The organism is Acidovorax sp. IB03 (assembly GCF_016406015.1).
Taxonomy (GTDB): Bacteria; Pseudomonadota; Gammaproteobacteria; order Burkholderiales; family Burkholderiaceae_C; genus Acidovorax; species Acidovorax temperans.
Genome location: NZ_JAEFCH010000028.1, coordinates 1 through 53162, shown reverse-complemented (window position 1 = coordinate 53162; position 53162 = coordinate 1). Strand labels below are relative to the sequence as shown.

The 53162-nt window shown below is 64.3% G+C and carries 53 protein-coding genes and 2 pseudogenes; 26 read left to right on the top strand and 29 right to left on the bottom strand.

From position 1 onward, the window contains the following. The 9 genes and pseudogenes from IHV84_RS14650 to IHV84_RS14610 form a co-directional block, all read right to left on the bottom strand. Positions 1-79: pseudogene (locus tag IHV84_RS14650) on the bottom strand (elongation factor Tu); the annotation flags it as partial. A gap of 176 nt (positions 80-255) precedes the next feature. Beyond that, positions 256-2358: an elongation factor G gene (gene fusA, locus IHV84_RS14645; RefSeq protein ID WP_198847405.1), complete on the bottom strand. Its 2103-nt coding sequence runs from the start codon at positions 2356-2358 to the stop codon at positions 256-258. Positions 2359-2506: 148 nt separating this feature from the next. After that, on the bottom strand, positions 2507-2980 hold the full coding sequence (rpsG, locus tag IHV84_RS14640; RefSeq protein WP_005798541.1) for a 30S ribosomal protein S7: 474 nt from the start codon (positions 2978-2980) through the stop codon (positions 2507-2509). A gap of 174 nt (positions 2981-3154) precedes the next feature. Further along, positions 3155-3532, bottom strand: coding sequence for a 30S ribosomal protein S12 (rpsL, locus tag IHV84_RS14635; protein WP_015012185.1), 378 nt, complete (start codon positions 3530-3532; stop codon positions 3155-3157). A 166-nt stretch (positions 3533-3698) separates the two neighbouring features. Next, the gene (locus IHV84_RS14630) at positions 3699-4871 is read right to left on the bottom strand and encodes a D-alanyl-D-alanine carboxypeptidase family protein (RefSeq protein ID WP_198847404.1); all 1173 of its coding nucleotides are present in this window, start codon (positions 4869-4871) and stop codon (positions 3699-3701) included. A 134-nt stretch (positions 4872-5005) separates the two neighbouring features. Continuing rightward, the gene (locus IHV84_RS14625) at positions 5006-5659 is read right to left on the bottom strand and encodes an alpha/beta fold hydrolase (RefSeq protein ID WP_198847403.1); all 654 of its coding nucleotides are present in this window, start codon (positions 5657-5659) and stop codon (positions 5006-5008) included. A gap of 72 nt (positions 5660-5731) precedes the next feature. Continuing rightward, the gene (locus tag IHV84_RS14620) at positions 5732-6091 is read right to left on the bottom strand and encodes a ferredoxin (protein ID WP_044397477.1); all 360 of its coding nucleotides are present in this window, start codon (positions 6089-6091) and stop codon (positions 5732-5734) included. A 9-nt stretch (positions 6092-6100) separates the two neighbouring features. Further along, complete coding sequence (locus IHV84_RS14615) at positions 6101-7198, bottom strand: VanZ family protein (protein ID WP_198847402.1); 1098 nt, start codon at positions 7196-7198, stop codon at positions 6101-6103. 21 nt (positions 7199-7219) lie between these two features. Beyond that, positions 7220-7651, bottom strand: a complete 432-nt coding sequence (locus IHV84_RS14610; RefSeq protein WP_198847401.1) for a CopD family protein — start codon at positions 7649-7651, stop codon at positions 7220-7222. A 321-nt stretch (positions 7652-7972) separates the two neighbouring features. On the opposite strand from IHV84_RS14610, the gene hemB reads away from it, so the two are divergent. The 3 genes from hemB to IHV84_RS14595 all read left to right on the top strand — a co-directional run bounded on the left by hemB (position 7973) and on the right by IHV84_RS14595 (position 12102). Further along, the gene (hemB, locus tag IHV84_RS14605) at positions 7973-8980 is read left to right on the top strand and encodes a porphobilinogen synthase (RefSeq protein ID WP_198847400.1); all 1008 of its coding nucleotides are present in this window, start codon (positions 7973-7975) and stop codon (positions 8978-8980) included. 77 nt (positions 8981-9057) lie between these two features. Further along, a complete protein-coding gene (locus IHV84_RS14600) occupies positions 9058-10242 on the top strand; it encodes a magnesium transporter CorA family protein (RefSeq protein WP_198847399.1) in 1185 nt (394 codons plus the stop codon). Positions 10243-10605: 363 nt separating this feature from the next. Next, positions 10606-12102, top strand: coding sequence for a methyl-accepting chemotaxis protein (locus IHV84_RS14595; protein ID WP_198847398.1), 1497 nt, complete (start codon positions 10606-10608; stop codon positions 12100-12102). A gap of 43 nt (positions 12103-12145) precedes the next feature. On the opposite strand, the gene IHV84_RS14590 is transcribed toward IHV84_RS14595, so the two are convergent. After that, positions 12146-13012 (bottom strand): amidohydrolase, encoded by an 867-nt coding sequence (locus tag IHV84_RS14590; RefSeq protein WP_198847397.1) that lies wholly within the window; start codon positions 13010-13012, stop codon positions 12146-12148. Positions 13013-13168: 156 nt separating this feature from the next. Beyond that, positions 13169-13858: a dienelactone hydrolase family protein gene (locus IHV84_RS14585; protein ID WP_198847396.1), complete on the bottom strand. Its 690-nt coding sequence runs from the start codon at positions 13856-13858 to the stop codon at positions 13169-13171. Positions 13859-14026: 168 nt separating this feature from the next. Between IHV84_RS14585 and IHV84_RS14580 the strand changes: the two genes are divergently transcribed. The 3 genes from IHV84_RS14580 to creC all read left to right on the top strand — a co-directional run bounded on the left by IHV84_RS14580 (position 14027) and on the right by creC (position 16889). Then, entirely contained in the window at positions 14027-14662 is a 636-nt protein-coding gene (locus IHV84_RS14580) for a MarC family protein (protein ID WP_142085426.1), read from the top strand. Positions 14663-14668: 6 nt separating this feature from the next. After that, complete coding sequence (locus tag IHV84_RS14575) at positions 14669-15370, top strand: winged helix-turn-helix domain-containing protein (protein WP_198847395.1); 702 nt, start codon at positions 14669-14671, stop codon at positions 15368-15370. A 73-nt stretch (positions 15371-15443) separates the two neighbouring features. Then, positions 15444-16889: a two-component system sensor histidine kinase CreC gene (gene creC / locus IHV84_RS14570; RefSeq protein WP_198847394.1), complete on the top strand. Its 1446-nt coding sequence runs from the start codon at positions 15444-15446 to the stop codon at positions 16887-16889. Between the two features lie 34 nt (positions 16890-16923). Here the strand turns inward: creC and IHV84_RS14565 are convergent, their stop codons facing one another. Beyond that, a complete protein-coding gene (locus IHV84_RS14565; RefSeq protein ID WP_170207434.1) occupies positions 16924-17073 on the bottom strand; it encodes a hypothetical protein in 150 nt (49 codons plus the stop codon). A 227-nt stretch (positions 17074-17300) separates the two neighbouring features. On the opposite strand from IHV84_RS14565, the gene creD reads away from it, so the two are divergent. Next, positions 17301-18809 carry a cell envelope integrity protein CreD gene (gene creD / locus IHV84_RS14560; protein ID WP_198847393.1) on the top strand — a complete coding sequence of 503 codons (1509 nt, stop codon included), beginning with the start codon at positions 17301-17303 and terminating at the stop codon, positions 18807-18809. Further along, entirely contained in the window at positions 18806-19060 is a 255-nt protein-coding gene (locus IHV84_RS14555; protein ID WP_233100034.1) for a hypothetical protein, read from the top strand. Before creD ends, IHV84_RS14555 begins: the two co-directional genes overlap by 4 nt. 196 nt (positions 19061-19256) lie before the next feature. Here IHV84_RS14555 and IHV84_RS14550 read toward each other — a convergent pair whose 3' ends face one another. From IHV84_RS14550 to IHV84_RS14540, 3 genes are all read right to left on the bottom strand, one after another. Then, the gene (locus IHV84_RS14550) at positions 19257-19763 is read right to left on the bottom strand and encodes a hemerythrin domain-containing protein (protein ID WP_066691996.1); all 507 of its coding nucleotides are present in this window, start codon (positions 19761-19763) and stop codon (positions 19257-19259) included. 168 nt (positions 19764-19931) lie between these two features. Beyond that, the gene (locus IHV84_RS14545) at positions 19932-20513 is read right to left on the bottom strand and encodes a hypothetical protein (protein ID WP_198847392.1); all 582 of its coding nucleotides are present in this window, start codon (positions 20511-20513) and stop codon (positions 19932-19934) included. A gap of 72 nt (positions 20514-20585) precedes the next feature. Next, positions 20586-20804, bottom strand: coding sequence for a CsbD family protein (locus tag IHV84_RS14540; protein ID WP_044395415.1), 219 nt, complete (start codon positions 20802-20804; stop codon positions 20586-20588). A 517-nt stretch (positions 20805-21321) separates the two neighbouring features. Here IHV84_RS14540 and IHV84_RS14535 point away from each other — a divergent pair. Further along, positions 21322-21783 (top strand): annotated as a pseudogene (locus IHV84_RS14535) (DUF1501 domain-containing protein); the annotation flags it as partial. A gap of 36 nt (positions 21784-21819) precedes the next feature. Here the strand turns inward: IHV84_RS14535 and IHV84_RS14530 are convergent. The 4 genes from IHV84_RS14530 to IHV84_RS14515 are packed head-to-tail and all read right to left on the bottom strand — an operon-like array spanning position 21820 to position 25553. Then, the gene (locus IHV84_RS14530) at positions 21820-22497 is read right to left on the bottom strand and encodes an ABC-type transport auxiliary lipoprotein family protein (protein ID WP_198847391.1); all 678 of its coding nucleotides are present in this window, start codon (positions 22495-22497) and stop codon (positions 21820-21822) included. A 45-nt stretch (positions 22498-22542) separates the two neighbouring features. Further along, positions 22543-23520, bottom strand: a complete 978-nt coding sequence (locus IHV84_RS14525; RefSeq protein WP_198847390.1) for an MlaD family protein — start codon at positions 23518-23520, stop codon at positions 22543-22545. Then, positions 23520-24416 carry an ABC transporter ATP-binding protein gene (locus IHV84_RS14520; protein ID WP_198847389.1) on the bottom strand — a complete coding sequence of 299 codons (897 nt, stop codon included), beginning with the start codon at positions 24414-24416 and terminating at the stop codon, positions 23520-23522. Before IHV84_RS14520 ends, IHV84_RS14525 begins: the two co-directional genes overlap by 1 nt. A 3-nt stretch (positions 24417-24419) precedes the next feature. Further along, positions 24420-25553: an ABC transporter permease gene (locus IHV84_RS14515; protein WP_198847406.1), complete on the bottom strand. Its 1134-nt coding sequence runs from the start codon at positions 25551-25553 to the stop codon at positions 24420-24422. A 251-nt stretch (positions 25554-25804) separates the two neighbouring features. Here IHV84_RS14515 and IHV84_RS14510 point away from each other — a divergent pair, with 251 nt between their 5' ends. Next, positions 25805-27484: a GMC family oxidoreductase gene (locus tag IHV84_RS14510; protein ID WP_198847388.1), complete on the top strand. Its 1680-nt coding sequence runs from the start codon at positions 25805-25807 to the stop codon at positions 27482-27484. Between the two features lie 105 nt (positions 27485-27589). Here IHV84_RS14510 and IHV84_RS14505 read toward each other — a convergent pair whose 3' ends face one another. Further along, positions 27590-27934 carry a hypothetical protein gene (locus IHV84_RS14505; protein ID WP_066691069.1) on the bottom strand — a complete coding sequence of 115 codons (345 nt, stop codon included), beginning with the start codon at positions 27932-27934 and terminating at the stop codon, positions 27590-27592. 338 nt (positions 27935-28272) lie between these two features. On the opposite strand from IHV84_RS14505, the gene IHV84_RS14500 reads away from it, so the two are divergent. The 5 genes from IHV84_RS14500 to IHV84_RS14480 all read left to right on the top strand — a co-directional run bounded on the left by IHV84_RS14500 (position 28273) and on the right by IHV84_RS14480 (position 32730). Beyond that, positions 28273-29031, top strand: coding sequence for a TSUP family transporter (locus IHV84_RS14500; RefSeq protein WP_044395360.1), 759 nt, complete (start codon positions 28273-28275; stop codon positions 29029-29031). 216 nt (positions 29032-29247) lie between these two features. Next, complete coding sequence (locus IHV84_RS14495) at positions 29248-30009, top strand: ABC transporter substrate-binding protein (RefSeq protein WP_044395358.1); 762 nt, start codon at positions 29248-29250, stop codon at positions 30007-30009. Positions 30010-30204: 195 nt separating this feature from the next. After that, entirely contained in the window at positions 30205-30987 is a 783-nt protein-coding gene (locus IHV84_RS14490) for an amino acid ABC transporter permease (RefSeq protein ID WP_044395356.1), read from the top strand. Further along, positions 30984-31736, top strand: a complete 753-nt coding sequence (locus IHV84_RS14485; RefSeq protein WP_044395355.1) for an amino acid ABC transporter ATP-binding protein — start codon at positions 30984-30986, stop codon at positions 31734-31736. Before IHV84_RS14490 ends, IHV84_RS14485 begins: the two co-directional genes overlap by 4 nt. Positions 31737-31821: 85 nt before the next feature. Next, on the top strand, positions 31822-32730 hold the full coding sequence (locus IHV84_RS14480; protein ID WP_198847387.1) for a DMT family transporter: 909 nt from the start codon (positions 31822-31824) through the stop codon (positions 32728-32730). 180 nt (positions 32731-32910) lie between these two features. On the opposite strand, the gene mrdA is transcribed toward IHV84_RS14480, so the two are convergent. From mrdA to IHV84_RS14460, 4 genes are all read right to left on the bottom strand, one after another. Continuing rightward, positions 32911-34851 carry a penicillin-binding protein 2 gene (gene mrdA / locus IHV84_RS14475; protein ID WP_066694831.1) on the bottom strand — a complete coding sequence of 647 codons (1941 nt, stop codon included), beginning with the start codon at positions 34849-34851 and terminating at the stop codon, positions 32911-32913. Positions 34852-34954: 103 nt separating this feature from the next. Next, positions 34955-35473, bottom strand: coding sequence for a rod shape-determining protein MreD (gene mreD / locus IHV84_RS14470; RefSeq protein ID WP_198847386.1), 519 nt, complete (start codon positions 35471-35473; stop codon positions 34955-34957). Positions 35474-35528: 55 nt separating this feature from the next. Continuing rightward, entirely contained in the window at positions 35529-36446 is a 918-nt protein-coding gene (mreC, locus tag IHV84_RS14465) for a rod shape-determining protein MreC (RefSeq protein WP_198847385.1), read from the bottom strand. Positions 36447-36575: 129 nt separating this feature from the next. Beyond that, positions 36576-37619 (bottom strand): rod shape-determining protein, encoded by a 1044-nt coding sequence (locus tag IHV84_RS14460; RefSeq protein ID WP_066694837.1) that lies wholly within the window; start codon positions 37617-37619, stop codon positions 36576-36578. A gap of 217 nt (positions 37620-37836) precedes the next feature. On the opposite strand from IHV84_RS14460, the gene gatC reads away from it, so the two are divergent. The 3 genes from gatC (at position 37837) to gatB (ending at position 41196) form a co-directional block, all read left to right on the top strand. Next, complete coding sequence (gatC, locus tag IHV84_RS14455) at positions 37837-38136, top strand: Asp-tRNA(Asn)/Glu-tRNA(Gln) amidotransferase subunit GatC (RefSeq protein WP_044395341.1); 300 nt, start codon at positions 37837-37839, stop codon at positions 38134-38136. 8 nt (positions 38137-38144) lie between these two features. Next, positions 38145-39638 carry an Asp-tRNA(Asn)/Glu-tRNA(Gln) amidotransferase subunit GatA gene (gatA, locus tag IHV84_RS14450; protein WP_198847384.1) on the top strand — a complete coding sequence of 498 codons (1494 nt, stop codon included), beginning with the start codon at positions 38145-38147 and terminating at the stop codon, positions 39636-39638. Between the two features lie 109 nt (positions 39639-39747). Further along, the gene (gene gatB / locus IHV84_RS14445) at positions 39748-41196 is read left to right on the top strand and encodes an Asp-tRNA(Asn)/Glu-tRNA(Gln) amidotransferase subunit GatB (protein ID WP_066692079.1); all 1449 of its coding nucleotides are present in this window, start codon (positions 39748-39750) and stop codon (positions 41194-41196) included. A gap of 106 nt (positions 41197-41302) precedes the next feature. Here the strand turns inward: gatB and IHV84_RS14440 are convergent, their stop codons facing one another. Further along, a complete protein-coding gene (locus tag IHV84_RS14440; RefSeq protein ID WP_198847383.1) occupies positions 41303-42001 on the bottom strand; it encodes a DUF4124 domain-containing protein in 699 nt (232 codons plus the stop codon). Positions 42002-42006: 5 nt separating this feature from the next. Further along, a complete protein-coding gene (gene pyrE / locus IHV84_RS14435; RefSeq protein WP_044395409.1) occupies positions 42007-42705 on the bottom strand; it encodes an orotate phosphoribosyltransferase in 699 nt (232 codons plus the stop codon). Here pyrE and IHV84_RS14430 point away from each other — a divergent pair. Genes IHV84_RS14430 through IHV84_RS14425 form a run of 3 tightly spaced genes read left to right on the top strand, consistent with a single transcriptional unit; the run spans position 42704 to position 45477 of the window. Continuing rightward, positions 42704-43519, top strand: a complete 816-nt coding sequence (locus tag IHV84_RS14430) for an exodeoxyribonuclease III (RefSeq protein WP_233100033.1) — start codon at positions 42704-42706, stop codon at positions 43517-43519. The two genes, pyrE and IHV84_RS14430, sit on opposite strands and share 2 nt — an antisense overlap. A 9-nt stretch (positions 43520-43528) precedes the next feature. Beyond that, positions 43529-44182 carry a hypothetical protein gene (locus IHV84_RS20495; RefSeq protein ID WP_233100032.1) on the top strand — a complete coding sequence of 218 codons (654 nt, stop codon included), beginning with the start codon at positions 43529-43531 and terminating at the stop codon, positions 44180-44182. 41 nt (positions 44183-44223) lie between these two features. Next, positions 44224-45477 (top strand): GspE/PulE family protein, encoded by a 1254-nt coding sequence (locus IHV84_RS14425; RefSeq protein ID WP_370541291.1) that lies wholly within the window; start codon positions 44224-44226, stop codon positions 45475-45477. A 6-nt stretch (positions 45478-45483) separates the two neighbouring features. Here IHV84_RS14425 and IHV84_RS14420 read toward each other — a convergent pair whose 3' ends face one another. Beyond that, positions 45484-46206 (bottom strand): FadR/GntR family transcriptional regulator, encoded by a 723-nt coding sequence (locus IHV84_RS14420; RefSeq protein WP_198847381.1) that lies wholly within the window; start codon positions 46204-46206, stop codon positions 45484-45486. Between the two features lie 346 nt (positions 46207-46552). Here IHV84_RS14420 and lhpI point away from each other — a divergent pair, with 346 nt between their 5' ends. The 3 genes from lhpI (at position 46553) to IHV84_RS14405 (ending at position 49743) form a co-directional block, all read left to right on the top strand. Beyond that, on the top strand, positions 46553-47494 hold the full coding sequence (lhpI, locus tag IHV84_RS14415; RefSeq protein ID WP_198847380.1) for a bifunctional Delta(1)-pyrroline-2-carboxylate/Delta(1)-piperideine-2-carboxylate reductase: 942 nt from the start codon (positions 46553-46555) through the stop codon (positions 47492-47494). Positions 47495-47523: 29 nt separating this feature from the next. Next, positions 47524-48531 carry a trans-3-hydroxy-L-proline dehydratase gene (gene lhpH, locus IHV84_RS14410; protein ID WP_044395330.1) on the top strand — a complete coding sequence of 336 codons (1008 nt, stop codon included), beginning with the start codon at positions 47524-47526 and terminating at the stop codon, positions 48529-48531. Positions 48532-48618: 87 nt separating this feature from the next. After that, the gene (locus IHV84_RS14405; protein ID WP_198847379.1) at positions 48619-49743 is read left to right on the top strand and encodes a branched-chain amino acid ABC transporter substrate-binding protein; all 1125 of its coding nucleotides are present in this window, start codon (positions 48619-48621) and stop codon (positions 49741-49743) included. A 132-nt stretch (positions 49744-49875) separates the two neighbouring features. On the opposite strand, the gene IHV84_RS14400 is transcribed toward IHV84_RS14405, so the two are convergent. Together IHV84_RS14400 and IHV84_RS14395 are read right to left on the bottom strand one after the other, a co-directional pair. Further along, entirely contained in the window at positions 49876-50175 is a 300-nt protein-coding gene (locus IHV84_RS14400; RefSeq protein WP_198847378.1) for an antibiotic biosynthesis monooxygenase, read from the bottom strand. A gap of 476 nt (positions 50176-50651) precedes the next feature. Continuing rightward, positions 50652-50987 carry an SMR family transporter gene (locus tag IHV84_RS14395; protein ID WP_067512681.1) on the bottom strand — a complete coding sequence of 112 codons (336 nt, stop codon included), beginning with the start codon at positions 50985-50987 and terminating at the stop codon, positions 50652-50654. Positions 50988-51100: 113 nt separating this feature from the next. On the opposite strand from IHV84_RS14395, the gene IHV84_RS14390 reads away from it, so the two are divergent. Next, positions 51101-51739: an MBL fold metallo-hydrolase gene (locus IHV84_RS14390; protein WP_066698166.1), complete on the top strand. Its 639-nt coding sequence runs from the start codon at positions 51101-51103 to the stop codon at positions 51737-51739. Positions 51740-52015: 276 nt separating this feature from the next. After that, complete coding sequence (locus IHV84_RS14385; protein ID WP_198847377.1) at positions 52016-53110, top strand: GGDEF domain-containing protein; 1095 nt, start codon at positions 52016-52018, stop codon at positions 53108-53110. The last annotated feature ends 52 nt before the right edge of the window (positions 53111-53162 follow it).

Here is a 53162-nt window from a genome sequence, read left to right as displayed (position 1 = left end):
TCGTCTTGCCATGGTCCACGTGACCGATCGTGCCCACGTTGACGTGGGGCTTGGTGCGTTCAAACTTACCTTTTGCCATTTTCTTCTCCAAAGAGCTATGCCGGTGCCGGGTTTAACGTCTGCATGCGGTTGCTGATTCGACCCGCACCGGCCACAGGGCGGCACCGCATCGCAGACATACTATGAATTTGATAGCTGCTAGCGCTTGCAGCACAAGCGCTAGCAGCCAGTTTGGCTGTTAGACCAAAGACGCCATTACTTGGCGCGGGAAGCCATGATGGCTTCCGACACATTGCGAGGAGCTTCAGAGTAGTGCTTGAACTCCATCGTGTAAGTAGCACGACCTTGTGTGGCCGAGCGCAGCGTAGTCGAGTAGCCGAACATTTCCGACAGAGGAACTTCAGCGCGGATGGCCTTGCCACCGCCCGGGATGTCGTCCATACCCTGCACCATGCCGCGGCGGCTGGAGAGGTCACCCATCACGTTACCAGCATAGTCTTCAGGCGTTTCCACTTCAACAGACATCATGGGTTCCAGGATGACTGGACCGGCCTTCTTGCAGCCTTCCTTGAAGCCGAAGATAGCGGCCATCTTGAACGCCAGTTCGTTCGAGTCCACATCGTGGTACGAACCGAAGTGCAGCGTGACCTTGACGTCCACCACGGGATAGCCAGCCAGCACGCCTTGCGTCACGGCTTCGTGGATACCCTTTTCCACCGCTGGGATGAATTCGCGAGGAACCACACCGCCCTTGATCGCGTCGACGAACTCGATGCCCTTGCCGGCTTCGTTGGGTTCGATCTTGAGCACGACGTGACCGTACTGACCCTTACCACCGGACTGGCGCACAAACTTGCCTTCGGCTTCTTCCACCGTCTTGCGGATGGTTTCGCGGTAAGCCACTTGAGGCTTGCCCACGTTGGCCTCCACGCCGAACTCGCGCTTCATGCGGTCCACAATAATTTCCAGGTGCAACTCGCCCATGCCGGAAATGATGGTCTGGCCAGACTCTTCGTCCGTACGCACGCGGAAGGAAGGATCTTCTGCAGCCAGACGGCCCAGAGCGATACCCATCTTTTCCTGGTCGGCCTTGGTCTTGGGTTCCACAGCCTGCGAAATCACGGGCTCAGGGAACACCATGCGCTCCAGCACGATGGGCGATGCGACATCGCACAGCGTTTCGCCGGTGGTCACCTCCTTCAGGCCCACGCAGGCGGCGATGTCACCAGCACGGATTTCGTCCACTTCCACGCGGTCGTTGGCCATCATCTGCACGATACGGCCGATACGCTCCTTCTTGCCCTTGACGGAGTTGTACACCGTGTCGCCCTTGGACAGCACACCGGAGTACACACGCACGAAGGTCAACTGGCCCACGAAGGGGTCGGTCATCAGCTTGAAGGCCAGAGCCGAGAACTTTTCGTTGTCGTCGGCCTTGCGCGTCACTTCCTTCCCATCTTCGTCGGTACCAGCCACATCTGGAATGTCGGTCGGTGCGGGCAGATAGTCGATCACGGCATCCAGCATGCGCTGCACGCCCTTGTTCTTGAAGGCGGTGCCGCACAGCATCGGGTGGATTTCGGTGGCAATGGTGCGCTGGCGCAGGCCCTGCTTGATTTCCGCTTCGCTGAGATCACCCTCTTCGAGGTACTTGTTCATCAGCTCTTCGGAGGCCTCGGCAGCGGCTTCCACCATCTTCTCGCGCCATTCCTTGGCGGACTCGACCAGATCGGCGGGGATGTCCTCGTAGGTGAACTTCATGCCCTGGGAAGCCTCGTCCCAGATGATGGCTTTCATCTTCAGCAGATCGACCACGCCCTTGAAGTTTTCTTCGGCGCCGATTGGAATCACCACGGGCACGGGGTTGGCCTTCAGGCGCAGCTTCATCTGGTCATAGACCTTGAAGAAGTTGGCACCGGTACGGTCCATCTTGTTCACAAAGGCCAGGCGAGGCACCTTGTACTTGTTAGCCTGACGCCACACAGTTTCAGACTGGGGCTGCACGCCGCCCACAGCGCAGTACACCATGCAAGCGCCGTCGAGCACGCGCATGGAACGCTCCACTTCAATCGTGAAGTCCACGTGGCCGGGGGTGTCGATGATGTTGAAACGGTGCTCTGGGTAGGACATGTCCATGCCCTTCCAGAAGCAGGTCACGGCAGCCGAGGTGATCGTGATGCCGCGTTCTTGCTCTTGCTCCATCCAGTCCGTGGTCGCAGCGCCATCGTGCACTTCGCCCAGCTTGTGGGTCACGCCCGTGTAAAACAGAATACGTTCGGTGGTCGTGGTCTTGCCAGCGTCAATGTGGGCCGAGATACCGATATTGCGGTAGCGCTCGATGGGAGTCTTGCGAGCCATGGTAGATCCTTGATGGGTCGTTTTTGAGAGGGAATCGGGCAGCCATACTGGCAAAAATGCCCGTCAATTTTGTGACTGCCTGAATCAACACAAGGCTGCAGGCGAAACGCCGGCAGCCTTGGGTTTAAATCCAGGACAAATCCGCTTTTTAGAAGCGGAAGTGGCTGAATGCCTTGTTGGCTTCGGCCATGCGGTGCACTTCGTCACGCTTCTTCATGGCACCGCCACGGCCTTCGGTGGCCTCGAGTAGTTCGTTGGCCAGGCGTTGGGCCATCGACTTTTCACCGCGCTTGCGAGCGGCTTCCTTGATCCAGCGCATGGACAGAGCCAGACGACGGACAGGGCGCACTTCCACAGGCACCTGGTAGTTGGCACCGCCGACGCGGCGGGACTTCACTTCCACCATGGGCTTCACGTTGTTGATGGCAACGGTGAAGGCTTCCAGAGGATCCTTATCGGGGTGCTTCTTCTCGATCAGTTCCAGGGCACCGTAAATGATGCGCTCTGCAACCGCCTTTTTGCCGCCTTCCATGATCACGTTCATGAATTTGGACAGCTCAACATTACCGAACTTTGGATCCGGCAGGATTTCACGTTTGGGGACTTCGCGACGACGTGGCATTTTTTACCTCTATCTTTGCTTCAGTTGGCATCTTTTCAGACACCGCGAGAGCCAATGAAGGACTCCCACTTACTCGACCCGCGCAGAACACCTGCGTTTGGGGTCACTACGCTGCATCTCCGCGCCACGCGGAAAAACAGCACCGAAAATTCTTCAGACCGAAAGGGCCAGGGCTTACTTGGCCTTTGGCTTCTTCGCACCGTACTTGGAGCGGGCTTGCTTGCGGTCTTTCACGCCTTGCAAGTCCAGCGAACCACGCACGATGTGGTAACGCACACCGGGCAAGTCCTTCACACGACCGCCGCGAACCAGCACCACGCTGTGTTCTTGCAGGTTGTGGCCTTCACCGCCGATGTAGGAGATCACCTCAAAACCGTTGGTCAGGCGCACCTTGGCAACCTTACGCAGAGCGGAGTTAGGCTTCTTAGGCGTCGTGGTGTACACGCGAGTGCACACGCCACGGCGCTGTGGAGAGTTTTCCATCGCAGGGCTCTTGGACTTGGTCTTTTCGACCTCGCGCCCCTGACGGACCAATTGATTAATGGTTGGCATGAAATACGTCCCTAAACGTGAATTTGCTTCGTGAAAGCGAAAACGTGAATCCCTTCGGAAATTCCGAAAAGCCTTCTAATGTATCAGGCTAGTGCTCAAGAGGCAAGTGCGGCGCAGTTTTGGCGCTGCGCCATGCGCTTGACCCTTGGGCAAGGCGGCTGTGGGGTCACTTGATCCACAGACGGATGGCGTCCCAGGCGCGGCCCAGGAAGCCTGCCTGCTCGACCCCCTCCAGCGCAACCAGAGGCACTTCGGCCAGGGTCTGCTCACCCAGCACCACCTTCAAAGAGCCCACAGCCTGGCCCTTGGTGTATGGAGCCACCAGGGGGTCTGGGCGCGAGATTTCTGTCTTGATCTTGCCAGCACTGCCCGAGGGCACCGTCACCACGATGGCTTCGGGACGGCCGATCTTCAGAACGTTCTCAGCGCCCTTCCAGAGGGCTGGCGTGGCCACGGGGGTGTTGGCTTCAAAGAGTTTGACGGCATCGAAGGCGGTGTAGCCCCAGTTCAACAGCTTCTGGCTTTCGTTGGCGCGCGCATTCTCGCTGGCCGTGCCCAGAACGATGGACAGCAGGCGGCGCTGGCCCACGTTGGGGAAATCGCGCTTGGCGGTGGCGACCAGGCAGTAGCCAGCCGCTGCGGTGTGACCCGTCTTGAGGCCGTCCACCGTGGGATCACGGAAGAGCAGCATGTTGCGATTGGTGCCATTCGAAGGTGGCGTGCCGGGGTAGCTGTACTGCTTGGTGGAGTAGTAGTGCATGTACTCCGGGAAGTCTTTCATCAGCCGGCTGGCCAGCACGCTCAGGTCGCGCGCGGTGGTGACGTGGCCGGGCTCGGTCAGGCCTTCAGGGTTTTTGTAGCTGGTGCCATTCATGCCCAGAGCCTTGGCCTGGTCGTTCATCAGCTTGACGAAGTTCTCGTACGTTCCGCCCACGCCTTCGGCCAGCGCCACGGTGGCGTCGTTGCCCGACTGGACGATCATGCCCTTGAGCAGGTCGTCCACCGACACCTGCATCTTGGGGTCGATGAACATGCGCGAGCCGGGCATCTTCCAGGCGCGCACGCTCACGGGCAGCTTCTGGTCCAGCGTGACCTTCTTGGCGCGCAGGGCGTCAAACACCAGGTAGCCCGTCATCAGCTTGGTCAACGATGCCTGCTCTACCGGCGCGTCGATGTCCTTGGCCGCCAACACCTGGTTAGCGGTCACATCCACCAGCATGTAAGTACGGGCTGCGATTTCCGGGGGTTGGGGCACCTGCTGCGCCAGGGCGCCAAAAGCGGCGGGCGCAACAGCAGCAAAAAGGGCCAGGGATCGCAGGGCGGGCAGGATTCGTTTCATGGAGCGTTCAGAGATGCAGCCAACGGCTGAGAGGATGGAGAAGTAGGACCGATGCAGCAGCACGCGCTGCTGCAAAAGGCTTTGTGCAGAGTCAGCCGGCGCACGGAGGTTCCGCCAGCGCGGCCGATCTCTTTTCAGAGGGCCGACTGCAGGTGCCTGACCACCAAATTTTTGAGCAGCGGCAATTGTCCGTGAAAGAAATGCCCGCCTCCGGGCACGACTGTTACAGGGAGTGTCTGGGGGCGAGCCCAGTCCATCACAGCGGACAAGGCCACGGTGTCGTCTTGCTCGCCATGCACCACCAGCGTGCGCAGATGGGCCTCGGGTGGCACCGGGGCTACGGTGAAGCGGCTGGCAGCCGTGCCCACCAGCACGGCGCGGTCGATGTGCCGCTGGGGCCACAGCGTGGCCAGCGCGTGGCTGGTGACGAACGCCCCAAACGAGAAACCCGCCAGGGCCAGCGGTTGCGCGCCCTCTCCCGCGGGGGCCACCTGCTCCACCACGGCCAGCAGGTCTTGCAGCTCGCCCCGGCCTTCGTCGTGCACGCCCTGGGTGGCACCCACGCCGCGAAAGTTGAAGCGCACCGCCGTCCAGCCGCATTGCACAAAGGCACGGGCCAAGGTTTGCACCACCTTGTTGTCCATGGTGCCGCCGAACAGGGGGTGGGGGTGGGCAATCACCGCCACACCCCGAGGCGTGCCGCCATCGGGCACGCTGGCCGCGTCGCGGGCCACTTCAATGGCACCGGCGGGGCCTTGCAGCGTCAGTCGTTCTGTCTGTGAATTCACGTTTGCTATGTTTTTAATAGCTGCTCGCGCTTATTCATCAAGCGCCAGAGCCCATTTTTATCAAAAAACCAATCACCGACCCAGCTCAGGCGGCACCAGCAGGCGTTCCACCACCTGGCCGTTTTTCAGGTGCGACTCCACGATCTCGTCGATGTCGCTGGTGTCCACAAAGGTGTACCAGGTGCCTTCAGGGTAGACCACAGCCACGGGGCCTGCGGCACAGCGGTCCAGGCAACCCGCCTTGTTCACACGCACTTTGCCGGTGCCCGCCAGACCAGCGGCTTTCACCTGCGCCTTGCAGTGGTCGAACCCTGCCTGGGCATTGTGGTGGGCACAGCTGTCTTCGCCGTTGGTGCGCTCGTTCAGGCAGAAGAAGATGTGGCGCTGGTAATAGCCCGGCGCGGCGGAAGTGGGTTGGGTGGGTTCGCTCATGGGGGTATTTTAGGGATGGGCGTCTTTGCGCGAGACGCGCACCAGCACATACAGCAGCGCCGCATAAGGCCAGAGCCACCCCAGCCACTGGCCCAGGCCATAGAAACGGATGAAGCGCCCCTGCTCCCATTGCATCAGGGTCTGCGCAAAATAAACGTTGGTCGGCGCCTGGTTCAGCAAGGCCAGGTGCCACACCAGTGCCACCAGCAGCACGGCCGCGCTGGCCCGGCGCGGCAGCATGAGCAACAGCACCGCCATGCCCGCAGCCGCCCACACGCCCACGCGCACGGGCTCGTCCAGCCAGCCCCAGGCGTGCGCGGGGCCCCAGCTCAGCGCCGCAGACAGTGCCGTCACCGCCACCCCGATCACCAGTACCCCCGTGGCAAACACCGCCCGCCGCCCCACATGGCGAATGACGCAATAGCCCAGCAGGCTGGGCACCAGCAAGCCCAGCATCACGCACAGCACTTCGCCGCCGGGCGACAGCGGCTCCAGCACGGTTTCCCGCATGGGCATCCAGTCAATGAAGGGAGTGTCTTCCAGCGCCTGTTCAATCGCCGCCTCCAGCCGCTCCAGCACCTGCCCCAGACCAAAAGGCACGGCAGCGGGGAACAACAACGCAGCGGGCCACAAGGCAATCAACACCAGCGCGCCGCGCGCATCCGGCACAAACCAGCGGCCCCGGAACAGGCTCCAACGGTCGATAGCCCCCCAGCGCTCCAACAGCGCCGCCAGCAAGGCGCCCAGCCAGGTGCCCGCAGCATTCAGCACCAGATCGAGATTGGAAGGGACACGCCGCGGCAGGTAGATCTGTAAAAACTCCATCGCCAGCGACAGCAGCGAACCCGCCAGCGCCGCCCACCACACGGCGCCGCGCGTCCAGCCCGTGCGCAGCAAGGCCAGGGCCAGCAAGAAGCCCAGTGGGGCGTATCCAATCAGGTTGGACGTGACATCAAAGCCCGTCCAATACGGCGGCGGCAGCGGCGCCGCGAGGAACATCCAGGGCTCCAGCCCCTGGGCGCGCCAGCCTGAAAAAGGGAACAGACTGGCAAAAACGATCAAAACGGCATAAATAGCCGCCAGAGGCCAGGCGGAGGTCTTGTGCAACGGCGCAGGCCTCCGTCCCTGTCAGAAGGGTTTGACGACCACCAGCACCACCGCAATCAGCAGCAGCACCACAGGCGCTTCGTTGAACCAGCGAAACCACACATGGCTGCGCTGGCTTTGGCCGTTGGCCAGCTTGCGCAGCAGCACGCCGCAGGCGTGGTGGTAGCCCACAACCAGCAAAACGATGGTGAGTTTGGCGTGCATCCACCCATTGCCCGGGCCTTGCAGGCCAATGCCGTACCCCAGCCACAGCCACAACCCCAGCGCCAAGGCGGGCACCGCCAGGATGGTGGTGAACCGCAGCAGCTTGCGCGCCATCAGGAGCAAGCGCTCACGCTCTGCCCCCGAATCGGGTGCCACCATGGCTAAATTGACAAAGATGCGTGGCAGATAGAACAGACCGGCAAACCAGCTGGCCACGAAGACGATGTGAAAGGCTTTTATCCAGAGCATGCTGGCAGTTTAAGCGTCCCGCTCGCCCCTCGGCGCCAGAGCGTCGCTTTGCCCCTTTTTTAAAGCTGCCCGGGCAAAAAAAAGCCCGGCACAAAGGCCGGGCTGAGAAGCCCCTGAATGCGTGGAGCATCCAGTGAGCCCCGCTCAGGGAGGAAAAAGCGGGAGGCAGAGGGCTGCCCGGAATCAAATTTAGCATTAAGTACAGAAAGTTACAAGCCCTCGCAATTAGTTGCTCCAATCCAAGGGGCTTTCTACGCGCCTATTTCGCGCTTGCAGATCCAGATCAGGCCCTTGCCCAGGAGATAGGGCACAATTTTCGCCATGCACCTCCCTACTTCTGCCCCCTTCCCCCAGAACCGCCCCCGCCGCCTGCGCCGTGACGCCTTCACGCGCCGCCTGGTGCGTGAGCATGCGGTGTCGGTCAACGACCTGATCTACCCCGTGTTTGTGCATGAGGGAATGCAGCGCAGCGAAGCCGTGAGCTCCATGCCCGGCGTGGAGCGCCTGAGCCTGGATTTGTTGCTGCCCGTGGCAGAAGATTGCGTGAAGCTGGGCATTCCGGTGATGGCGCTGTTCCCGGCCATTGACCCCGCGCTCAAGACGCCCGACGGCCAGGAAGCACGCAACCCCGATGGCCTGATCCCGCGCGTGGTGCGGGCGCTGAAGAAGGAATTCCCACAGCTCGGCGTGATGACCGATGTGGCGCTGGACCCCTACACCAGCCACGGCCAGGATGGCGTGCTGGACGACACCGGCTACATCATCAATGACCAGACGGTGGAAATCCTCACCGCCCAGGCCCTGACGCATGCTGAAGCGGGCGTGGACATCGTGGCCCCCAGCGACATGATGGACGGCCGCATTGGCGCCATCCGCGAGGCGCTGGAAGTGCAAGGCCACATCCACACCCGCATCATGGCCTACAGCGCCAAGTACGCCAGTGCCTTCTACGGCCCCTTCCGCGACGCGGTGGGAACCCGTGGCGCCCTGGGCAAGGCTGACAAGAACGTGTACCAGATGGATCCCGGCAACAGCGACGAAGCCCTGCGCGAAGTGGCCCTCGACATCGCCGAAGGTGCGGACATGGTGATGGTCAAACCCGGCATGCCGTACCTGGACATCGTGCGCCGCGTGAAGGACGAATTCCGCGTGCCCACCTTCGCCTACCAGGTGAGCGGCGAGTACGCCATGATCAAGGCCGCCGCCGCCAACGGCTGGCTGGATCACGATGCCGTGATGATGGAAAGCCTGCTGGCCTTCAAGCGCGCGGGCGCTGATGGCGTGCTGACCTACTTTGCTCGCGACGTGGCGCGGTTGCTACAAAAATAAGAGCTGCAAGCGCTTTTCAAATGGGCGCTACAGCCACTTTTCATCCCCAACCACACCCGAAGGCACAGGCCGCGCCGATGCGCATCTTTCACATCCACAGCAGCGGCGTGCACGAGCTGACCGCCCTGCCCGACCACTTACCGGAACAGGGCTTTGTGTGGATTGCCTGTGCACGGCCGGCCTTCCAGTTGCGGCTGGCTGAAATCCAGCAACACCTGCAGCTGCTCACCGGGCTGCAGCTGGTGGACCTGCATGTGTCCGACCTGCTCAACCCGCAGCTGCCGTCGCACTACGACTACACCTCGCAGTACGACCTCCTGGTGTTCCGCCGACTGGGCACAGGCAATGGTGACAGCGATGCGGGTCCGGCCGACGTGCTGCCGGGCCCAGCCGCTGCCGCCGCACAGCCTGCCGCGCCGGCACCCGGCAAAACACCCCCGCGGCGTGGCGGCCCGCCCGTGCTGCGCCGCATTGACACCAGTCCGGTCGGCTTTGCGGTGTTCGACCGCGTGCTGCTCACCGTGCACCCGCCCGACTGCCTGGTGCGCGATACCTACGCCACGCGCCTGCTGGCCGCTGTGCCCAGCATCCCCCATGGCGACGTACGCGAAGGCCGCCCCAGCCCCGTGGCCGGCAGCCGCCTGCCCACCAGCCCGGCCGACCTGATGCTGCGCGTGGTCAACCTCATGGTCGACGGCTACCTGGAGCTGCGCCGCGAACTCACGCGCCAGCTTGACCACTGGCAGACCGAGCTGCTCAAGCCCCGCGCACGCTACGTGAACTGGTCATCGCTGCTCGAAGCGCGCCTGTCGCTGCACATGCTCGACGAGATCTGCGAAGACCAGCGCACCGCCGTGCAGGACTGGATCGACGCGCTGGAGACCTGGCCCCTGCCCGAGACCCCCACCGGCCTGCGCGAGCTGGACCTGCTCAAGGTGCGCAGCCGCGACGTGCTGGAGCACATCGAACGCGTGGTGCACCACGTGCGCCGCCTGGAGCAAAGCACCGAAACGGCGGTGCAGATGCATTTCTCGGTGCAAAGCAATCGCACCAACGACATCATGCGCACCCTCACGGCGCTCACCGCCGTCTTCCTGCCGCTGAACCTGATCGCGGGCATCTTCGGCATGAATTTCGAGTTCGTTCCCTTGATCCACAAGCAGGACGGCTTCTGGTGGGCCATGGGCTCGATGGCCGTCATTGCCCTGTCGCTGGTGGCGCTGTTCTGGCGCAAGCGATATCTGGCGCGCACCGGTAGCTGACTGGCACGGGTGTGCTGACTGACTGGCTTCTGGCGGCCGGCCGGCATCTTATTGCAACGCAGCAACAAGTCAAATAAATCATAGTTATCACCATTAATTTTTTATAAATAGCGATTAAGATCGGTGCGTTAGCGGTTCCACCTGCACAGCACCCTGGACTTCAGAGCCCGCCGGTAGCCAGAGAGAACCCCTGATCACGCTAGTGATGCATGCACTTTCGTACGCCGTCCTGGCCTGCGAACGCTGCTCACGGGCTCCTGGAATACCTCCGCTGTCTTGAGCATTGCGGTCAAACAAAATCATTTTTATCGAATTATGAAGAAAACCATGTCGATTGTTGGAAAACTCCGATGGATGGCGGCCGTGAGCACTCTGATCCTCATCGCTGTCTCTGGCTACATGCTGCTGACGCAATACCAGAACAGCCGCCGTGACCGCGAAATCGCCGTGCGCCAGACGGTGGAAGTCGGCCACTCGATCCTGGCCTGGGCCCACCAGCTGGAGACCTCGGGCAGCCACACCCGCGAGCAGGCGCAGCAGATGGCCCACCAAGCCCTGCAAACCGTGCGCTACTCTGGCAACGAGTATTTCTGGCTGCAGGACATGAACGCCCGCGTGGTCATGCACCCCTTCCGGCCCGACCTCAACGGCAAGGACGGATCGGCCATCAAGGACCCGGACGGCAAGGCCATTTTTGTGCTGTTTGCCCAGCGCGCACAAAAAGGCGATGGTGGCGGCCTGGTCGAATACCAGTGGCCCAAGCCGGGCCAGGAGAAGCCCGCGCCCAAAATCTCGTACGTGAAAGGCTTTGCGCCCTGGGGCTGGGTGCTGGGCTCAGGCGTGTATGCCGATGACCTGAAGACCGAGTTTTTGTCGAGCCTGTGGCGCGCAGCGGCCGTGGTGGTGGTGGCCCTGGCCATCAACCTGCTGCTGGTACGCAATGTGTACCGTACGGTCACCAAGGGCCTGAACAAGGCCATCCGCGTGGCCCAGGCCATTGCTCAGCGCGACCTGTCGCAAAAGATCACCGTCAAGGGCACCGACGAAATCAGCCACCTGCTGCAGGCCATGAAGGACATGAGCCATAACCTGCAGGACACGCTGCAGACCGTGCACAGCACCACCGAGCAACTGGCCCAGGCCAGCGAGCAGATCGCCAGCGGCAACATGGACCTGAGCAGCCGCACTGAAAGCACCGCCGCCAACCTGGAGGAGACTGCCGCCAGCATGGAAGAGCTGACTGGATCGGTGGCCCATAACGCCGAAGCCGCCCGCAAGGCCGCCGAGCGCGCCGACCAGGCCAGCGCCGTGGCCACCCAGGGGGGCGACGCAGTGGCCCGTGTGGTGGACACCATGAACGGCATCACCGAGTCGTCACGCCAGATCGCCGACATCATCGGCGTGATCGATGGCATTGCCTTCCAGACCAACATCCTGGCGCTGAACGCCGCCGTCGAGGCTGCGCGTGCCGGTGAGCAGGGCCGAGGCTTTGCCGTGGTGGCCACCGAGGTGCGCAACCTGGCCAGCCGCAGCGCCGACGCCGCCCGTCAGATCAAGACCCTGATCCAGGCTTCTGTCGAGCGCGTCGAGGCGGGCTCCACGCAGGTGGCAGAGGCGGGCGGCACCATGGCCCGCGTGGTCAGCAGCGTGCAAGAGGTGCAGACACTGATCCAGGAGATCACCCACGCCACCACCGAGCAAAGCAACGGCATCTCGCAGGTCAACGTGGCCGTGGCCGAACTCGATCGCATGACCCAGCAAAATGCCTCACTGGTGGAAGAGTCCGCCGCCGCCGCAGAGAACCTGCGCGAGCAGGCCCTTTCGCTGGCCGACAGCGTGAACCGCTTCAAGCTGGCCTGAGGAGCCAGTCACCAGCGGGCCATGCAGCAGCCCGCCATGGCATTCACCGGGGCGGCAGCGGCAAACCGAACCAGCGGGCCCCGTTGACCCAGGCCACCTGCCGTGCCACATCGGCCGGCAGCCCGCCCAGCCACTGGCGGTAGCCCTGCATCAGGCCCTCGTAGTGTTGCCAGCGCTGGTTGACCCAGGTGTCCGACCCCACCACAAAGCGCGTGGGGTGCTTGATGATGAGATCGCGCCAGGCCGGGCACAGCTGCTCGCCCTCGCACACCAGCCCAGGGCGGTACGACAGCTCTCCCACCAACCCAGGGTACTTGGCCAGCAACGCATCCACCCGCTCAGGGGGCACACCACCGATGCCGGTGTGCGCCCAGATCAGGCGCACCTTCTGGCCCTTGGACGGGGTGTTGGCCATCAGCAGGTCGATGGCGGTGTCGTCCACATGGGCCAGCACCACCAGGTCCCGCTGTTCGGCCAGGGCCATGAGCTTTTTGGCCACGGGGCCGTTGGCGTTGGCGCTGTCGTACAGGTGAAATTCGCCCAGGCCCCGGTAGGGGCCGACGGGCGTGCCCCGGGCCAGTTCGGCCTGCACCATGTCGTAGATGGTTTCGTCGGCAAACCAGCCGGTGTAGTCGGCGCGGTTGCGGTACAGCCGCACAAACGGCACCACCCCAATGCCTGCCTCGCGCATCTGCGGCAGGGCCGCCAGCGCCAGCGAGCCCGCATTGGGCCGCGAATTGGCCACGATGGCCCACACCCCGCTGGCCTTCATGCGCGCCAGCACATCGGCGGGTGGGTGCGGGCCTGAGCGGCCGTCCCAGGCTTCCTCGTTGTAGTGCAGGTGGGCGTCGAACAGGGGGCCGGTGTAGTCGGCCGCGTGGGTGGTGGTGCATAGCGCTATCAAATTCATAGCTGCCAGCGCTTGTTGTAAAAGCGCCAGAGGCCTAAAAGGCTTGAATTTTGCAATGCAGCTGGCCATGGCTTTCCCCAGTTGAATGCGATGCCCCACCGTGCTTTGACGCGCACAGCCACGCAGCGCGGAGGCTGCGGGCCATGCTACGGGCGATCAGCCCAGGTGCTTGTCGAAAAACGCCAGCGTGCGGTCGCGGGCAGCCAGGGCGGCAGCCTCGTCGTAGCTGCCGCGCTGGTCACAGTTGAAGCCGTGGTCCGCCTGGTACACATGCACCTCCACGCCGGGCTGGGCGCGGTCAAAGGCTTGCACGCTATCGAGCGGAATCCAGTGGTCGCGCTCGCCAAAGTGGGCCAGCACCGGCACCTTGGGCTGGCGGGCGGCTTCCTCAGGGGTTGTCATACCGCCGCCGTAGTAAGGCACGGCCGCCGACAGGCCGGTGAGCGTGCACGCAGCGCGCCATGTCAGCAGCCCACCCCAGCAAAAGCCCACAATGCCCACCTTGCGGCCGCTGCGCTGGGCTGCGTAGTCAATGGCAGCCTGGATGTCGGGCATCACACCGGGGGCGGGCAGTGCCTCCACCGCGGCTTTCAGCTCCATGCCAGCCTGCATGTCGTCGGCGGTGTAGCCCAGCTCCACACCGGGCTTGACGCGGTGGAACGTGGCGGGTGCCACGGCCAGGTAGCCGCGCGCGGCAAAGCGGTCGGCCACCGCGCGGATGTGGGAATTCACCCCGAAAATCTCTTGCAGCACCACCACCGCGCCCCGGGGCGCGGTGTCGGGCTCCGCCACCCAGGCGGGCAGCACAAAACCGTCGGCAGATTTCAAATCGACAAATTGACCCATGTGTTTGCTCCTGAAAACTGTTCCAATGCGCCATTCTTGCAGCAGACGGCATTGCATGGAGCACCTTGGCGTAAACACCAGCACCGGGCTCGGCCTTGGCACGGTGCATGCTGCCACACTGCGCTGCCGCCCTTTGCTTTCATCCTTTTTTGTTTTCGGAGACCGATGATGGATCTCAAACCGCTCATCACCCTGCTGGCCATCGTCAACCCGCTGGCCATCGTGCCGTTCTTCATCCACTACACGCAGGGCTTTTCGGCGGCGCAGCGGCGCAGCACCATCCGCACGGCGGCGTTTGCGTCGTTCTGCGTGATTGCGGCCTGTGCGCTGCTGGGGTTGCAGATTCTGGAGTTCTTCAACATCTCGCTGCAGAGCTTTCAGGTGGGCGGCGGCATGCTGCTGCTCATCAGCGCGATGAACATGCTCAACGCCCAGCCCGCCGAGGCTAAGCCCAGCACCAATGAATACGAAGAAGGCGCCGAAAAAGCCGCCGCAGGCAGCAGCATTGCGGTGGTGCCGCTCACCATTCCGCTGCTCACCGGCCCGGCCAGCATGTCCACCGTGGTGATTTATGCCGACCGCGCCCAGACCTTCTGGCAGCACGCCGCGCTGGTGGGCTACGGCGTGGTCATTGCCCTGGCCACGGCCGTGTGCTTCTCGCTGGCCGACCCCATCGCCCGCGTGCTGGGCAAGACCGGCATCAACGTGATGACGCGGCTGATGGGCCTGATCCTGGCCGCACTGGCGGTGGAGGTGATGACGGACGGGCTGGGCAAGATTTTCCCGGTCCTCATTGCGCGCTGATCGCCCATGTCCACCCGCCTGCTGCTGCTCGAAGACGACCCCGCCATCGCCCGCACCGTGGCCTATGCGCTGGAGCGCGACGGCCTGCAGGTGACGCACTGCCTGCTGGTGCAGGACGCACGCCAGCAAATGCAGCGCCACCCGTTTGACTTGCTGGTGCTGGACGTGGGCCTGCCCGATGGCAATGGACTGGACCTGCTGCGCGACGTGCGCCACGGGCAAGCCGCTGCGGCCCTGCGGCTGCGCCAGGCCACGCCGGTGCTGATGCTCAGCGCCCGGGGCGAGGAGCTGGACCGCGTGCTGGGCCTGGAGCTGGGCGCCGACGACTACCTGGCCAAGCCCTTCAGCCCGCGCGAGCTGGCCGCCCGCATCAAGGCCCTGCTGCGCCGCGCCGCCATGCCTGCGCCCGCCGCCGTGGCCGCCACGCCTTTTGTAGACGACGAAACCGGCCAGCGCATCACCCTGCACGGCCAGGCGCTGCCGCTCACGCGGCGCGAATACCGGCTGCTGTCGCACCTGCTGCGCGGCGCGGGCCGCATCCACTCGCGCGACGCCCTGCTGGCCGCCGCCTGGGGCGACGACAGCGAGAGCACCGACCGCACCGTAGACACGCACATCAAAACCCTGCGCGCCAAGCTGCGCGAGGTGGATGCCGGGCGCGAGTACATCCGCACGCACCGGGGCATGGGCTACTGTCTTGATGTTTAAAGCCAAATCAGCCGCCAGCGCTTATTCAGCAAGCGCCAGCAGCTATCATTTTTGATTGAATGGCTGTACACCCATGCGCCTGGGCATCCGCCTGCTGTTCGCCTTCTTCCTCATCAACGGCATTGCCGCGTTCTTCGTGCTGCGCGTGTTCATGGCCGAGATCAAGCCCAGCGTGCGCGAGGTGATGGAAGACATGATGGTGGACACGGCCAACCTGCTGGCCGAGGTGGCCAGCGACGATCTGGCCAGCGGGCAGCTGGCGCGCGATGCCAGCCAAAGCCGCTTTGCCCAGCGTGTGCGGCACTACGCTACGCGGCCCATTGATGCGGGCATCTGGGGGTTTTCCAAACAGTCGCTCGACTTTCGCGTGTACGTGACCGACCACCAGGGCCGCGTGCTGTTCGACTCCGAAAACCAGGCCGTGGGGGCCGACTATTCGCAGTGGCGAGACGTGGCACGTACGCTGCGCGGCGAGTACGGGGCCCGCTCCACCCGCGAGGTGGCGGGCGACGACACCAGCGGCGTGATGCATGTGGCTGCGCCCATCTACGTGGACGAGCGCATTGCCGGGGTGCTGACGGTGGCCAAGCCCACGCGCACCGTTCAGCGCTTCATCGACCGGGCCGAGCGCAAGGTGTTCATGGGCGGGCTGCTGCTGCTGGCCCTGTCGGCCGCCGTGGGCGTGGGCGTGACGCTGTGGATGGTGTGGAACGTTCGCCGACTGCGCGACTACGCCCTGAGCGTGCAAGGCCCGGCCGACAGCGAACACGGCACCCTGCCTGCCCAGCCCCTGGCCGTGCCCCAGGTGCCCGGCGAGCTGGGCGATCTGGCCCGCGCCATGGACCGCATGCGCGTGCGGCTGGAAGGGCGCGACTACATCGAAGGCTATGTGCGCGCCCTCACGCACGAACTCAAAAGCCCCGTGGCCGCCATTCGCGGCGCGGGCGAGTTGCTGCAGGATGAGCTGCCCGCCGCAGACCGCGCGGAATTTGCCACGCAGGTGGTGCAGCAAAGCGAGCGCCTGCAGCGGCTGATTGACCGGCTGCTGGAGCTGAGCAAGCTGGAGCAGCGCCAGCACGCCGAGGGCAACGCCCCCGTGGCGCTGCACGACTGTGCCGCTGCCGCCATCGCCCACACGCAGGGCCGGGCAGCGCAACGCGGGGTGGCCTTGGTGCTTTCGGGCCAGGGCCACAGCGGGCCGTGGGAGGCAGAACTGATCACCCTGGCGATTGGCAACCTGCTGGACAACGCAATTGACTTTGCACCCGCAGGCAGCACGGTGCGGGTGGAGCTGGACGGGGCGACGGTGGCCGTGCAAGACGCAGGCCCCGGCGTGCCCGACTACGCGCTGCCGCGCCTGGGCGAGCGCTTCTTCACCACTGCGCGGCCGGGTGGCGAGCGCAGTGGGTCGGGCCTGGGGCTGGCGATTGTGCAGCGGGTGATGGTGCTGCACGGCGGGCACATGCAGGTGCGCAACACGGCCCCTGGCTTGCGCGTCACGCTGAACCTGGGGCGCTGAGCGCCGCAGCTGCGCGCCCACTCAGGCGCTGGGCTCAAACGCCGTCTTGCGCGGCCAGGGCCAAGCATTCCTCGGTGCCCAGACAGTCTTGCCCGGGCAGGTCGAGCCCCCATCGACGCTCGTCGAACAGGTCATCCAGCAGAGCGTCAAGCAAATGGGTCCAGCCGAACAGTTTGGAAAACATGGGGCGCCTTTGGCGTGGTTGGTTGCCAGCGAAGGCTATCGCGGCTGTATGACGGTTTGGCGTCAGCCACTGCCACGGCGGGCCGTAGGCCAACACCGCTGCACACAGCGCGTGCTGCCGTGGCCGAACCATGTGCTTCCACCACTTCACGCCCGCTTCACAAACTTCATGGGCACCTCACGCACGGGCCAAAAACTCGCTCCACATTCAACCCAAGGAGGAGTCTTTTGAAACACCCACTGATCACCAAACTGGCCGCGCTGGGCGCCGTGTTCGTGCTGCTGCTCATCGGCCTGGCGCAGATTGAAGAGGTGGTGCGCGACCGCCAGCGCTACCGCACACTCACGGCCCAAAGCGTGGCCGACAGCCTGGCCGGCCCGCAAACGCTGATGGGCCCGATGATCCACAGCGCCTGCGTGGAAAGCTGGGATGCAGAGACCGGCAAGGGCGAGGAGCGCCGCACCACCGAGCAGCGGCGCGAATTTCTGCTCACCGCCATGCCCGAGCAGCTGCAGGTGCGATCCAGCGTGGGCATGGAAGAGCGCGCCCGGGGCCTGCACAAGGTCAACACCTTCAACCTCAAGACGCACCTCACCGCGCAGTGGGCCGGGCTGGCCAGCCTGCAGGCGCACAGCACCGTCAAAGGCTCGCGCCTGCAGTGCGGCGCGCCCATCGTGATGGTGGCGGTGGGCGATGCACGGGGGATTCGCACGGCGCAGGTGTCGCTGGGCGAACAGGCCCTGGCCCTCAAGCCCGGCACCTTCCACCCCACCTACAGCCGGGGGCTGCACGCGGTGCTGCCTGAAGGCGTGCGCGGCCAGGCCGAGCCCCTGACGCTGGCGCTGGACCTGGAATTGGTGGGCACCGAGCGCCTGTCCATCGTGCCCCTGGGCGGCAACACCGATGTGAAGATGACGGGCAGCTGGCCCCACCCCTCGTTCAACGGGCGGTTCCTGCCGTCAGAGCGCACCTGGGGGCCCGAGGGCTTCACGGCCCAGTGGCGCCTGTCATCGCTGGCCACCACGGCGCAGCAGGATGTGCAGGCCGGCCGCCGCATTTGCGCTGGCAGGTACGACGATGCGCCCACCGAATACGCCCCCACAGGCACCACACCGCGCGACTGCGCCGACAGCTTTGGCGTGGCCTTTGTGGACCCGGTGAACCCCTACACCCTGGCAGACCGCGCCACCAAATACGGCCTGCTGTTCATCGCCCTGACCTTTGTGGCCGTGGGCCTGTTCGAGCTGATGGGAAATGGCCCCCACGCTCCACCGCTGCGCGGGTCGCTGCCCCCCGAGGGGGCCGCTTTTTCGTCTTGGGGCGGCCCGGCGACGAAAAGGCTGCGCGTACACCCGGTGCAGTACCTGCTGGTGGGCGCGGCGCTGTGCAGCTTCTTCCTGCTGCTGGTGAGCTTGTCCGAGCACCTGCCCTTTGGCTGGTCGTACCTGGCTGCGGCCACCGCCTGTGTGCTGCTGCTGGGCTACTACGCCAGCCACATGCTGGGCAGCCTGGCGCGTGGCATTCCGCTGGGGGCAGGCATTGCCCTGCTGTATGGCCTGCTGTACGTGCTGCTGCAGCTGGAGCAAACAGCGCTGGCCGTGGGCTCGGTGGCGCTGTTCCTGGTGCTGACGGCGGTGATGGTGCTGACCCGCAAGGTGAACTGGTATGGGCTGACGCCTGCACAGCGCAGCACGCCCCCGGCCATGCCCGCTGCCGCGCCCAAGGACGCGCCATGAACGAAGCCGCTAGCCTGGCCCCGCCCGCACCAGCCTGCGCGGGCCTGACGGACACCGAGGCGCAGCGGCTGGAGCGCCACCGCCAGCGGCTGCTGCACGCACTGCAGGCCCAAGACCGGCGGGCGCTGCACACCGCCAAGCAGGCCTTGCTGCGCAGCGCCTACCGCCGCCCGGCCACGGCCCCCTTGCGGCGGGCGCTGCGTGATCTGTCGTGGTGGATGGCGGCCATGCTGCTGCCGCTAAGGCGCTGAAAGCGTTTAGAGGTGTTTTAGAGCGGCTAACAAAACTCTTCTGGCGTCGTTGCCTCGTCTTGTCGTACTACGCGTACTGCCTGCGACGCGGCGCCTAGCCAGAACCGCTTCGCTGAGTTTTGTTAGCCGCTCTTAGGGCTACAGCGCTTATGCAATAAGCGCCAGCAGCTATACCTTTAATAGCATCCAAAGAGACTCAGGCGGCCTCGGCGGGCTCTTTTTCGGGGTGGTCCACGCAGCTGTGGGTGCTGCCGCAGCCCTGGATGAGTTCGGCAGGCAATGCGTCAGGGGCATGCACCACGCCGGTGGCAGGGTCAAAACCCACGCGGCGCAGGTGCAGGGCCAGCGAGGCGTCCATCATCTGCGCATGCTGGGGGAACCACTGGGCCAGCTCGCCCGTCATGATGCGGATGGGCTGCAGGTCGCCCTGCTCGGCCCGCACGATGCCTTCGCGCATCACCTGCAGCACCACCTTGTGCTGCGTGGTGTGGCAGTTGCCAGAGGCAAATCGGGTGGCCACCATCCAGGCGTCTTCCTGGCCGAAGTGGTGCTCGGTGTGGTCCACCAGTTCCTGCCAGCGTTGCACCACGGTCGCGTCGTCGGCCTGCTCCACCTGGGCCAGCAAATCCACGAATTCGCGGTGGGTGTCGTCCATCAGGGGCAAATCCAGCGCCAGCGCGTCAGACCATTCCAGTGCAGCCATTGTTCTTCCTCGTTGGTGACAAAAGGCGGCAGCTTAGGCAGAACACGGGCTGGGGTTTTGACGCACATCAGGGGGCCTGCCGTTGGCAGGCCCCCGTAACCATTTCACCCCGGTGGCTGGGGCGGGCAGGCAGCGCTGCGGCCACCTGCCCCACGGTCAGTGGCGCGTTCAGTTTTGGCCGTGCACGCGCTTGGCGTCGTCCACGCACTTGGACTTGGCGTCACCGCTCAGGGCATCGCAGCGTTCCTTGGCGGCCTTGTAGTTGGCTTCGTTCTTTTCGGCGGCAGCGTCCTTGCGGGCCTCTGCCACGTCAGCCTGCTTGGCTGCAGTGTTGTCAGCGGGCTTGGCAGCGGCGCGGGCCACCTTGGCGTTTTCCTTGGCGCTCACATGGGCGGCCTTGGCATCCTTCACGCACACGTCCTTGGCGTTACCGCTCAGGTCATCGCACTTCTCCTTGGCGACTTCATAGTCGGCATCGGCCTTGGCTACGCGTGCCTTGTAAGCAGCCTTGTCGCTGGGCTTGTAGCGGGCGTCCAGCTCGGCCTTGGCCACCTTTTCAGCGCCCTTGGCTTCCTTCTGGCAGACATCCTTGGCGTTGCCTTGCAGGGCGTCACATTTTTGCTTGTTGGCCTTGTAGTCGGCAGAAATCTGGTCCTTGGCTGCCTTGTATTCAGCGGGCTCCATAGCCATGGCCGAGGTGGCCATCAGCGTTGCAGCGGACAGGGCGATCAGTGTGCGTGTGAATTTCATGGTCTTCTCCTCAATATTCAATAGGTGGGGTGAACAAGGGCGGCAAGCGCGCAGCCCGAAGGACTGAGCAGGTCAGTCGTTGAAACGGAAGGCTGGGTGGCGGGCTTGCCAGTCGCTGATCTGCTTTTCAGCCGCTTCGCGGGCCAGGCCCTGGCGTTCTTGCAGCTTGCCCAGCAGCTGTTCGCGGCGGCCGTCGATCACGTCGAAGTCGTCGTCAGTGAGCTTGCCCCACTGCTCTTTCAGGTTGCCCTTGAATTGCTTCCAGTTGCCCTTGATGGTGTCTTCATTCATGGTTCGCATCCTCAGTTCAACTCACCCCAGCCACCCACCCGAAATGCGTGAGATACATGCTGCGGCGATGGAGTCACTGTAGAAAACAAGCCGCGTGGCCAGCGTAGTCCGCGCAAGGCAGGCACCGTCGGCTCTGGCCTACGGCGGTGCAGGACGCGCCCCCCCGGCTGTAGGCGCAGCGCGACAGTGAGGCACCTCTTTGCAACACAGGGGCCCAGGCAGCGCAGGGGAATGGGCGCGACCCTGTAACGACCGTATCGATTGCTCACAAATTGCGCCAAGAGAAGACGAAGGTGCTTCTTACACTTTCGAGCGCATTTCCACGGTTGCTCACAACATGACAAATACCCACGAGGAGCCTTTGCGCGCACTGGCGGCAAAGGAAGAGGAGGGGAGCGGACCCACGGCAGCGAGCGCTGCCGTGGGCACTGCATCCGGCACACAACCCATCCCACCGCTGGCCCCCCTGGCAGCCGCGCTGGCCAGCACCGCATTGGCGGCCTGCGGAGGCGGCTCGGGAGGGGCGGACCTGCACGACAACCTCGTCGCACAGCAGCCCAACCTGATGCGGCGCGTGAGCGAAGCCATGGCCGCCTTCTACGACGCCACGGTGGAGCTGGGCGTGGCCGACAAGGTGACGGCGTTCACCGCATCCGACTTTGGCCGCACCCTCAGCTCCAACGGCGACGGATCAGACCACGGCTGGGGTAGCCACCACTTCATGGTGGGCGGCGCAGTCAAAGGCCGGGCGTTCTACGGCAAGGCGCCACCGGTGAGCATCACCAACACCGCCGACGCCAACGACCAATGGCACGTGGGCCAGGGCCGCCTGCTGCCCAGCACGTCGGTAGACCAGTACGCAGCCACCCTGGCCAAATGGTTCGGCGTGGCCAACACCGAGCTGGCGGGCGTGCTGCCCAACCTGAGCCACTTTGGCGGGGCGGACTACCCCACCGACCTGGGCTTCATGGCCGCCTGAACGCTGGGTGCGCCCAGCCCAGGCAAAGGGCGCCGCTTACTTCACGCCCTGCGCCACCCATTCATCAATCTCCACCGCCACCTGCCGCGCAGCAGCCGCCAGGGCGCGGGTGCCGCCCGCGGCGTCAGGGGTAGGCGCGGGCTTTTGCACGATGAACACGCGCTGGCCCAGCAGGGTTTCGCCTGCGGGGGTGGGGTCTACCAGGGTGGCGCGCAGGCGCAGCAGGCCGGTGCTTTCGGTGGGGCTGGTGAAGAGGTGGCTGAATTCTTCCAGCTCAATGCGCAGCACGGCCGGCAGTTTGCCGCCGCGGGCGGTGTCGCGCGCCTGGGCGGCGGCATCGGCGTCTTGCAGCACGGCGCGGCGCAGGCCCAGCTGGTCGCGCAGGGCTTGCTGCACCAGTTGCACGGGCGGCTGGGTCCAGCGGGCCAGGGTGTAGGGGCGCAGCTGTTGGGCGTCGGCGTAGTTCAGGCGGTACAGCACGGCGGTGCTGCTTTCTGACAGGCCCGTGGCCTCCACGTCGGCCAGGGCGATGGGCGGCAGGCTGGCGCGGCGGTCGGCGGCGGGCAGGCTGGTCAGCCCCGGGCCAAAGTCGTACGAGACAGGGCGGTTGGGCGGCGTTGGCAAGGCGCTGCAGCCCACCAGCAATACCAGACAAAAAGCGGCTGCAGCGCTTTTGTAGCAAGCGCTAGCAGCTATATTTTCAATAGCATTCATGGCAGAACGTGCGAAGGGTGTGTGCATGGCGCGTGCCTTTGTCGGTCAGGGGTGGGCCAGGGGCGGGGCAAAACCGGGCTCGCCGGGGCCGGGGGGCAGGCGGCCGCTGCCGTAGATGAAGAGTTGGGGGTTGTCGCTGACGGCGCTGGCGGCCAGGCCCATCTGGCGCACGGCGCGGCCGGTTTCGTCGGCGGCGCGGTTGATGCTGGGCAGGGTGGAGCGGCTGAAGTTGTCGGCCGCTGCCGCCATCACCTGCGCGCCGTGGGTGAGCTGGTCGATGGCGCCGCCTTCGGCGCTCAGGCGCTGGGTGGTGGTGCGGATGTCGTTGGCCATGGCCGTCACGCTGGTACCCGCCTGCTGCAGCGATTTCAGCGTGTGGCGCGCGTCGTCGGCCAGCGGGGGCAGCGCGGCCAGTGCGGGGTCCAGCCGGTTTTGCAGGGTGGCATCGAGCCGCTGGGTAAGCGCGTTGACGCTGCCCGCCGTCTGGCCGATGTTACCCAGCGCCTGGGTGATGCGCTGCTGGTTCTCATCGCCCAGCAACTGGTTGATGCGGCGGGTGGCTTCCTCGACCTGGGCCAGGATGTTGGGGGCTTGCTCGGCAATGCGCCCAAAGGGCGAGGGCTTGAGCGTGAGGCGCGGCAGGCCGCTGGGGCCGGGGGGCAGCTGGGGCAAGGGCTGGGTGGCGTCGTCCAGCAGCACATGGGCCAGGCCAGTGACACCCTGGTAGCCCAGCGTGGCAAAGGTGGTGGGGCTGACAGGCGCGTTGTGGTTGACGGCGATGCGGATGAGCACGTTGCCGGACACCTGCGGGTCAAACCCGATGCGCTGCACCTTGCCCACGGCCACGCCCTTGTAGCGCACGGCGGCCTGGGGCTGCAGCCCGCTGACTCCATCGCTGGTGGTGAGCTCGTACAGGTCGTAATTGGCGTTGTCGCGGGTGAGCCAGATGGCCAGGCCCGCCAGCAGCGCCGTCACGACGATGACAAAGATGCCCGCAGCAAGGGCATGTGATTTGTTTTCCATCAGGTTTCCTTGGAGGGCGCGGCGGCATTTGGCGTGGCTGCCGGTGCAGGTGGCTGCAACGGCGCCATGGCGCGCTGGCCGCGTTCGCCCATGAAGAAGTGTTCGATGAACGGGTGTTTGAAGTGGGCCACCTCGTGCGGTGGGCCGGTGACGATGACTTTTTTATCGGCCAGCACGGCCACGCGGGTGCTCAGGGCAAACAGGGTATCGAGGTCGTGCGTGACCATGATGACGGTGAGCCCCAGGGCCGCGCGCAACTCGCGCACCAGGGCACAGAAGTCGTCGGAGCTGCTGGGGTCCAGCCCCGCTGTGGGCTCGTCGAGCAGCAGCAGGGGTGGGTCCATGATGAGCGCGCGGGCCAGGGCCACGCGCTTGACCATGCCGCCCGACAGATCGGCCGGCATGCGGGTGGCGTGCTCGGGCTTGAGGCCCACCATCTGCAGCTTGACCAGGGCAGCGGCGCGCACCAGTTCTTCGGGCAGGGTGCCTTGCTCGCGCAGGGCAAAGGCCACGTTGTCGAGCACGTTGAAGGCCGAGAACAACGCGCCGTGCTGGAACAGCATGCCCACGCGGCTGGCAGCACCTTCGCGCCCCATTTCAGATGCCGGGCGGCCCAGCACAGTGACGGTGCCGCGCGTGGGCTGGGCCAGGCCCAAAATCTGCCGCAGCAGCACGGTTTTGCCCGTGCCCGAGCCGCCGACGAGCGACAACATTTCACCGCGCTGCACGACGAACTCCAGGTCCTGGTGCACGGCAAAGGCTTCGGTGCCTTTGCCAAACACCGTCCACAGCCCTTTGGCTTCGACGATGGGCTGTTCGTGGACAGGTGTGTGCGCCGCTACGGCAATGGCGTCGGGGGTGGCCAACAGCGGTGGGTGCGAGTGCGCGGTGGCCATGGCTCAGATCCCCACGTTGCGGAAGGCCACGGCGAATATCGCATCGACGATGATGACCATGGTGATGGACGTGACCACCGAGGCCGTGGTGCCCTCGCCCAGGCTCTGGGTGTTGGGCTTGACGCGCAGGCCCCAGTGGCAGCCGATGAGGGCAATGAACGCCCCAAACACCACCGACTTGGCCACCGCCAGCCCGAGGTTGCCCACCTTCACTGCGGCGGGCAGGGCCTGCACAAAGTAGGAAGGCGAGATGCCCAGCGTGATGTCGGCCGCCAGCATGCCCCCTGCCAGCGCGGCCAGCGTGGTCCACACGCTGATGAGCGGCATGGCCAGCGCCAGCGCCAGGGTGCGCGGCATCACCAGCCGAAAGCCGTGCGGTATGCCCATGACGCGCATGGCGTCCAGCTCTTCGGTCACGCGCATCACACCGATCTGCGCAGTGATGGACGAGCCCGAGCGCCCCGCCACCAAAATGGCCGCCAGCATGGGCCCCAGCTCGCGGATGAGCGAGATGCCCAGGATGTTGACGATGAACGACTCGGCCCCGAACTGGCGCAGCTGCAGGCTCATCAGGTAGGCCAGCACCACACCAATCAAAAAGCCCACCAGCGCGGTGATGGGCAGGGCCGTGGCACCCATGCGGTAGAGGTGGCCCGACACATCGCGCCAGGGGCCGCGCCGGGGGTTGCGCGCCAGGCGCAGCAAATCCAGCACCAGCTGACCCACCATCTGCACGATATGGCGGGCGTGGTCCAGCCCGTGCAGCACCAGCGCGCCCAGGCGGTCCACCTCGTCAAACAGGCGCCAGGGCGCAGGTGCGGGCGGGTTGGTGATGGTGAGCTCTGCCACGCGCTCCAGCAGGGTGCGCTGCACGTCCGTCAACTCAAGGCGCGCGGGCCAGGTGTGGCCCCAGTGGTTCCACAGCAGCTGGGCACCCACATGGTCCAGCCACTGCAGGCTGCGCAAATCCCACCCCAAGGTGGCGGCGGGTGCGTTGTCTTGCAGCTGGCGACGCAGCAGCTTCCACTGTGCCCGCGTGCCCAGTTCGGCCGCGCCCCAGCGCCCTTGCGGCTGCGCGCACGGCCCATCGGGTGTGTCGGTGCGGACGATGCGGGGGGCAACGCTGTCAATGGTCATGGTGAGGGCGGCGCGGGCCGCCGGGCGGGCAATGAGGGTGAACGACAGAGTCAAGCATGGTAGCGGATCCGCGTGCAGCGCTTGGCACATTCTTCCGGGGAGCAGATGTAATTTTTATCAAAACACCCTCCAGCGCTTATTGAACAAGCGCAACCAGCTATTTATTTGATAGCAACAGGCATTTACCCCATCGACAGACGGTGGGCGCTCAGCACAATGGGGCGGGTTACCAATCCGTTTTCGACCCATCCATGAGCGACACCCAGTTTGACTACATCATCATTGGCGGCGGCACTGCAGGCGCGTTGCTCTGCAACCGCCTGAGCGCCAGTGGCCGCTACCGCGTGCTGCTGGTGGAGGCGGGGCGAAAAGACGACTACCACTGGATCCACATCCCTGTGGGCTACCTGTACTGCATTGGCAACCCCCGCACCGACTGGCTCTACCACACCGAGCCCGACGCAGGCCTGAACGGCCGCACCCTGCGCTACCCGCGCGGCAAGACGCTGGGCGGCTGCAGCAGCATCAACGGCATGATCTACATGCGCGGCCAGTCGCGCGACTACGACCAGTGGGCCCAGCTGACGGGCGACGACAGCTGGCGCTGGGACAACGTGCTGCCCCACTTCCGCCGCCACGAAGACCACTGGCGGCTGGACCAGCCCGAGGGCGTCAATGAAAACTTCAAACGCCTGCACGGCAACAAAGCCACCGGCAGCACCGGCGAATGGCGCGTGGAAAAGCAGCGCCTGCGCTGGGATGTGCTGGACGCCTTTGCGCAGGCTGCCCAGGAAGCCGGCATTGCCGCCACCGACGACTTCAACCGGGGCACCAACGAGGGCGTGGGTTACTTTGAGGTGAACCAGAAAAGCGGCTGGCGCTGGAACACGGCCAAGGCCTTCCTGCGCCCCACCTGCTATGGGCGGCCCAACTTTGAGATGTGGACCAGCGCGCAGGCCACGCAGCTCATCATCGAAACCCAGCCCGATGGCAGCCGCCGCTGCACCGGCGTGAAGGTGTGGGACGGCCACGAGATGGTGACCGCCCACGCCGCCCGCGAGGTGGTGCTGAGTGCGGGCGCCGTGAACTCGCCGCAGCTGCTGCAGCTCTCGGGCATCGGGCCCGCAGCGCTGCTGCGCCAGCATGGCATTGACGTGGTGCAAGATTTGCCCGGCGTGGGTGCCAATTTGCAAGACCATCTGCAGATCCGCTCGGTCTACAAGGTGCAGAACGTGCCCACGCTCAACACCATGGCCAACTCGCTGGTGGGCAAGGCCAAGATCGGGCTCGAATACGTGCTCAAACGCAGCGGCCCCATGAGCATGGCGCCGTCGCAACTGGGTGCCTTCACGCGCAGCAGCGACGAGCATGTGTACCCCAACATCCAGTACCACGTGCAACCCTTGTCGCTGGATGCGTTTGGCGAGCCGCTGCACAGCTTCCCGGCCTTCACGGCCAGCGTGTGCAACCTCAACCCCACCAGCCGGGGCACAGTGCAGATCAAGAACGCCGACTTCCGCACCGCGCCCGCCATTGCCCCCAACTACCTGAGCACCCCCGAAGACCGCAAGGTGGCCGCCGACAGCCTGCGCGTCACGCGCCGCATCGTGGCCCAGCCCGCGCTGGCCAAGTACCGGCCTGAGGAATGGAAGCCCGGCGTGCAGTACCAGACCGATGAAGACCTGGCGCGGCTGGCGGGCGACATTGCCACCACCATCTTCCACCCCGTGGGCACCACCAAGATGGGGCACGACCAGGACCCCATGGCGGTGCTGGACAGTCAGATGCGTGTGCGCGGCATCCACGGCCTGCGCGTGGTGGATGCAGGGGCCATGCCCACCATCACCAGCGGCAACACCAACTCGCCCACGCTGATGATGGCCGAACGCGCCGCGCAGTGGATGGTGGAGGCTCAGCGCGCGGGTGGCTGACGCAGCCTCGCGCACTCGTCAGTCCAAACGCATACACAGGGCGATGGGCAATGCGCCATGGCAGGGCCGCCTGCCCACGGCGGGGCGGTTCAGCACGGCGCCAGATCAGCGGATACCACCCACATAACGCCGCGCCTGCGAATGCCCCGCGGCCGCAGTGTGCGCCGACGGTGCGGCAGCCTGCTCTGCTACACGGGCGGCCTCGGCCTCGCGGGCACTGCGGCGCAACTCGGCCGCCAAGGTGTCTTGCATGCAGTGATCCAGGCGGTCGGCCCACTCGATCAGTTCAGGGGCCTGGTCCAACACGGCGCGTTCGCGGGCGAAGCGGGCGATCTCGCGGGCATAGCTGCCGTTGCTGGCCATCCATTCGGTGTCTGTCACGCGGCCCGTCTTGCGCCGCAGCAGCACATGCAGGTGCGCGGCGATGGCGAGTTTCTCGCTGTGGTTCATCTGTTGCTACCTCCGTTGCCTTCGGGGGGATGCACAAGGCGTGCCAGCGCTGCGCCCCGTTTGGTGCACTGCACCATCCCTCGGGAAACTCCCAATGCACCACGCAAGTGCAGGGGTTACAGTGCAAGCACTCACGGGGCTCCAAGGCGTCCCAGATGAGGGGACCGAGGAGACAACCCTTAAACCAACTACCAAGATAAGCACCCAACGAGGTGCGCAAAGTTTTCGAAGCGCTGGCGATCCCAGCGCTTTTTTTTCGCCTGCGCGTGCGCAGCGCTGTCGCCGGCTCCACCGCGTTGCTACCAAGGTCATAGCAGTAGAGGTGCGAAAATCGGGCGATGGAATGGATTTTTATCACCTTCGCCTCGCTCCTGGCAGGCTTCATTGATGCGATTGTGGGCGGCGGCGGGTTGATCCTGACCCCGGCCCTGTTTGCCGCCTTCCCAGGGGCAGCACCGGCCACGCTGTTTGGCACCAACAAGGCCGGGTCGGTGTGGGGCACCGCCATGGCCACCTGGCAGTACAGCCGCCGCGTGGAAATGCGCTGGGCCGCCCTGCTGCCCGCAGCGGCAGCGGGTTTTGCCGGCGCCTTTGCAGGTGCCTGGACGGTCACGGCCCTGTCGCCCGACTTACTGCGCAAGGTGCTGCCGCTGGTGCTGCTGGCCGTGCTGGCCTACACCCTGGCCAAGAAAGACCTGGGCCGCCACCATGCGCCCCGCTTCAGCGGCAATGCCGAGGTGTGGGTGGCCAGCCTGGTGGGCCTGGGCATTGGTTTTTACGACGGCTTCTTTGGGCCGGGTACCGGTAGTTTCTTCGTGTTCCTGTTCGTGCGCCTGCTGGGTTACGACTTCCTGAACGCCTCGGCCTCGGCCAAGCTGCTCAACTGCGCCACCAACATCGCGGCCATCTCGCTGTTTGCCTTCAAGGGCCATGTCTGGTGGCACTACGCGGTGACGCTGGCCATCGCCAATGTGGTGGGCAGCATGGCCGGCACGCACATGGCACTCAAGCATGGCACCGGTTTTGTGCGCGGCATTTTCATCGTGGTGGTGAGCAGCCTGATCCTGAAGACGGGCTACGACGCGTTCCTGCGCTGAACAAGCGGTGGGCTGACGCCGGTCAAAAACCCGCTGGACGCCCGCGCAACACTAGGGTTGTCCTGCGTGTTCTTCAAAAGAACGGGCGTCCTATAATTATTTCTATTTGATGAACAGGCCCATCGCCCCTGGCGATGGTTGTGTTTTCCGCTTCCGGCTTGCCCACCTGCATGTCGGATTTTTTTGTACCTGAAACTACCCCTGCAGGATCTTGCCATGAAACTGTTGAAGACCGTTGTTACCGCTGTGGCGCTGTGCGCCGCCTTCGTCGCCCAAGCCCGCACGCTCGACGAAGTCAAGAAAGACGGCAAGATCATCGTCGCCACCGAAGGCCAGTTCGCTCCCTTCAACTACTTCAAGGGCACCCAGCTGACGGGCTTTGAAGTCGAAGTGGCGGAGCTGGTCGTCAAGAAGATGGGCCTGAAGCTGGAGTGGAAGACCCTGGGCTTTGACGCCCTGCTGACCGGCCTGGCCCAAAACCGCTGGGATGTCGTGATCGCCTCGCACGGCGTGACCGAAGAGCGCGCCAAGGCCGTGACCTTTGCCAACCCCCACTACTGCTCGGGCGGCATGATCGTGGCGATGGACGCCAAGATCCGCACCGCTGCGGACCTGACTGGCAAGGTGGTAGCCGTGCAAACCGGCACCAGCTACCTCACGAACGTGCAAAAGCTCGCGGGCGTGAAGGAAGTGAAGAACTTCCCCCAAGACACCGACGCCCAGCGCGCCCTGATCTCCAAGCGCGTGGACGCCTGGGTGAGCGACAAGTTCGTGGCCAAGGAAGCCGCGGCCAAGAACGCCAAGGCCGGCTTCAAGCTGGGCGACATGCTGTTCATCGAGCGCATTGCCCCCGCCATGGCCCTGGGCAACACCAGCCTGACCGAAGCCTGGAACAAGGCCTTCGCCGAAGTGCTGGCCGATGGCAGCTACGCCGCCGTGTCCAAGAAGTACTTCAACGAAGACGTGCGCTGCAACTGATCTGCAAGCACAAGGGGCTGCCGGATGAGGGGCTGGCGTGGCGCACACGCTGCCCTTCACTGGCAGACACCCCGGGGTGCGCAGGGGGCTTGCCCCCTGCGCACCTTTTGTTTTTGCTGGCACACTCGGCACCTTCGGTGCGCAGAGCCTGCCGCTGAACTGATCCAGAACTGAGACCGAACGGTCATTTCATTCATGCTTATCGCCCTCTGGCCGCAAACCTGGTCCCGCCAGCAGCGCAGCAATGCCACCCTTGTCGCCGCGCTGGTGCTCATGGTGCTGGCCCTGTCGCTCCTGGGCCAGGTGCTCTCGTTCCTTCCCGAGCCCATTGGCTCCAACGCCCAAGCCTTCTCTGATGGCGCCCGCACCACCCTGTGGCTCACGCTCGTCAGTGGCGCAGTCGGCCTGGTGCTGGGCACCGTGGCGGCTCTGGCCCGCACTGCCCGCTGGGTGGCTGTGCGCTGGGTTGCCAGCTTCTACATCTGGGCCATCCGCGGCACGCCGCTGCTGGTGCAGATCCTGTTCGTGTACTTTGCCCTGCCGGTGCTGGTGCCGGGCCTGAACCTGCCCGACTTCGCCGCCGCCGTGGTGGCTCTGGGTCTGAACGTGGGAGCCTACAACGCCGAAGCCCTGCGCGCTGGCCTGCTGGCTGTGCCGCGCGGGCAGACCGAGGCCGCCAAAGCCCTGGGCCTGGGCCGCACGCATGTGTTCCTGGACGTGGTGTTCCCCCAGGCGTTCAAGATCTCGCTGCCGCCGCTGGTCAGCAACTTTGTGGCGCTGCTCAAGGATTCTTCGCTGGCCTACGCCATCGGCGTGGTGGAGCTGACCAATGTGGGCAACCGCATCCAGTCGGCCACCTTCCAGCCCATCGCCACGCTGACCACGGTGGCCGTCACCTACCTGCTGCTCACCACGCTGGTCACGCAGATTTCGAACGCGGTCGAGTACCGCTTTGACGTGGAGGGCCGCAACCAATGAACTCCAACGCCCAACCCAAGCCCTACATCGTGGCCGAGCGCGTGTGCAAGTCGTTTGGCACACACCAGGTGCTCAAGGACGTGTCCACCGTGTTCCACACGGGCGAGGTCACGGTCATCATCGGCGCCTCCGGCTCCGGCAAGAGCACGCTGCTGCGCGCGATCAACCGGCTGGAGCCCCATGACAGCGGGCGCATCACGATCGATGGCGTCGATGTGTGCGACGACCTGGCCACGCTGCAGCGCCAGCGTTGCGAAGTGGGCATGGTGTTCCAGCAGTTCAACCTGTTCGGCCACATGAGCGTGCTGGACAACGTGACGCTGGCACCCCGCCGCATTCGCCACACGCCGCGCGCGCAAGCCAACGAAGAGGCCATGCAGTTGCTGCGCCGCGTGGGCATGCAAGACCACGCCCACAAGTACCCTTGGCAACTGTCGGGCGGACAGCAGCAGCGGGTGGCCATTGCCCGCGCCCTGGCCATGCAGCCCAAAGTGATGCTGTTTGACGAGCCCACCTCGGCACTCGACCCCGAAATGGTCAAGGAAGTGCTGGACGTGATGCGCAGCCTGGCGCGCGGCGGCATGACGATGATCGTCGTGACCCACGAAATGGGCTTTGCCCGCGAGGTGGCCGATCGCGTGATGTTCTTCGACCAGGGCCGCATCGCGCACGACGCGCCACCCAAGGAGTTCTTCAGCAACCCGGCCAACGACCGCATCCGAGCATTCCTCGGTCAGGTCAGCCACTAGCCCTTAGCCCGCGCATCAGCCGCAAGGCCGCCGGGCAACCGGGGGCCTTTTTCTTTTTTTTGGTTTTGTTCTGGAGTCGTTAGCCATGCGCACTGAACGCTCGGGCCTGATCGCCCTGCTCATCGTCACCGTAGTGTGGGGCACCACCTTCCCCGCCATGAAGCTGCTGTCAGCGCAGCTCGATGCGCTGCAGATCATCTGGCTGCGCTTTGCGATTGCGCTGGTGGTGTTGCTGCCCCTGTGGCTGGGCATGCACCGCAATGAACGGCGTTGGGGCACGGCGCTGGGTCTGTTGCTGTTCCTCGCGTTCTGGCTGCAGATCGAAGGGCTGGCGCGCACCAGCAGCAACCGCAACGCGTTTGTGACCGGGCTGAACGTGCTGGTGGTGCCCTTGATTGCCATGCTGGCGCTGGGCCGCCGCTACGGCTGGCAACTGTGGGCGGCGTGCGCCATGGCGTTTGCGGGCATGGCGCTGATGTTCCATGAAAACGAGCCATGGAACCTGGGCGATACGCTCACCCTGGCCAGCACGGTGTTCTACGCGCTGTACATCCTGGCGCTGGAAGAATGCTCGCGCCGCACCAGCGCTGCACCTCTGCGCGCCACGCGCATGGCTGCCGCACAGGCGCTGGTGATGTGCGTGGCCTCCACAGCCCTGCTGTGGGGGCGCGATGGTCACATGGACTGGCTGCCCGGCCTCACCCGGCTGGACAACACAGCCTGGCTGGCGCTGCTGTACCTGGGCCTGCTGGCCAGCGTGGTGGTGGTGAGCCTGCAGGCCTGGGGCCAGCAGCGCGTGGACGCCATGCGCAGCGCGATTGTGTTTGGTCTGGAGCCTGTGTTTGCGTCGCTGACGGCCTGGTTCCTTCTGGGTGAAAGCCTGGGCTGGGCGGGCGTGGGAGGGGCGGCCCTGATCGTGACCGCGCTGGTGGTGAGCCAGTTGCAGCCTGCCAGTGCGGCCGCTACCCCGCCAGCCCAGCCAGAGAAGGCCTAAGCGAGAGCGCTGGCGGCTGCGCCAATGCGCGCTGATACTGCGGCGCAGGCTGGGAGATGCGGGGAACAGGGTATGCCACAGGGCCCTGCACGGCCACAGGCACTGCACCAGACTTCATACCAAAAGTGGCCCTAGCGCTTATTCCACAAGCGCAAGCAGCTCACAATTTGATAGCAAAACTCAGGGAGTGGGCAGCACAATGTCTGCCGCCTTGCGCGGCTTGCCCAGCGGGGCAGACGCCTGGCCCTTGCGCACGGCCGCGATGTCTTCTTCGCTGGGGTAATCGCCCAGCAGCCAGTAGTCGAACACGCGCCGCGCGATAGGGGCCGCGTGGGCGGCACCAAAGCCTGCGTTTTCCACAATCACCGCCACTGCAATTTCGGGCGCTTCGGCAGGGGCAAACGCGGCATAGAGCGAGTGGTCGCGCTGGTGTTCTTCCAGCAGCTTGGCGTTGTACTTCACGTTCTGGCCCAGGCTCACGGCCTGCGCGGTACCGGTCTTGCCGGCAGAGGAATAGGGCGCGCCCGCGAACACCCGGGTGCCCGTGCCGCCCTTGTTCACCGCAATCAGGGCGTTGCGCACGATCTCCACGTTCTTGGGCTTGTAGCCCAGGTCTTGGCCTGGCGGCTGGGGCACGGGGCTCAGCTCGCCCGTCACTGTGTCTTTCACAGCCTTGATGAGGTGGGGCGTGTAGCGCGTGCCGCCGTTGGCCAGGGTGGCCTGGGCCACGGCCAGTTGCAGCATGGTGAAATTGTTGTAACCCTGGCCAATGCCGAGCGAGACGGTTTCCCCAGGAAACCAGCGCTTCATCTCAGGCCGCTTGTAGGTGTTGCGCTTCCATTCGGTGCTGGGCAGGGTGCCGCGCACCTCGCCGTTCAGGTCAATGCCCGTGGTCTGCCCGAAGGTCAGGGGCTTCATGAAATCGTGGATGGCGTCCACGCCCATCTCCACGGCCAGCGAGTAAAAGTAGGTGTTGCTGGAGAACTGGATGGCGCGGTGCATGTCGAGCGCGCCCAGGCCGCCTTCGTGGCTGCGGAAGGTGCGGCCGCCAAAGTTGTAGTAGCCGGGGTCGCTCACGATCATGCTGGGCGAGCGCTTGTTCAGCTCCAGCGCGGCCAGCGCCATGAAGGGCTTGTAGGTGGAGCCGGGTGGGTAAAGACCCCGCAGGGCGCGGTTGAGCAGGGGTTTGTCGATGGACTCGTTGAGCGCGGTCCAGTTCTCCACGTCGATGCCTTCGACAAACAGGTTGGGGTCGAACGTGGGCTTGCTCACCAGCGCCAGCACTTCGCCGTTGCGCGGGTCAATGGCCACCAGAGCGCCTCGGCGGTCACCAAACAGGTCTTCCACCATCTTCTGCAGCTTGATGTCCAGCGAGATCATCACGCTCTTGCCGGGCGTGGCGGGGCGGCTGGCCAGCTTGCGCACGGCGCGCCCGCCGGCCGATGTCTCCATCTGCTCCACGCCGGTGATGCCGTGCAGGGCGGTTTCAAAGCTTTGCTCCACGCCCAGCTTGCCGATGTATTCGGTGCCCCGGTAGTTGGCCTCGTCGTCTGCGTCCTGAATGCGCTGCTTCTCGTTCTGGTTGATGCGGCCGATGTAGCCAATCGCGTGGCTGCCGATTTCGCCCAGGGGGTAGTTGCGGAACAGCCGGGCCTTGATCTCCACGCCAGGGAAGCGGTACTGCTGCGCGGCAAAGCGCGCCACTTCCTCATCGGTCAGCCGGGTACGGATGGGCAGCGATTCAAAGTTGCGCGACTCTTCCAGCAGCCGCTTGAAGCGGCGGCGGTCGCGCTGGTGGATGTCCACCACCTTGGAGAGCTGGTCAATGGTTTCTTCGAGCGGTGCGGCGCGCGAAGGGGTGATCTCCAGCGTGTAGGCCGCGTAGTTGGTGGCCAGCACCACGCCGTTGCGGTCCAGGATCAGCCCGCGGTTGGGCACGATGGGCACCACGGCCGTGCGGTTGCTCTCTGCCTGGGCCGCCAGATCTTCGTGGCGCACCACCTGCAAAAACACCAGGCGCGCCACGATCAGGCAGAACGCCAGGAACACCACCAGCCCCACCGCCAGCACCCGCAGGCGCAGGCGCGAGGCATCGGCCGCCACGTTGCGAATTTCGGTCATGGCTGGCGCACTCCGGCGTGGTCACGCCGCACGGGCGCAACAGGGGCCGCACCGGTGCACAGTCCGGGGCACGGCAGTCGTGGCTGGCCTGCACTCGCCATGGTCACAGGGGGCGGTTCTCGTCGCGGTCCGGGGGGCGGCGCTGGGGCGCCAGCAGCATCCAGCTGGCCAGCGGCCACAGGGCCAATTCCAGCACCGGCGCGAGCAACACCCAGAACCCCGGAAACGTGCCACCTGCCAGCAAGCGCAGCACCACTTCGATGCCATGCGCCAAGGCAAACAGCGGAAACACCTGCAGCGCCTGCGCTGGCCCGCTGAACCACAGCAGGCGGCGGTGCATGGCAATCGCGCTGTACGAAAGCACGGTGTACACCAGGGCATGCTGCCCCAGCAGGGCCGACTGCCCTACGTCCATGCAAAGCCCCAAGGCAAACGCCACGCCCATGCCCGTGCGCAGGGGCTGGTGCACGCCCCAGAAGACGATCAGCACCATCAAAAAATCTGGCAGCCACACCCAGCGCCCCAGTGGCACGAGATTGATGGCCAGGCCGATCAGCAAGCTGACGGCAATGAACGCGGGGTTGACTGGCAGCAGCAGTTGCTGCCCACGCGGCATGATCATGCGGACTCCCCTGTGCAGGCTGGGCGCGCGCAACGCAATGGCTGGCGGCGCTGCATCATTTGCGCGCCCTCTTGCCGTGCTCTGCCTGGGCGGGCTGGGGGCGCGGTGGCAGGTGGTCGGTCAGCGGCTTGAGCACCACCACATGGCGAACCCCCTGCACCTGGGCCAGGGGCTGGCAATAGATGCGGGCAAATGCAGAGTCGGCACGCCGCTCCACATGGGCCACCCGCGCTACGGGCAGGCCCGGTGGGTACACGCCGTCCACACCACTGGTGGTGAGCAAGTCGCCTTCGCGCACGTCGGCATTGGCCTGGATGAATCGCAACTCGATCCCGCCGCCATGCTCAGCCGTAGGGTCGCCGTAGGCCACCGCTCGCGCACCCGTGCGCAGGTTGAGCACGGGAATGGCCTGGTCACGGTCTACCAGTAGCGTCACTTCGCTCACCAGCGGAAAGACGCGGGTAACCTGCCCAAGCACACCGCCTTCGTCCATGACGGGCACCCCCTGCTCCACCCCATGCACCTGCCCCTGGTCGATGACCACGCGGCGGGTGAAGGCGTCTGCAGTGTCGTAAATCACCTGGGCGGCCTGCGCTGGCGTGTCCAGGCGGTCACGCAGTTCCAGCAGTTTGCGCAGTCGTATGTTTTCCTGGGCCAGTTGCTCCGCCTGGTGGGCTTGCTGCGACACCACGACAAGTTTCTGGGCGGCAGCATCGGCCGCGGCCTGGGCCGACTGCAGCGACTGGAAGTAACCAGAGCCATGCCGAGACCATTCCACCGGCTGCAGCATGAGCCATTGCACGGGGTACAGCACCGTGCCAATCGCCTGGCGCACCGGCCCGGCGATCTGGAAACGGGTGTCGGCCACCATGAGGAACAAGGCCAGGGCGCTGAAGGCGGCAAAACGCGACAAGGCCGAAGGGCCTTGCTTGAACAACGGGGGCGCACTGCGCTCTAAGGTTCCCAGGGGCATAGAGGGCAGTGCTCAGGAATGGTCGCGTAGGGGTTGAATCACTGCAGTGGATTCACAAAGCATTGAAGCATCAGCGATCATGCCGCATTGACCAGAGCGCCCCACCGGGGCGGCCCTGGCACTGAGAAATTACTCGCTGGTGAAGATGCTGCCCAGACGGTCCATGCGCTCCAGCGCAATGCCGCAGCCGCGCACCACGCAGGTCAGCGGGTCTTCGGCCACCAGCACGGGCAGGCCGGTTTCTTCGGACAGCAGACGGTCCAGATCGCGCAGCAGTGCACCGCCGCCCGTAAGCATCATGCCGCGGTCAGAAATGTCGGCGCCCAGTTCGGGCGGGGTTTGCTCCAGCGCGTTCTTCACGGCAGAAACGATCTGATTGAGCGGCTCGGTCAGGGCTTCCAGCACCTCGTTGGACGAGATGGTGAAACTGCGTGGCACGCCTTCGGACAGGTTACGGCCCTTGACTTCCATCTCCTTGACTTCCGAGCCTGGGAAGGCAGAGCCGATGTTCTTCTTGATGGCTTCGGCCGTGGGTTCACCGATCAGCATGCCGTAGTTGCGACGGATGTAGTTGATGATGGCTTCGTCGAACTTGTCGCCACCTACGCGCACGCTGCCCTTGTAGACCATGCCGCCCAGCGAGATCACGCCCACCTCGGTGGTGCCGCCGCCAATGTCCACCACCATGGAGCCCGAAGCCTCCGACACGGGCAGGCCGGCGCCAATGCCGGCGGCCATGGGTTCTTCGATCAGGTACACCGCTGTGGCGCCAGCTGCCTCGGCCGCGTCCTTGATGGCGCGGCGTTCGACCTGGGTCGAACCGCAGGGCACGCAGATGATGATGCGGGGGCTGGGCGTCAGCACCGAGCGGGGATGCACCATCTTGATGAACTGCTTGATCATCTGTTCGGTGATCACGAAGTCGGCGATCACGCCGTCTTTCATCGGGCGGATGGCTTCGATGTTGCCGGGCACCTTGCCCAGCATGGCCTTGGCTTCGCGGCCCACGGCCTGGATCACCTTCTTGCCATGGGGGCCGCCTTCGTGGCGAATGGCAACCACGGAGGGCTCGTCCAGAACGATGCCTTTGTCGCGTGCGAAGATGAGGGTGTTGGCCGTGCCAAGGTCAATGGCAAGGTCGGTGGAGAAATACCGACGGAAAGCTCCGAACATTCAAAAATCCTCTCAGGCACGGCATGCGCGTCGGCCTGCCGTCGCCGGGTGTGTCAGGGAGTGGGGGGGGGCAAATATCGCTTTTTTCGCGCAATGACCGGCTGAAAAAAGGGTAATGCGGCAAAGCCGGGATAATACCCCATCCCCTGTGAATAACTCCTTCCGGCATGACCCGGATCACAGCTTTACATCTGGTATCCCGACAAATACTTTCCTTATGGCACTGACCCCTCAGGACATTGGTCGCATCGCCAATTTGGCGCGACTGGAGCTTACCCCTCAAGAAAGTGAGCGCATGCTCACGCAATTGAACGGTTTTTTCGACGTGGTGGAGCAAATGCGGGCTGTGGATACCCAAGGGATTGAGCCGTTGGCCCACCCCGTGGCAGCCATCCAGCCGGTGGCCTTGCGCCTGCGCGATGACATCGCCAGCGAGCCCAACAACCGCGAAGCCAACCAGAAGAGCGCCCCCGCTGTAGAGCGCGGCCTGTTCCTGGTGCCCAAAGTGATCGAGTGAGCCCCGCCATGACCCTGAACACCACCGCATTGCACGACCTGAGCGTGGTCGAACTGGCTGCGGGCCTGCGCGGCAAGCAATTCTCTGCCGTCGAAGCCGCACAGCATTTCCTGGCCCGCGCCAAGGCCCACCAGAACCTGGGCGCCTACGTGGCCCTGAACGAAGACGCCACCCTGGCCCAGGCCCGGGCCGCTGACGCCCGCATTGCCGCCGGCACGGCAGGCGCGCTCGAAGGCGTGCCAATTGCACACAAGGACATCTTCGTCACCCAGGCCTTCCCTAGCACCGCAGGCTCCAAGATGCTGGCGGGCTACCAGTCGCCGTTTGACGCCACCGTGGTCACCAAGCTGGCAGAAGCCGGCGCCGTGACCTTGGGCAAGCTCAACTGCGACGAGTTCGCCATGGGCTCGGCCAACGAAAACTCGGCCGTCGCCCCCGTGGGCTTTGATGCCCCGGCCCCCGTGCGCAACCCCTGGGCCACCGACCGCATTCCTGGCGGCTCGTCCGGCGGCAGCGCCGTGGCCGTGGCCGCGCGCCTGGCACCTGCCGTCACCGGCACCGACACCGGCGGCTCCATCCGCCAGCCCGCCTCGTTCTGCGGCATCACCGGCATCAAGCCGACCTACGGCCGCGCCAGCCGTTACGGCATGATTGCTTTCGCCTCCAGCCTCGACCAGGCGGGCCCCATGGCCCGCAGCGCCGAAGACTGCGCCCTGCTGCTGTCGGCCATGTGCGGCCCCGACCCGGACCGCGACTCCACCAGTCTGGACGTGCCCGCCGAAAACTTCAGCGCCAAGCTCAATGACAGCATCGACGGTCTGCGCATCGGTATCCCCGCTGAGTTCTTTGGCGAAGGTCTGGCCCCCGATGTGCGCGCGGCCGTAGACGGCGCCCTGAAGGAATACGAAAAGCTCGGTGCCAAGCTGGTGCCCATCAGCCTGCCGCGCACCGAGCTGTCCATCCCGGTGTACTACATCATCGCGCCCGCCGAAGCGTCGTCCAACCTCTCCCGCTTTGACGGCGTGAAGTTCGGCCACCGTGCCAAGGACTACACCGACCTGGTGGACATGTACAAGAAGACCCGCGCCGAAGGCTTTGGTGACGAGGTCAAGCGCCGCATCATGATCGGCGCCTATGTGCTGAGCCACGGCTACTACGACGCTTACTACCTGCAGGCGCAGAAGATCCGCCGCATGATCGCCGACGACTTCCAGAACGCTTTCAAAGAATGCGACGTGATCGCTGGCCCCGTGGCCCCCACGGTGGCCTGGAAGCTGGGCGAGCACGGCAGCGACCCGCTGGCCGACTACCTGGCCGACATCTTCACCCTGCCCGCATCGCTGGCCGGTTTGCCCGGCATGAGCGTGCCCGCAGGCTTTGGCGAGGGCGGTATGCCCGTGGGGCTGCAACTGATCGGCAACTACTTCCAGGAGGCGCGGCTGCTGAACGCCGCGCACCGCCTGCAGCAGGCCACTGATTTCCACCTGCGCAGCCCACTCTGAAATTCATAGCTGCCTGCGCTTGGTTTGAATAGGTTTTAGGTACAAATGTCCTTCAACCCGGCAAACGATAAGCGCAGACAGCTCTCTTATTAATAGCAAGGACAGATCCATGTCTGCCAAACTGATCCACGGTTACGAAGTCGTCATCGGCTTTGAAACCCACGCCCAACTGGCCACGCAGAGCAAGATTTTCAGCCGCTCGCCCACCGCTTTTGGCGCCGAGCCCAACACCCAGGCCAGCCCAGTGGACCTGGCATTGCCCGGCACCCTGCCGGTGATGAACCGCAAGGCCGTCGAGTGCGCTATCAAATTAGGACTGGCCCTCGGCTCCCACATTGCGCCAGAAAGCATTTTTGCGCGCAAAAATTACTTCTACCCCGACCTGCCCAAGGGTTACCAGATCAGCCAGTTTGAAATCCCGGTGGTGCAAGGCGGCGAGGTGTCGTTCTTCCTGGGTGACGAGAAGAAGACCGTGCGCCTGGTGCGCGCCCACCTGGAAGAAGACGCGGGCAAGTCGCTGCACGAAGACTTCATTGGCCAAAGCGGCATCGACCTGAACCGCGCGGGCACGCCGCTGCTGGAGATCGTGACCGAGCCCGACATCCGCAGCAGCGAAGAAGCCGTGGCGTACGCCAAAGAGCTGCACAAGATCGTGACCTGGATCGGCATCTGCGACGGCAACATGCAAGAAGGCAGCTTCCGCTGCGACGCCAACGTGTCGGTGCGCAAGCCTGGGGCACCGCTGGGCACGCGCCGCGAGATCAAGAACCTGAACTCGTTCAAGTTCATGCAGCAGGCGATTGACTACGAAATCCGCTGGCAGATCGAGCAGATCGAAGACGGCCACGCCATCCAGCAGGCCACCGTGCTGTTCGACCCCGACACGGGCGAAACCCGCGCCATGCGCACCAAGGAAGATGCGGCCGATTACCGCTACTTCCCCGACCCAGACCTGCCACCACTGCAGATCTCGCAAGCCTGGATCGACGAGCAGCGCGCCCAGATGGCCGAGCTGCCCCGCAGCATGGCGGCCCGCTTTGTGGCCGACTACGGGCTGCCCGAGTACGACGCGACCACGCTCACGCAGAGCAAGGCCATGGCGGCCTACTTTGAAGCCACAGCCAAGGCCTGCGGCCAGGCCAAGCTGGCCAGCAACTGGATCATGGGCGAGCTGTCGCGCCGCCTGAATGCGGGCGAAACCAGCATTGAGTCAGCGCCAGTGACTGCCGCTCAGCTCGCCGCCATGATTGCGCGCATTGCCGACGGCACCATCTCCAACAACGCAGCCAAGCAGGTGTTTGATGCGCTGTGGACGGGCGAGTCGGCCGATGTGGACGCCATCATCGAAGCCAAGGGCCTCAAGCAGATGAACGACTCCGGCGCGCTGGAGAAGATCATCGACGAGGTGATTGCCGCCAACGCCGACAACGTGGCCCAGTTCCGCGCAGGCAAGGACAAGGCATTCAACGCACTGGTGGGCCAGATCATGAAGGCCAGCAAGGGCAAGGCGAACCCTCAGCAGGTCAACGATTTGCTGCGGGCCAAGCTGTCGGCCTGAGTGCCGTGCATAGGGTTGGGGCACAACCGAGCCCTGGCCTTGCCGCACCATTGAAAAAGCCCCTCGGGTCTCATCCCAGAGGGGCTTTTTGTTGGGCTGTGCGCAATCAGCGAACGGTGGAAGCCGCGCCAGATTGCGTGCCAGAGGCTGCGGGCAGGCTCACGGGTTTGTGGATTTCCCACAGCACTTTGAGCTTGGCCAGTTCGGTATCGAACTTCTGGTGCACCTTGCGCTTTTCCTGTTCCTGGCCGGCGATGAAGCGCTGCAGCTCGGCAACGCCGTCTTCGTTCTCACCGATCTGGCGACGCAAGGACATGGGCGCCTTGTTGGGGTCCTTTTTGTAGAACTCCATCTCCACGTCCAGCTTCTTGCGCTGCTCACGCAGCTCAACAATGCGCTTCTCGGCGGTGGCCGTCACTTCGTCCACGATCAGCAAGGCGGCATTGCGCTCGATGTCGTGGGTGGCCTTGTCGGGATAGCGAGCCACCAGCGCGCGCTCGCGGCGCTTTTCTTCGATGGCCCGCACGCGCTCTTCAGCCTCTTTGCGCTGCTGGGCTTCCAGGGCCGCACGCTCGGTGTCGGACAGCGAAGGACCAATCTGGCGACGGGTGATCCCCGAAGGACTCAACTCCCGCTGCTCGCGGTCGAGACATTCCTGGATGGGACGGTCCGCCGTGATGCGGCGCCCGTGCTTGTCAACGCAGGTGTAGATACCCTGCCCTGCGGCAGGCGCCTGTGCACAGGCAACCGCCGTGAGCCCTGCCCACAGCGCTACGCCCCCTGCACTTGCAGCCCATTGTTTCAAGTTCCTTATCCTTCAGTCACGCCATATTTTTGGCGATATGCAAAGACCCGCTCGTGATGGACGCGCATCTCCGCCCCCCCATTTTTAGAGAGATAAAGCAATAAATCTGCCAGCTTGGCAATGGCACACACCTGCATGCCCAGCTGGTTGCGCACGTACTGCACCGCGCTGTGCTCCACGTCCACCCCGTTCTCGGTGGCTTTCTCCTGGCGGTCCAGCGCAATGGCCACGGCGTGCGGTGTGGCCCCGGCGGCCTTGATCAGGGCGATGGACTCCCGCGCGGCAGTGCCTGCCGACATCACATCGTCAACGATCAACACCCGGCCCTTGAGGGGCGCGCCCACCAGCGTGCCGCCTTCGCCGTGGTCCTTGGCTTCCTTGCGGTTGTAGGCAAAGGGCACATTGCGCCCCAGGCGGGCCAGCTCCACAGCCACCGTGGCGGCCAGCGGAATCCCCTTGTAGGCGGGGCCAAAAATCATGTCGAATTCGATACCACTGGCCAGCAGGGCTTTTGCATAGAATTCTGCGAGACGGCCCAGCTTGGCTCCGTCGTCAAACAGGCCCGCATTGAAGAAATACGGGCTCATCCGACCTGCTTTGGTCTTGAACTCCCCGAACCGCAAAACGCCCGATTCAACGGCGAAACGTACGAAATCCTGCGCCAAAACGCCGTCGTTCGGGGCCTGCACGCCAACATCCACCATGGGAAATTCCTTGTTCAAATTAACCAGCCTCAACCTCAATGGCATTCGGTCCGCCACCAGCAAAGGCGTGGAGAGCTGGATCGCCACCACGCGGCCGGATTGTATTTGTGTGCAGGAGGTCAAAGCCCAGGCGGCAGATATTGCCAGCCGTTTCGAAGTGCTGGCAGGGCTGAAGGGCCACTTTCATTTTGCGCAGAAGAAGGGGTATTCGGGCGTGGGCATCTACACGCGCCACGAACCATCGGAAGTGGTGGTGGGCTACAACTCGCCCGAATTTGACGCCGAAGGCCGGTATGTAGAGCTGCGCTTTGACACGCCATCGAGAAAGATGTCGATCGTGAGCGCCTATTTCCCCAGCGGCTCCTCCGGCGAGGAACGCCAGCAGGCCAAGTTCCGCTTCCTGGCCGAGTTCTACCCCCATCTGTTACAACTGAAGGCACAGCGAGAGTTCATCTTGTGCGGCGACGTGAACATTGCCCACCAGAACATCGACCTGAAGAACTGGCGCAGCAACCAGAAAAACAGCGGTTTCCTGCCGGAAGAGCGTGCCTGGATGACAAAACTGTTAGACACAAGTGGCGAAGGCGGCGGGTTGGTGGACGTTTACCGTCAGTTACAACCTACCACCACCGACACGGCCTACACCTGGTGGAGCAACCGGGGCCAGGCGTATGCCAACAACGTGGGTTGGCGGCTGGATTACCACTTGGCCACACCCGCCATGGCGGCACTGGCGCGCACAGAGTCCATTTACAAGGGCGAGAAGTTTTCAGACCACGCGCCCATCACTGTGGAATACGAGTTCGCGCTCTGACCCTCTGCCATGCCCTACCCCAAAGACACTGAGGACTCACTGCCCCAATGCATCCAGCCACCAAGCACCGATGCCTTGTGGATGCTGCTTTCTACGCCGCACCCGGCTATCGGCAAGGCCCGCCATTTGGGGGAGGCGCTGCTGCACGCCGGGCTGATCACGCCGGCCGCGCTGGCCAGCAGCTTGCAGACCCAGCAAGAGGAACGTGACAAAGGGAACGCACGCCCAATTGGCCAGATCCTGGTGGAGCAGCATGACCTGAGCCAGGACCAATTGCGGCAAGTGATTTCCACCTGGCTGGGCGAGTACATGGTCGACCCCACCCGCCTGCAGCCAGAGCCTGACGCCCTGGCCTTGGTGCCCCGCACCGTGGCTGAGCGCGAATCGGTGCTGCCCCTGCTGGTGCGCGACGAATCCTTGGCGCTGCTCATGGCTGACCCGTACGACCGGATGCTGCTCAGCGAGCTGCGCTTTCTGACCCAACGGCGGCTGATTCCCATCAAAGCTGCGCCGGGTACCTTGGCTCCTGCCATCGCCAAGGCCTACAGCGTTCACCCAGGCGATGCCTCTGATGCACCACGGGGAAAAATCGTCGCTGGTGGAACCAAAGACGGCGTGCGCCCACCGCACGCGCCACATCGCAAGAACTGGCGCAGGACCTGAACGACTCGGCCCCAGACAGCCAGACGGCTGATACCGATGTGGTGAGTGAGTCGGACAACACGCTGGTGCGGCTGATCAACTCGGTCATCAACGAAGCCATTGCCCACCGTGCCTCCGACATCCACATCGAAACCGAGCCCGCGCCCCTGAATGTGCGCATTCGCTTGCGCATTGATGGTGATTTGGTGCCCCACCTGGAATTGCCCGCGCGCTTTCGCTATGCCTTGGTGGCCCGCATCAAGATCATGGCCAACATGGACATCTCGGAGCACCGCAAGCCCCAGGATGGCAAGATCGATTTCTCTCGCTTCGGAGGCCCACCAGTGGAGCTGCGGGTCGTCACGGTGCCCACTTCGCGCGGTCTGGAGGATGTGGTGCTGCGGCTGCTGGCAGGCGCCAAGCCCTTGCCGCTGGATGCCATCGGGCTCACACCGACCAACCTGAAGGCCATGCGTGACATGGTGCGCAAGCCTTACGGCCTGGTGCTGGTGGTGGGGCCTACGGGCTGCGGCAAGACCACCACGCTGCACTCGGTCATCAGCGACATCAACACCGCAGGCCGCAAAATCTGGACGGCCGAGGACCCGATCGAAATCACCCAGAGTGGTCTGCGCCAGGTGCAGGTCAACCCGCGCATCGGCTGGACCTTTGCGGCCGCGATGCGCACGTTTTTACGCGCGGACCCAGACGTCATCATGATCGGCGAAATGCGCGACGAGGAAACCTCGCGCATCGCCATTGAAGCATCGCTCACAGGGCATCTGGTGCTCTCCACCCTGCACACCAATTCGGCACCCGAGAGCATTGCACGGCTGCTGGAGATCGGCCTGGACCCGTTCAACTTCTCGGATTCGCTGCTCGCCATCCTTGCGCAGCGCCTGGTGCGGCGCCTGTGCAAGGCTTGCCGCGAACCCGTGGTGGCAGACGACGAAACGCTGCTGGACATGGCATGGCAGTACCTGCCCAGCGGCTCGGGCAACAGCCCCGAAGGCCGTGCGGCGCTGGTCCAGCGCTGGCGCAAGAACTACGGCACGGGTTCTGGCGAATTGCAGCTCTGGCGCCGCGTAGGTTGCCAGGAGTGCGAGGGCCACGGCTACCGCGGGCGCATGGGCATCCATGAATTGATGCTCAGCGACGAGGCCATCCGCCAGCACATACGCCGCCGCGCCTCGGCCGCAGAAATCCGCCAGACTGCCTTGGCGGCCGGCATGCTGACCCTGCGCCAGGACGGCATTGAAAAAGTGCTGCACGGCTTGACCGACATGTCGGAGGTGCTGGCAGCCAGCAACCTCTGACGCGTCCTATTCGCGCGTGGAAATGTCCTTGCGCACGCGCTGCAGATGGCGCTCCACCAGAAAAGCGGCGGCGTCCTCGTCGCCGGTGACGATGGCTTCATAGATCAGCCGGTGCTCGGCCACATACAGAGGGATGCGCTCGGGGTCGCAAATGCCGTCGCCGCACAGCCTGCGCCACAGGGACTGGTCCATGCTGCGGGCGATTTCGTCGGCCATTCTGACCCACAGGGCGTCACCACCCATCAGGGCAATCTGCCGGTGAAACAGCCGGTCGCACTCCGACCACAAAGCTTGCTGCTGCGGGTCGCTCAGGTCCCGCACCTCTGACATGCGCCGCAGATATTCCTCGGCGGCTGCATCCCGCTTGCCGCCGCGGGCCGCACGCCGCGCCAAGGCGGGTTCGAAGAGCAAACGCACTTCCAGAATGCTCAGCGGGCTGAAGTCTGACGGCCCGCCTGTGGTCTGCGTGTCTCCCGCATCCCCACCCTGGGCCGTGACATAGGTGCCCGAGCCATGACGGGTAACCACCAAACCCAGGTTTTGCAGCGCCCCAATGGCTTCCCGCACCGCAGGGCGGCTCACGCCCAGCCGCTGGGCCAGCTCCCGCTCGGACGGAAGCCGCGATCCTGCCGGAAACGCCCCACTCAGGATCGAACTGCGTATGCGCTCGGCCACCTGCTCGTAAATCTGCCGGGGCCGAAATTCATCCGCTGAATGGTCAGTATTCATTACCAATTTTTCCGATCTGCTTCGAAAATTGTAGAAAGAAGTCACCAATTAGACCAATGTATTTTCTGCAGTAGCTCCATCACTGTGGCGAAATATCCGCTAATTTAGGGACTAACCCTAGGGATTGCTTCATCACCGAATCAAGACAATTTGCCCAACATTCAAGCGAACTTCGCCATAACTTGTCGCAATTGACCCACTTTGACGCACAGCAAGCCGTAAAACGCTGACCTGACCCAAGTGGGTGCTAAAAAACCAATTTGCCATTGATTCACTGAAGCGCCCTGTGACGCTTCACCGCGGCACGACTTCAAGCTGCCGCCGCCCTCCAAGATCGGATCCACCCATGACCGCCTCGACTTCCACGGCTTCGCCCAGCCACCGTCTGCCCGTGTGCGATGCAGAGGCCACCGCACGGGCACTGCCTTTTGCTGCGCTGACGAAGGCGATTGAAACTGCGGCCGTGGAGTACCGCGAAGGCAAGATCCTGAGCCCCGAGCGCATGGTGGTGCCCATGGGCCAAGGCGGGGTGATGCTGAGCATGCCAGCCACCTCGCACGACATTGGCATCCACAAGCTGGTCAATGTGCACCCTGGTAACGCTGCATTGAAGCTGCCCACCATCCACGGCATCGTGACCGTGTGCGCAGCCGCCACCGGCCAACCGCTGTGCCAGCTGGACGGCCCCGTGGTCACCGGGCGGCGCACTGCGGCCGTATCGATGGTCGCCATCCATCGGCTGCTGGGCCACGCACCCCGGCAGGTTCTGCTCATCGGCACTGGCGTGCAAGCCAGGCACCACATTCAAGCCCTGCAAGACCTGTACCCCGACTGCACCGTGTGGGTCCGTAGCCGCCAGGCCGCCACTGCCCAGGCGCTGTGCGCCGAGTTTGCAGAGCCCGGCACGGTACGGGCTTGCCCTGCGGGAATCCCTGAAGGCGTTGATGCCGTCATCACCCTGACCACAGCCACTGAACCGGTGTACGACGAGCCGCCACAGGTCGGCCGGATCGTGGTGGGCGTAGGTGCTTTCAAACCCGAAATGGCCGAGATCGGCAAAACCACACTGGACGGCAGCGTGCTGTACGCCGACGACCCGGCTGGCGCACGCCACGAGGCTGGCGACTTGCTGCGCGCAGGAGTGGAGTGGAGCCGCGTGCACGCCCTGGCGCAGCTGGTGCGCGAAGAGCCCGACCGCTCGCAGGCGTTTGTCTTCAAGAGCGTAGGCACCGCCGCATGGGACTTGGCCGCCGCGCGCGTGGCCCTTGCGTCGCTGGGCATCGCCTGACATCACTGCGGCATTACCCGACATTCACCATGCAGATCACACGCACCATCAGCACTGTGGAAGTGCACACCGGCGGAGAGCCGTTTCGCATCGTCACCTCGGGCCTTCCCAAGCTACCCGGCCACTCCATCGTGGAGCGCCGCGCGTGGCTGCTGGAGCATGCCGATGACATCCGCCAGGCGCTGATGTTCGAGCCCCGTGGGCACGCCGACATGTACGGCGGTTACCTCACCCCTCCCGTCTCCCCCACAGCAGACTTTGGCGTCATCTTCTTGCACAACGAGGGATACAGCGACCACTGCGGGCATGGCGTGATCGCCCTGGCCACCGCGGCGGTCGAGCTGGGCTGGGTGCAACGCACCGAGCCCGAGACACGGGTGGGCATCGATGCGCCCTGCGGCTTCATCGAAGCCTTTGTGCAGTGGGATGGAGCCCATGCCAACGGCGTGCGCTTCGTCAACGTGCCCTCGTTCATTTACCGGCGCGACGTCACAGTCACCACGCCCAGTTTTGGAGAGGTGACGGGTGACATTGCCTATGGCGGCGCCTTCTACTTCTACACCAGCGCTCAGCCCCATGGCCTCGAAATCCGCGAGTCTTCCATCGACACCCTGAAGCAGTTTGGCGCTGAGGTGAAAGCCGCCGCCAACGCCGCCTTCCCGGTGGTGCACCCGCACATCCCGGAAATCAACCACATCTACGGCACCATCATTGATGGAGCCCCGCGCCATCCCGGCTCCACACAGGCCAACTGCTGCGTGTTTGCAGACCGGGAGGTAGACCGTTCCCCCACCGGCTCGGGCACGGGCGGGCGCGTGGCACAGCTTTACCTGCGCGGCCTGCTGGGTAAGGACGATGTGCTGGTCAATGAATCCGTGATCGGCACCGTGTTCCAAGGCCGTGTGCTGCAAGAAACCCAAGTGGGCGACTTTGCTGCGGTCATCCCTGAAATCTCTGGCACCGCCTACATTGCAGGGTTTTGCAACTGGGTACTGGACGCCCGAGACCCGCTGAGAAACGGTTTTCTTGTGCGCTAACGCCAGCCATCCAACTCCAACGCCTGACGGGGCACCAGGTGCATTGATCTTCGCGCCCCATCTCTACTCATTCTTTAGGACATCACCATGAAAAAAATTGCATTCAGCTTGACCGCACTGGCATTGGGTCTGGCGGCCATGACGGCCCAGGCACAAGAACGTATCCGCGTGGGCTTCATGAGCCCCGTGACCGGCCCCCAGGCCGCCAACGGCGTGGACAACCGCGACGGCGTGCTGCTGGCCATCAAGGAAATCAACGCCAAGGGCGTGAAGATTGGCGGCAAGCCCGTGGTGTTTGAACTGGACATCAACGACGACGGCGCAGACCCCAAGCAAGGCGTGCAGATTGCCCAGTCGCTGTCCGACAAGAAGATCAAGTTCGTCATGGGCCCCTACAACTCGGGCGTGACCATGCCCGCAGCCCGCGTGCTGAACGACTCGGACATCGTGGTGCTGACCGTGGCCTCGAACCCCAAGATCACCGAGATGGGCTACAACAACCTGTTCCGCATTGGCGCCAGCGACAACCAGCTGGGCACCAAGATGGCGACCTACGCCGCCCAGGACCTGAAGATCAAGACCGTGGCCGTGATCGATGACCGCACCGCCTACGGCCAGGGCGTGGCGCGCGAGTTCACCGAACAAGCCAAGCGCCTGGGCGTGAAAGTGGTGGCCTCTGAATTCACCACCGACAAGGCCACAGACTTCAGTTCCATCCTGACCAATATCCGCGCCTCCAAGGCCGATGCCGTGTTCTACGGCGGCTACTCGCCCCAGGGCGGCCCGCTGCTCAAGCAAATGCGCGCACTGGGCATCTCCGGCCCACTGCTGGGCGGTGACGGCATCTGCTCGTCCGAAACAGCCAACCTGTCGCAAATCTCTGGCGACCTGAACACCTTCTGCACCCAGGGTGGCTCCATGCTGGACCGCAGCGACAAGGGCCAGAAGTTTGCACAGCTCTACCGCGCCGAGTACAAGCGCGACCCGCTGACCTACGCCGCCGCCTTCTATGACGGCATGCACATGCTGGCTGCCGCCATCGAGTCCACCCAATCGACCGACACCAAGAAGGTTGTGCAGGCCATCGCCAACGGCAAGTACGCTGGCGTGACAGGCGAGTTCTCGTACGACGCCAAGCACGACCTGAAGTCGTCGGCGGTCACGGTCTACACCTTCAAGGGCAAGGACGTCGTGCCGCTCAAGAGCCTCTGATCGCCCACGCGTTCAGGGCCCAAACGTCAAAGCCCCTGCCGGTGTGCACCGGCAGGGGCTTTTTTCATGCATGCCCTGCAGCCTGAAGCCAGCGGCTGGCAGAACTCACACAACGGGGATTGACAGGCCAGCTTACGGAGCTGTCACGTCGTCGAAGTGCTCAACGTTGGGCGGCGACTGGAAAAACGGGCCAATGACTTCGCGCCACTGGGCAAACGCGGGCGACTGGCGAAAGCCCACCGTGTGAGCTTCCAACGACGCCCATTGCACCTGCAGCACCACGCGGCCAGGGCTCTCCTGGCTGGCGTAGATCGAGTGGCCCAGGTAGCCCTCTGACTTGGCCAGAAAGGCGACGGCAGCCCGGTTGATGGCCTCCAGGAAAGCCGTGCGGTCCTCGGGGCGGATCTTGAATTCAGCGATTTCTGTGATCATGGGTCATGCTCGGTTGGTTATCGCGGGTGATTTTGCTCCAACGCAGCGGCTCTGCAGGAATACCGATTCAAAACATCCACTGCGCCAACGCGACATGGCGGTGCGATTTGACAAGAGAGCCGTCACAACTGCGACCAGGTCGCGTCAGCCTGTTGCAGCTCTCTCAAAAAGGCGTGGTATTTGGCGGGTGACCCCGATGGGTCGGGAGACGATATTGGTTAAAGCAGCTTGAAGGTCGCTCATGCAGCGATTGCGGAAGTAAGTTGCGGTAGGCCGAACTACCGGTTTTCCGTACATAGCAGACATCCCGGGTACCACGACAACCGATCCTGAACCGCCCTGGTTTTGAGGAGGGTTCAATCTGGTCACAAGCAGTCGCTGCTCATTGAGTGTCGCATGGCAGCAAGGGGTCGATAGCGCCACTTTTGAGTTGACTGACTGCAGTCAGCCTGAAGCCGAGAACCCACACCTCAATCTCAGTGCGCAGTGGCCTTGGAAAAGACATTGATGACCACGACACCTGCGCATATCAAGCCCATGCCGATCAGCGCCGGGGCATCCAGCGTTTGTTGAAAAACGATCCAGCCAACCAGTGAGATCAGGACAATGCCCACCCCTGACCAGATCGCATAGGCGATGCCGGTGGGGATGACAGCCAACGTTTGGGACAGCGCATAGAAAGACACGCAATACATGAGCACGGTGAAGATGCTGGGCACCAGCCTGGTAAAGCCGTGTGACGACTTCATTGCGCTGGTGGCGATGACCTCGCAGAGGATGGCAACGGCCAGAAAAAGGTAAGGTTTAGACATGGTCTGATTCTCCAGAGCACTGCCCACTCCCGCTTAAAAATAGGGGCTTTGGGCCCGCACTCGTTTTCAGACAACGAGACACACAGGCTTGGCAACCACCAATAATCACCACCATGCTGCATTACCTCACCGTTCCCGTTACCCCCTTCCAGCAAAACGCCTCCATCGTGTGGTGCGATGCCACGCGCCAGGCCGCGGTGATTGACCCGGGGGGCGACCTCGATGTGCTGCTGGGCGAGGTGGATCGCCTGGGGCTCACGCTGGGCCAGATCTGGCTCACGCACGCCCATATCGACCATGCGGGCGGCACGGGCGAGTTGGCCCAGCGCTTGCAGTTGCCCATCGTGGGGCCGCACCCGGGCGATCAGTTCTGGATTGACGGGCTGCCGCAGCAAAGCGCGATGTTCGGCTTTCCGCCCGCGCAGCACTTCACGCCCACACGCTGGCTGCACGACGGCGACACGGTGCAAGTGGGCAATGAGACGCTGAATGTGCGCCACTGCCCCGGCCACACGCCGGGGCATGTGGTGTTCCATGCGCCGCAGATCGACCGCGCCTTTGTGGGCGATGTGCTGTTTGCCGGCAGCATTGGGCGCACCGATTTCCCGCAGGGCAACCATGAGCAGCTCATCGACAGCATCACCCAGCGCCTGTGGCCCATGGGCGACCAGACCGTGTTCATTCCGGGCCATGGCCCCGAAAGCACCTTCGGACGCGAGCGCCGCAGCAACCCCTACGTGGGCAACACCTGATTCGCAGCGACGCACTTCAAGGGCCACCCCGCGTTGCGCCAGCGGCTGGGGTGTTTTAATGAAAATGGCCTCCAGCGCTTGATGTGAAAGCGCCAGCAGCTATTACTTTAATAGCAAAACTCCAATAACCTGCGCCGTTCACTCAAGCCCCTGGCGGGTTGCCCGCATGTGCACCGAACGCGCGCAGGACTCTTTGGAGCGCATAGCACCCCCAAGTATCAATTTGTAAGCATAATTACGATTTCCGACGCCCGCCGGGCTAACAGGGCCGATCCCATGAACTCTGCTGCACTGCCGTCTGCCGACCTGGCATGGTCCAGCCCCGCCACGCCGCGCGGCTCCAGCCTGGCGGGTAAAGCCTACTGGGCCATGGTGCGGCGGCTGGTGCTCACCGCAGCGTGCATTGATGTGGGCTACATCGCGCTGTTTATGTGGCTGGGGTCGTGGCCGCTCACGCTGGTCAATGTGGGCAGCATTGCGCTGTATCTGACAGCCTACGCGCTCATCCGGCACCGCAAAAATGCCTGGGGGCTCACTCTGATCTGGTTGGAGGTGGCTGCGCACACGGCCCTGGGTTCGCTGCTGATTGGCTGGGAAAGCGGCTTTCACTACTACCTGTTGCTGTTTGTGCCCGCCATCGTGGTCGCCAATGCGGGCCGCTACGCGGTGCCGTTTGTGGTGGCGCTGCTGGCCTACTACCTGGGGCTGTGGGCGCTGTGCAATCACTGGGGCACGCTGGCCCCACTGGCTGGCAAGGGCCAGCAGATCGTCAACTGGATCCACATCTGCATTGCGTTTGCGTTGTCGGCAGCCCTGGCGGGCCATTACCGGCGCACCATCGTGATTGCCGAAAACAAGCTACTCAAGATGGCGACGCTGGACGGCCTGACCGGCCTGTACAACCGCAGCCATTTCCAGAGCCAGGCCCGGCACACGCTGGCAGCGTGCGAGCGAGCCCAGGAGCCCGTGGCCCTGCTGCTGTGCGACATCGACCACTTCAAACAGGTGAACGACACGCACGGGCACGCCGTAGGCGACCAGGTGCTGCAGGCCACGGCGAAGATCATGACCCAGAACATGCGCGCAGGCGACCTGCTGGCCCGCTGGGGCGGCGAAGAGTTTCTGGCACTGTTGCCGCGCACCTCGCCCACCGCCGCGCTGGAAGCGGCCGAGCGCATCCGCGAGGCCGTGGAGGCGTTCACACTGAGGGTGAGTGACACCAACACCCAGGTGCGCGTGACCATTTCGTTCGGGGTGAGCAGCGTGCGGTGCCTGGACGACCTGCAAGCCGCCACCGCCCGCGCCGATCAGGCGCTGTACGCCAGCAAAGACAACGGGCGCAACCGCGTCACGCTGGCAGAAGACCAGTAAGAACCTTATATGGACGCCCCGAATAAGCCAAGCCCTCACTCACTGCTGCCAA

What these genes read in the sequence shown, in the direction of transcription:
- IHV84_RS14610 (WP_198847401.1), bottom strand. Translation starts at nt 7,651, where the DNA reads ATGCTCTGGATAAAAGCCTTTCACATCGTCTTCGTGGCCAGCTGGTTT.
- IHV84_RS14525 (WP_198847390.1), bottom strand. Translation starts at nt 23,520, where the DNA reads ATGGAAAACAAATCACATGCCCTTGCTGCGGGCATCTTTGTCATCGTC.
- IHV84_RS14480 (WP_198847387.1), top strand. Translation starts at nt 31,822, where the DNA reads ATGCGCACTGAACGCTCGGGCCTGATCGCCCTGCTCATCGTCACCGTA.
- mreC (WP_198847385.1), bottom strand. Translation starts at nt 36,446, where the DNA reads ATGCCCCTGGGAACCTTAGAGCGCAGTGCGCCCCCGTTGTTCAAGCAA.
- IHV84_RS14510 (WP_198847388.1), top strand. Translation starts at nt 25,805, where the DNA reads ATGAGCGACACCCAGTTTGACTACATCATCATTGGCGGCGGCACTGCA.
- IHV84_RS14390 (WP_066698166.1), top strand. Translation starts at nt 51,101, where the DNA reads ATGCTGCATTACCTCACCGTTCCCGTTACCCCCTTCCAGCAAAACGCC.
- IHV84_RS14540 (WP_044395415.1), bottom strand. Translation starts at nt 20,804, where the DNA reads ATGAATGAAGACACCATCAAGGGCAACTGGAAGCAATTCAAGGGCAAC.
- IHV84_RS20495 (WP_233100032.1), top strand. Translation starts at nt 43,529, where the DNA reads ATGCCCTACCCCAAAGACACTGAGGACTCACTGCCCCAATGCATCCAG.
- creC (WP_198847394.1), top strand. Translation starts at nt 15,444, where the DNA reads ATGCGCCTGGGCATCCGCCTGCTGTTCGCCTTCTTCCTCATCAACGGC.
- IHV84_RS14490 (WP_044395356.1), top strand. Translation starts at nt 30,205, where the DNA reads ATGCTTATCGCCCTCTGGCCGCAAACCTGGTCCCGCCAGCAGCGCAGC.
- IHV84_RS14555 (WP_233100034.1), top strand. Translation starts at nt 18,806, where the DNA reads ATGAACGAAGCCGCTAGCCTGGCCCCGCCCGCACCAGCCTGCGCGGGC.
- IHV84_RS14430 (WP_233100033.1), top strand. Translation starts at nt 42,704, where the DNA reads ATGGGAAATTCCTTGTTCAAATTAACCAGCCTCAACCTCAATGGCATT.
- IHV84_RS14585 (WP_198847396.1), bottom strand. Translation starts at nt 13,858, where the DNA reads ATGGGTCAATTTGTCGATTTGAAATCTGCCGACGGTTTTGTGCTGCCC.
- IHV84_RS14485 (WP_044395355.1), top strand. Translation starts at nt 30,984, where the DNA reads ATGAACTCCAACGCCCAACCCAAGCCCTACATCGTGGCCGAGCGCGTG.
- rpsL (WP_015012185.1), bottom strand. Translation starts at nt 3,532, where the DNA reads ATGCCAACCATTAATCAATTGGTCCGTCAGGGGCGCGAGGTCGAAAAG.
- IHV84_RS14520 (WP_198847389.1), bottom strand. Translation starts at nt 24,416, where the DNA reads ATGGCCACCGCGCACTCGCACCCACCGCTGTTGGCCACCCCCGACGCC.
- gatB (WP_066692079.1), top strand. Translation starts at nt 39,748, where the DNA reads ATGTCTGCCAAACTGATCCACGGTTACGAAGTCGTCATCGGCTTTGAA.
- gatC (WP_044395341.1), top strand. Translation starts at nt 37,837, where the DNA reads ATGGCACTGACCCCTCAGGACATTGGTCGCATCGCCAATTTGGCGCGA.
- IHV84_RS14545 (WP_198847392.1), bottom strand. Translation starts at nt 20,513, where the DNA reads ATGAAATTCACACGCACACTGATCGCCCTGTCCGCTGCAACGCTGATG.
- IHV84_RS14575 (WP_198847395.1), top strand. Translation starts at nt 14,669, where the DNA reads ATGTCCACCCGCCTGCTGCTGCTCGAAGACGACCCCGCCATCGCCCGC.
- IHV84_RS14395 (WP_067512681.1), bottom strand. Translation starts at nt 50,987, where the DNA reads ATGTCTAAACCTTACCTTTTTCTGGCCGTTGCCATCCTCTGCGAGGTC.
- lhpI (WP_198847380.1), top strand. Translation starts at nt 46,553, where the DNA reads ATGACCGCCTCGACTTCCACGGCTTCGCCCAGCCACCGTCTGCCCGTG.
- IHV84_RS14460 (WP_066694837.1), bottom strand. Translation starts at nt 37,619, where the DNA reads ATGTTCGGAGCTTTCCGTCGGTATTTCTCCACCGACCTTGCCATTGAC.
- rpsG (WP_005798541.1), bottom strand. Translation starts at nt 2,980, where the DNA reads ATGCCACGTCGTCGCGAAGTCCCCAAACGTGAAATCCTGCCGGATCCA.
- IHV84_RS14405 (WP_198847379.1), top strand. Translation starts at nt 48,619, where the DNA reads ATGAAAAAAATTGCATTCAGCTTGACCGCACTGGCATTGGGTCTGGCG.
- IHV84_RS14500 (WP_044395360.1), top strand. Translation starts at nt 28,273, where the DNA reads ATGGAATGGATTTTTATCACCTTCGCCTCGCTCCTGGCAGGCTTCATT.
- mrdA (WP_066694831.1), bottom strand. Translation starts at nt 34,851, where the DNA reads ATGACCGAAATTCGCAACGTGGCGGCCGATGCCTCGCGCCTGCGCCTG.
- IHV84_RS14385 (WP_198847377.1), top strand. Translation starts at nt 52,016, where the DNA reads ATGAACTCTGCTGCACTGCCGTCTGCCGACCTGGCATGGTCCAGCCCC.
- IHV84_RS14505 (WP_066691069.1), bottom strand. Translation starts at nt 27,934, where the DNA reads ATGAACCACAGCGAGAAACTCGCCATCGCCGCGCACCTGCATGTGCTG.
- IHV84_RS14565 (WP_170207434.1), bottom strand. Translation starts at nt 17,073, where the DNA reads ATGTTTTCCAAACTGTTCGGCTGGACCCATTTGCTTGACGCTCTGCTG.
- pyrE (WP_044395409.1), bottom strand. Translation starts at nt 42,705, where the DNA reads ATGGTGGATGTTGGCGTGCAGGCCCCGAACGACGGCGTTTTGGCGCAG.
- IHV84_RS14630 (WP_198847404.1), bottom strand. Translation starts at nt 4,871, where the DNA reads ATGAAACGAATCCTGCCCGCCCTGCGATCCCTGGCCCTTTTTGCTGCT.
- IHV84_RS14400 (WP_198847378.1), bottom strand. Translation starts at nt 50,175, where the DNA reads ATGATCACAGAAATCGCTGAATTCAAGATCCGCCCCGAGGACCGCACG.
- IHV84_RS14600 (WP_198847399.1), top strand. Translation starts at nt 9,058, where the DNA reads ATGCGCATCTTTCACATCCACAGCAGCGGCGTGCACGAGCTGACCGCC.
- gatA (WP_198847384.1), top strand. Translation starts at nt 38,145, where the DNA reads ATGACCCTGAACACCACCGCATTGCACGACCTGAGCGTGGTCGAACTG.
- hemB (WP_198847400.1), top strand. Translation starts at nt 7,973, where the DNA reads ATGCACCTCCCTACTTCTGCCCCCTTCCCCCAGAACCGCCCCCGCCGC.
- IHV84_RS14515 (WP_198847406.1), bottom strand. Translation starts at nt 25,553, where the DNA reads ATGACCATTGACAGCGTTGCCCCCCGCATCGTCCGCACCGACACACCC.
- IHV84_RS14590 (WP_198847397.1), bottom strand. Translation starts at nt 13,012, where the DNA reads ATGAATTTGATAGCGCTATGCACCACCACCCACGCGGCCGACTACACC.
- fusA (WP_198847405.1), bottom strand. Translation starts at nt 2,358, where the DNA reads ATGGCTCGCAAGACTCCCATCGAGCGCTACCGCAATATCGGTATCTCG.
- IHV84_RS14620 (WP_044397477.1), bottom strand. Translation starts at nt 6,091, where the DNA reads ATGAGCGAACCCACCCAACCCACTTCCGCCGCGCCGGGCTATTACCAG.
- IHV84_RS14420 (WP_198847381.1), bottom strand. Translation starts at nt 46,206, where the DNA reads ATGAATACTGACCATTCAGCGGATGAATTTCGGCCCCGGCAGATTTAC.
- IHV84_RS14580 (WP_142085426.1), top strand. Translation starts at nt 14,027, where the DNA reads ATGGATCTCAAACCGCTCATCACCCTGCTGGCCATCGTCAACCCGCTG.
- mreD (WP_198847386.1), bottom strand. Translation starts at nt 35,473, where the DNA reads ATGATCATGCCGCGTGGGCAGCAACTGCTGCTGCCAGTCAACCCCGCG.
- IHV84_RS14530 (WP_198847391.1), bottom strand. Translation starts at nt 22,497, where the DNA reads ATGAATGCTATTGAAAATATAGCTGCTAGCGCTTGCTACAAAAGCGCT.
- lhpH (WP_044395330.1), top strand. Translation starts at nt 47,524, where the DNA reads ATGCAGATCACACGCACCATCAGCACTGTGGAAGTGCACACCGGCGGA.
- IHV84_RS14495 (WP_044395358.1), top strand. Translation starts at nt 29,248, where the DNA reads ATGAAACTGTTGAAGACCGTTGTTACCGCTGTGGCGCTGTGCGCCGCC.
- IHV84_RS14550 (WP_066691996.1), bottom strand. Translation starts at nt 19,763, where the DNA reads ATGGCTGCACTGGAATGGTCTGACGCGCTGGCGCTGGATTTGCCCCTG.